Genomic DNA, 56921 nt, shown 5'->3' on the forward strand with positions numbered 1-56921 from the left:
AAATTGATCATATTGTCAGCTATTCCTACGATGTTTCAGAGCTTCTTGTTATAAAAGAATATCTGAACAGTGTTGAGGAGGAAATGGCCAGGGTGAAAAGCGAGCTGGATCTCCTGCGCAATAAGAGCATCAAAATGGATGGCATGATAGCTGACAGCCTGGCGATGAGAAATATAGCTGAAACCATCAGAAGAATCCGGGATGTAGATGTCACAGTCCTGCTCCTGGGTGAATCAGGTGTCGGCAAATCAGCTCTCGCCAAATGGATTCATCAAAACAGTACGCGAAAAGACGGGCCGTTCATTGAAGTGAACTGCAGTGCTATTCCGGAATCCATCTTTGAAGCTGAGTTTTTCGGGTATGAAGGCGGTGCTTTTACAGGTGCAAAGAATAAAGGCAAAATGGGGTTTGCTGAAATGGCAAAAGGAGGCACACTATTTCTTGATGAAATTGGCGAACTCTCAGCCCATCTGCAGGCAAAGCTGCTGAAATTCATACAAGACAAGCAGTTTTATAGAGTGGGAGGAACAAAGCCTGTTCATGCAGACTTTCGGCTTCTGGCAGCTACGAATAAGGATCTCGAAAAAGCAGTGGAATCCAGGGACTTCAGACAGGACTTATTTTTCCGGCTGAATGTGGTGCCCTTAAAGATTCCGCCGCTCAGGGAGAGGAAAGAGGATTTATTTGCTCTCATTCATTATTTCCTCCACTCTATCTCCAAGCGGCATAATCGGGAAAGGCGCCCGGACAAATCCCTGGTCGATCACCTGCTGCAGCTTGAGTGGAAGGGAAACGTAAGAGAGCTTGAAAACCTGATGGAGCGGCTTATCGTGACAAGCACCAGCCTGATGATCACGAAAGACGACCTGCCTTATGAATACCATATGCAAGGAAAAAAAGAGGGTTTTATAGATTATGAGGGACAAACTCTTCCCGCTATATTGGAAGATGTAGAGAAAAAAGTATTAATCAATGCAAGGAAACGTTACCGGACCACTACTGAAATAGCGGGTGCCCTGGGGATCAGTCAGCCTTCAGTAGTAAGAAAATTAAAAAAATATGATTGTTAATACATACTTTGGCATGAATATTGCATTAAAGAATAGCAGAGAAAACATAACCATTACATCTATGCAGGATTCAGGAGGGAAAAGTATGAACGGAGAAAATTGGAGTCATCTTGTCGGAAACATTTCAAACTTATTGGCGCCAAGCATGGCAAAGGATCATCCGAATTTGCCGGTAGTCAAGGCGGAAGGCTGTTATTACTACGGTGTCGACGGAAAAGAGTATTTGGATTTTACATCAGGCATCGCAGTGGAAAATGTCGGACATCGCCACCCGAAGGTTGTACAGGCCATTAAAGACAGTGCAGACCATCTGGTGCACGGCCCGTCAGGCGTAATCATCTATGAATCGATTTTGCGGCTCGCAGATGAGCTTGGGAAAATTACGCCGGGAAATCTGGATTGCTTTTTCTTTGCGAACAGCGGGACTGAGGCAATCGAAGGAGCTATTAAGCTTGCAAAGTATGTCACGCGGAGGCCCTATGTTATTTCCTTCACAGGCTGTTTCCATGGAAGGTCGATGGGGGCGCTGAGTGTATCCACATCCAAGAGCAAATACCGCAAGTTTCAGCAGCCGTCCTGGCTGACGTATCAGCTTCCATATGCGGATGAGCGGGACTGTCCATTTGGTGAAGATCCTGAGGAGTACTTCCCAGGAAAACTGGAAAAGGATGCTGAAACACTCTTCAAGCATCAGGTAGACCCTGAAGAGGTTGCCTGCATGATCATTGAACCGGTTCTTGGGGAAGGCGGCTATATCATTCCTCCGAAGACATGGCTGCAGAAGATCAGGGAAATCTGTGACCGGCATGGAATTCTGCTGATATTTGATGAAGTGCAAACCGGCTTTGGGCGTACTGGGGAATGGTTTGCCGCTCAGGCTTTTGATGTGGTGCCGGATATCATGGCAATTGCAAAAGGAATCGCGGCAGGACTGCCGTTAAGCGCAACGGCGGCTTCAAAGGAACTGATGGAAAAATGGCCGCTGGGTGCCCACGGAACAACCTTCGGCGGAAATCCGATTGCCTGTTCAGCTGCCCTGGCTTCTCTTGAAGTATTAAGAACGGAGAATCTTCTGGAAAACGCAAAGCAAATGGGAGAATATGCATTACAGAAATTACAGGCTTTGAAAGCCAAACATCCTGCAATTGGCAGTGTCCGAGGTCTGGGGCTGATGATCGGCATTGAAATAATCGATCCGCAAACCGGAAAGCCGGATGGAAACGCGGTAATGGATATCCTGAACTCTTCACTTAATAAAGGCGTCCTTTTCTATCTCTGCGGAAATTCAGGGGAAGTGATTCGGATGATTCCGCCGCTTGTCGTGACACAGGAGCAAATTGACCAGGGTCTGAAAGTATTGGAAGAAGCACTTATGGAACATGTTGCAGTTGTTTCCAAATCATAAGGAGGTTAGAGCATGAAAGCTGAGACAAGGGTTAAGCCGCAAGCAGTCACAGGAGAGTATTGGAAATTTATTATTCCATCTTTAATTGGGTCGCTCCTATTCCTGGTTCCAGTTAAATTTCAGGGTGACGTCACGATTGGTGTCGGTATTTTAGCATCGCTTTTAGGCAAAGTGTTCAGTGAGCAGATGCCTGCCATTATCATTTTTATTTTAGGAATATCGGTTTTTCTTTCCATCCTGGCTAAAGCAGCTAAGCCGGCATTTATACTGGATAATAAGTTTTTAAAAGGATTATTTGATACCGGCAATTTTGGATTAACCATGAGAATCCTTGGATTCGCAGTTGGGATCATGACTTTGTTTGAGGTCGGGCCTGAATTTATCTGGTCACGGAATACAGGCGGAGTGGTTCTCTACGACCTGGCTCCCGTTCTGCTTACTTGGTTCCTGTTTGCCGGCATTCTTCTGCCGCTTTTAGTGGAGTTTGGTTTAATGGAGTTCATAGGGGCGCTTGTCCAGAAATTTATGAGGCCATTTTTCACACTTCCCGGACGGTCCTCCATCGATTGCCTTGCGTCCTGGATGGGCGCCGGAACAGTCGGTGTATTGGTAACAACGAAGCAATATGATGAAGGATTTTACACAAAAAGAGAAGCAGCGGTCATTGCGACAACCTTTTCGATTGCATCTGTTGCTTTCAGTCTTGTCGTTGCGAATGTGGTTGGTCTTGGCCATTTATTCATCCCTTTTTACTTAACCGTTTCTGCTGCATGTGTCGTGGCAGCATTGATTATGCCAAGAATTCCGCCGTTATCCCGGAAGCCTGACACTTATTATGAACCAGTAGGACAGCAGATTGATGAAACCATTCCGGAAGGGGTTTCAAAATTGAAATGGGGATGGGAGCAGGCAATTGATAAAGCAAGGAATGCTCCGGGTCCCAAAAAGCTGTTAACCAATGGCATTGAAACTGTTCTGGATATTTGGATGGGCCTGATTCCGCTTGTGATGAGCCTGGGTGCAGCAGCACTGATCATTGCGGAATACACGCCTGCATTTAAGTTTATTTCATATCCGCTTATTCCGGTTTTGGAGTTTATGCAATTGCCGGAAGCAGGAGCAGCAGCACAGACCATGCTTGTCGGCTTTGCTGATATGTTCCTGCCTGCTGTTATCGGAAGCGGAATTGAGAGCGAGCTGACAAGGTTCGTTGTGGCAGGCCTGTCATTAACACAATTAGTATACATGTCTGAAATCGGGATTCTGATCCTGCGTTCAAACATTCCGCTAAGCTTTATGGATTTATTCGTTATTTTTATCGAAAGAACGATTATTACTTTACCTGTTATTGTATTCATTGCACATGTTTTTGTATTTTAACTGAGAGGGGGGCTGCATATTGCCAGCTCTCCTTTTCGTTATATTCTGTTTTCGTAAAGTTTGTTGGTTTTTCATATCTTTATTTGCTGAGTTGATTGGAGCGGAGGCACTTGACTCCTGCGGGAGGAGAGGGAAGTGTGAGACCCCGCAGGCGAAGCCGAGGAGGCTCGCATTCCTCCCCGCGGGTTCGCTGCTTGCCTGGAGCGGAAATCAACGGGAAGATCTCATAAACAAAAAACAACAATCTTTGAAATAAGAGCCTATTAATTTTCTTAAAAGTTCCAAAAGGGCAATATATTATCGGAGCATGTCTCATATCTTATATAGAATCTGCATTATATAAGGAGAGGCGCAATGAGTAAATTCTTTAAAGGAGTTATACTGCTTGCACTGGCTGCTTTTGCAAGTGAATGTATAGAGTTTGTGGTGAATATGGTGCTCGCCCGGGAACTGGGGGAGAGGGGACTCGGCATGTACATGTCGATTTTGCCAACCATATTTCTAATCGTGCTGCTGGCCAGTTTTGAGCTTCCGATCTCTATTTCTAAATTCATTGCGGAAAAAGATAAGAGGTACCATCTTAGCATGCTTCATCATGTCATCAAGCTGACCATTATCTTTACGGCCGTGTTAGTGCCGGCTGCAGCGTTTATTATTCCGTTTATCAGTGTCTTTAATGAGTACCACCCTCTCTTGAGATGGGTTGTGATCGGCTTCATTCCGATCGTATCATTTTCCTCGATTGCCAGAGGCTTTTTCATGGGCAAGCATCAAATGGGAAAAATCGCTGCCTCCAATTTTCTGCGCAAATCCGTTCAGCTCCTGCTGCTCGTGGTGCTTTATCAGGCCTTTCAATTTGATGTCAATACAGCGGTCTTTATTGCCTTTTGTACGTTTGTAGGGAGTGAGATTGTTGTTTTTCTCTATTTGCTGAATATGTTTATTATCCAGTACCAGCGCATTAAAAAAGAGCCATCTGATTTCATCAGCGGAAAAAGTGTGAGGCAGAACCTAATCTCTGTGTCTGTTCCGACAACGGCTTTAAGGGTCTTTCATGCCCTGACACATGCTGTTCAGCCGTTTTTGATAAAGGCGGCTCTCTTAAAAGCAGGAGTGCCGGGCGAAATTGCAACAGAACATTTTGGGATGCTCGCCGGTGTCGCCATGACAATTGGTTTTTTTCCATCCTTTATAGCCCATTCTTTTTTAATTATGCTGATCCCGACAGTCTCCAAAGAGTATGCTGATCATAATCTGGGGGAGCTTCGGAGACTTCTTCAGCAGGTGTTCTTTGTCACCTTTTTATATGGGATCCCCTCGGTTATATTTTTCTATTTTTTTGCAAGGCCGCTGACCGAGATGTTTTTTCACTCGACAGATGCAGCCGTGTATTTACAGCTGCTTTGGCCATTCTTTCTGCTCCACTTTTTCATTATCCCGATGCAGGCATATTTAATCGGACTGGGCCTGATGAAGGATGCGTTCTATCATTCCGTCTGGTCAACCGTTGTTTCTTTCTCGGCCATGTTTGTGCTTGGCTCGATGCACAGCCTGCAGATGGACGGAATTATAATGGGCATGAATATGGGAGCTGTTCTCCTGGGGATGATGCATTATGTAACAGTATGCAAGAAAATTGGCCTGACACTCTATCTATCACCGGCTAAGCAGTTTAACTGAAAAAGAATAAAGCATCTGCCCATGACGGGAGATGCTTTATTCTTTTTCCTCATTTTTTTCCCCGAATTTGCTCTCAATTGTTTGTTCATCTCCGTACAGGATAATATGATCGCCTTCTTGTAGTTCCGTAACAAGCCGGTCTTTTCTAATTTTTATTTCACCTCTTTGAATGTATAGCACATTGATATCTTCGTCTTCTTCAATCAATTCCCTTAATTCTTTATCAATAAAATCACATGTTTCACTGATTGTATAGTCCAATACATGATCAGTATCATCTGTCAGCAGTACTTCCCTAATCGGGAGGTCGCGAAAATCGTAATGTTCTTCGAGCTCATGCTTAAGCTTTTCCGACAGATAATCCCGCATTTTAGGCATCTTTAAAATAATTATAACCAGGATTAGGGCTGCTGCCACGATTGAGATCTTGGCAGTGAAAAATTCATCCGACAGAATGCTGCTGATTGCCGAAATGATTACTGCCAGTGAAAAAGCGCCAAATAAAATTAAAAAGGCTCCGAACCGTCGGCGGATCGGATGGTCGATGATCAGTTCCGATTCCCCGGTTGTAAAGCCGGTGCCTGTAAGCATGCTGATCACCTGAAATCTCGCAATATGCTTATCAAGCCCTGTATATGTGAAGATAAGGGTATGAATTTCGATAACAGCCAAAACGATTCCCAAATAAATCAGGATGAAAAGAACACCCATCTTGCTTCCTCCAAAAATTTAGAATTATGTAAAAAACCTAAGGAAGCCATTCCTTAGGTCATTGCTGTACGGTTTCGTTATAGTAATTTACTGAGTACATAGCACCTTCATCTACCATTTTATTATCTTCAATATTATGCGGGTCCGGGTGGCCAAGCTTTTCTGTTGGCACTGTATCGTTTAAAAAGCGGTCAGGCAGCATGCCTTTCATTTTAACTGCAAACGACTGAACTTTATTTCGATTGTTTTTGCTTGCTAATAATAAAATACTTGTTATACCAACACCGGCTAACAGATAGGGGTTTAACGGACGAGAATTCATGATTATGCTCCTCCTTCAATAATTGGATTTGTATTTCTTGGTGTATATTTACCCGGCATAAAGAAGTGCAAACATTTAGTCTTAATAACATTGTTTCCAGCACTAGAAATAATTACTCATTATGAATGGTTTTATTCAGGTCCTGACAGGGGAATTATGTACTTATGGATAGAATGGATAGAATTATAGGAGGAAGATGGGGATGGAAAGGGAATATAACGAAGACAATTGGACTTGGCACCGTTACGATCATTTAGATGAAATTGACTTTAATGATGCTGGCGAATATAAAGAAGCTCTGCAGGCATGGGCCAAAAACACTTCCGAGAACAAAACAAATGTAATGGAGATAGATACATCCCTCCGCAATAAGGAATTTCTCAGCGGCTCTCTCATATATCAGCAGACAACGAAAGAGCAGCATGAAAATAGTTTGTTCCACTATTTTCTGACAAGGGATTTTCTCCTCACCGTTGACTTTGATTCGACTGTCATTCAGTCTGATCAATCACTGCTTTTGAAAAAAATGGATTATACCGATAATGCCATTGATGGATTTTTTGTGATTTTAGGCGAGATCCTAAGTGATAATATTAAGAAGATTGATAAGTTTGAAGTACGGTTAAATGACCTGTTATGGAAAATAAAAGATAAAAATAATATTAATCGCCTGGAAGAAATCTATGATCTCCGTCACCAGATTCTCGTATGGAAGAATATTATGATTCCTGTTAAGGAAATCAGGCTGGGTGTAGAAGAAACCTTTGGTGAAGGCGTTACAGAAGGAACTGAATTTAAACGAACCTGCAAACGAATTGAAAGAGGCTATACGCTGGTGCGTGAGTTTCAGCAGGAAATTGATGACCTTGTGAATTTTGAAGAAATGGTATCCATGCACCGGGGAAATGAGATCGTGAAGACGCTCACGGTCATAACCACCCTCATGACTCCAATCGCAACCTGGGGAGCGCTCTGGGGAATGAACTTCAAAGTCATGCCCGAACTGGAATGGAAGTACGGCTATTTGTTCTCAATAATTATTATCATTGCTACTACCGCGGCCCTCTATATCATGCTGGTGAAAAAAGGCTGGATGGGTGATATCTTGAGGGGAAAAAAGAAAAACTCATTCTTTAAATAAAGGAATGCCGTTAAAATGCGGCATTCCTTTTGTTTAGTAAATGATCCAGTGTCACTTTAATCCCGGTCTCGTATGGTGTTTTAGGGAGAATGCCGATTCTCGCTTCATATTTACTGCCGTCCAAAATCACTGGAGTCTGATTCAGATACATCAATTCTGTATATTCCCTCATCATGGGATCAAAAACACCGATGGCACGAATCATCCATTTATGGACAGGTCTGAAGGTTACGCCTTTGCTAAGATGCTGGGAAGCAATACTGGCTATTTCTTCCCCGGTAATGGTTCCTGCTCCAGGAATATTCCAGACTTCCCCATATGAGTTTTCATTCAATGCAAGTTCTGCTAACGCTTCTGCTCCATCTTTAATATAAATGAATTCTCTCGGAATATCGGTTTTGCCGACAAACATGCCCTTATTTTTTTCAATAATCTGGCTCAGTGAATAGTGTAAGAGTGTGTTTCCTGTATGGGGGCCGTAAAAGTCAGGGAAGTGGGCAATGATATATGGCACACCTGAGTTTTTTATCATTTCAATCAAGGTTTGGCGCAGCTTGCCTTTTTTTGTGTGCGGATTCTTGGGAGAAACTTCGTTAGCTGGGCTGAATTGTAGGCCATAGGAATATATATTATCCGCATATATTAAAGGCTTATAATGTTTGCGGCATGCCTGCAGGATATTATTTAAGATAATTGAGAGTGCGGGATCCCAGTCCGGGTAAGGGATATTGATGGCATGAAAAACTGCATCAGCTTCTGTCACTGCCTTTTCAACATCATCTGGATTCAGAGCATCGCCTGAATGGATAACCGCATTTGGTCCCCAGTCTTTTTTTAAGTTAATCAGGTTTTCTTCAGACCTTGCAAAAGCAATAGTTTTAATATTTCTGCGGCATAATGCCTCTGTCAAAGCATAGCCCATTCCGCCTGTTGCTCCTAAAACTGCAGCTGTTTTCATCATTCATCATCCTTTTTTATTTAATTGACCACTGTTCAATTAAAGGTAAAAATTAAAGAAATGCGATGTCATTTCTTTAAATAATGGCTTTTATTAAAAATTGGGCATGTGAAGAGGCGAGTTCCTTCACTTCTTCAAATGTTGTTTCCGATCTGCAATAATGTGTGACAAAGCCGTGCAGACTTAGAAATACAGACCAAATATCCTTTATGGAAAGAGATCTTGGTGCAAGTGAATTAATCGCTTGCGCAAAATGCATGTAGCTTTTATTTGGTCCTTCATTCAAATAGCTTTTCACATCATCATCACGAATTAAAAACATCAGCTCATAATGTTTTTGATGGGTCAGGCCAAATTGAATATAACGGTAAAAAATGCTGAAAAGCTTCTGTTCATTGGTATCTGCAGATTCTTCCAGCACACTGTCGAGGACTTGATCGAGCTTTTGGAAATCGGCTTCAACCATTTCGTAAAATAATTGTGCCTTATTTTTGAAATGATAATAGATGGCACCATGGCTGCATTGAAGGGTGTCCGCAATTTTTCTCATGGATGCTGCTGAATATCCTTCCTTTACAAACAGGTCACGTGCAACAGAGATGATTGCTTCTTTTGTTAGTTCGTCATGGGCTGATTTTCTTGGACTCATGGAATCACCTTTCATTATTGAACACTGGTCAATAAAATTATATGACGAAGAGGATATTTTTGGCAATGCTTTTTTGCAATCTGTCTAAATTATTTTTATTAGCCATCAGCTTTTGATATGATTTACTAAAACAGGAGGGAACAACATGAATGAAACAAAAACATGCAGAGAATCTTTTACGGTAAAAACCAGCATCGTGCTTCCGCCCGACACGAATACATATGGCACACTATTCGGCGGCAAGCTGATGGCTTATATTGATGATGTGGCAGCCATCGCGGCGATGAGGCATGGAAGAAGAAATGTTGTAACCGCATCTACAGACTCTGTTGATTTTCTTCATCCGGTTTATGAAGGTAATTCAGTGTGTCTGGAGGCGTTTGTGACCTATACAGGCCGGACATCTATGGAGATATTTGTAAAAGTAATTGCAGAAGACCTGCTGACAGGCGATCGAAATGTGTGTGCCATGTCCTTTTTGACAATGGTTGCGGTTGACGAGAATGGAAAGCCGACTCCGGTGCCGGCTGTTGTGCCTGAGACAGATGAAGAAAAGAGCTTATATGAAACAGCTAAAGAACGTGCGGAAATTCGCAAAAGACGGAGAAAGGACAGTGAAGCCAGGGCAAAGACATACGGTGCAGGTCTGCCCTGGTAAATAATAGACCAATAACAGAACATCCGGAATGAGGAGCCGTTTTTTGATGAGGGGAGAGCGCCTGACACAGTTTCTTCCCTGTTAAAAACTGCCTCCTCATTTTTTCCCATCTGCAAGAATAATTGAACCTTTTTACACATCACTGTCTAGTAAAATAGATTTAAATTTCAGAATATTAGCTCTTATTTCTTGATTATCCTTTTCCTTCCTCTTAAGTTAGACGTGTAGAACCTAACTGAAGGAGGAAAATCATGAGAAGAGTTTTGAAAGCTAGTATTCTTATGCTTTTAAGTATTTTACTGGTAGCCGGAACCATGCCGTTGACCGGGCAGGCGAAAAAGCAAAAGCCTGATGATGGCTATGAAGGATATAGCCAGGTTGATGCAGGCAGGGACGGAATGGTGGCTTCAGCCCATCCGCTTGCGTCAAAAATTGGGGCAGATGTTTTGAAAAAGGGCGGTAATGCAATCGATGCGGCTGTCGCTGTTCAACTTGCCCTCAATGTTGTGGAACCGATGATGTCCGGAATTGGCGGCGGGGGTTTTATGATGGTCTATGATGGCAAAACGAAAGAAACCACCATCATTAACAGCCGTGAACGTGCCCCAGCCGGTGCCTCATCAGATATGTTTCTGGATGAAAACGGAAAGCCCATTCCATTTGCGGAGCGTTCAACTGGCGGTACAGCTGTCGGTGTGCCGGGCACATTGAAAGGGCTGGAAACAGCTCTTGAAAAATGGGGAACACGCCCTATGCAGCAGCTGATCGGTCCTGCAATTAAGCTGGCAGATAAAGGTTTTCCGATTGATTCTGTATTAGCCGATGCGATCGCCGATAATCAGGACAAGCTTGACAGAACGGCTGCCGGCAAAGTGTTTTTGCCTAAGGGTGAACCTCTTGAAGAAGGGGATCGTTTAGTACAGAAGGATCTTGCCAAAACGCTTAAAATGATTCGTTCTGGCGGAACAGACGCGTTTTATAACGGGAAAATAGCAGACGCTCTTGCAGGTGTGGTGCAGGATTTTGGAGGATCAATGACACCGGAAGATCTGGCAAAGTATGATGTAACCATCGATGAGCCTATTTGGGGAGATTACCAGGGATATGAAATTGCGAGCATGCCGCCTCCAAGCTCTGGAGGAGTGTTCTTGCTGCAGATGCTGAAGATTTTAGATGATTTTAATCTATCACAATATGATTTAAAATCCTGGGAAAAATATCACCTGCTTGCTGAGACAATGCATCTTGCCTATGCAGACCGCGCCGTCTATGCAGGGGATCCGGAGTTTGTAAATGTCCCGGTCGATGGGCTCCTTCACCAGGATTACATTAAGGAGCGCCAGGAACTCATCAGCCTGGATAAAGTCAACAAAAACCCTGGAGCAGGCGATCCATGGAAATATGAAGAGGGTGAAGCCAATTATGAAAGGGCTGAACAACCGAATGACCGCCAATACGGCGAGACTACTCATTTTTCCGTAACGGACAGATGGGGAAATGTTGTATCTTATACGACAACGATTGAACAGGTATTCGGAACAGGAATCATGGTTCCAGGCTACGGTCTTATGCTGAATAATGAGCTGACAGATTTTGATGCTGTGCCAGGCGGGGCAAATGAAGTCCAGCCGAACAAGCGGCCTTTAAGTTCTATGACACCGACGATTGTCTTTGAAGATGGAGAGCCTGTTCTGACAGTCGGTTCTCCAGGCGGCCCAACGATTATTACATCAGTACTGCAGACGATCCTTTATGCCATTGAATATGATATGGAGCTAAAAGCAGCAGTTGAGGAACCGCGGATCTATACAAATAACCTGAACTCCTACCGTTATGAAGAGGGCATTCCATCGGATGTTATTAACAGGCTGAATGGTATGGGCCATACCTTTGGGCCAAGTCCGACCACGATTGGAAACGTTCAAAGTATTTTGATCGACCGTGATAAAGGAATTTTCAAAGGTGTAGCAGATTCAAGCCGCAATGGAGCTGCCATTGGCGTTGATTTGAAAGGGAAGAGAAAATAAAGTTTATGAGAATAGCACCTTGCCAATAAGGTGCTATTCTTTTATCCTGCCTGGAAGCTGCCTTATTATATTATAAATACAATGCCATCAGGTCCTCATCATAGTACTTGCCATCAATCTTCAGAGCATGCCTTTCCTTGCCGTAAACCTCAAAGCCGAAAGAAGCATAAAGCTTTTTAGCAGGAGTATTTTCAGACATAACAGCCAGGTGGATCTGTTCAACACCTTCCCATGAGCGGGCCGTTTCCACAGCCTTGCTGACAAGGCTCTTGCCGACACCATTCATTCGGGCGGATTCTGTCACGTACATCGCATAAATATTGGATCGGTGCTTCATTTTTAACCCGGTATCTCTTACTAAACTGACAACACCTATAAGCTCCCCGTTTTCAAATGCGCCATAGTGAAAGGAGTTATCCCCCCTAAATCTTTCCCCATACACTTCAGGGGGCCTCCCCGCTTCCTCCTCATAGCTTGAACCAAATGCTTCCGGGTTCTTTTTCAATCCTTCTATTCTTAACTCTTTGTATATTTCAGCATCATCCGGGCGCAGAAGCCTAATTTCCATCAGGGTCACTCCTTTATTTTTTTCCTAACCCTTAGATTCTCTTCACTCGGACAAAATCCTTTAACAAAAATTGTTTTTATATGCTTTGATAAGGGAACAGGATAGAAAAGTACAGGAGGGATGATCATTATGACTCAGGATAACAGCAAGGACTTAAAAGAGATTATAAAAGGGCAGGATTCCCGGCAGCAGCAAGAACAGTCATTAAAAGATCAGGAGCATAAGCCGGATCAGCAAAACCGCTTGAAGGACCAGGAGAATATGAGGAAGTAATTTCGAGAGGGAGCTATGAAGAATAGCTCTCTTTTTTAAAGGCTAATTGTAAGCAATGGTTCACACCTATTGAATATACATATAAAAAGGGGGAAGCTGAATGGGAGTGCTGTTTGGTTTAATTATTGCGACACTGGTTTTCGCATATTGTATTGACCGCAGAAGGAAGAAGATAAACAATACAATGCAAAAAGGTATCAGTCCAAATGAAAAACCGGGGGAGAGCTCGAATTATACGATGGGTGATAATCATTATACCGGAGGGGGACAATAGCCATGGAGTTTTGCGATATCAGCAAAGCTCTTCTTTTTTTCCGGATCGTGCTTTCTTATCCTGAAAGTGGGAAAAACTAATGTTGCCTGGTTTCTATAGGGCATCAAAAAGGGTATAAGGAAACCACACATATTGTAACCTTTTTAGGAGAAGTGGCCACTATGAAAAAAAGAAGAGTGGAATCTTTATTTGTATTTATCCTGATTGCATCTGTGTATACCATATTTTTCACTGATGCCGCCCCACCCATTAAAATCGGTGCAGCCCTGCTTTATGCAGCTGTTATTTTTATTAGCGCTATTTCCTTAATGCTCGAGAATCGCAGCCCTAATCAGACATTGCTGTGGATGTATGTGCTGGTATTTTTTCCTGTAGCGGGCTATCTGTTTTATTTGTTTTCCGGACAGCTGTATTTGAAAGGCTATTTATTTAAAAGTAAAAGAAGCCGGGACAGGGATGAATGGAAAAAGCTGATGAAAAGGGAAGACACGCCTGATATATCATTTCTGCAGGACAGCCAGCACTGCTTTGCAAAATTCGCCAATAATGTGGCATTGACCCCGCTGAGCACGAATTCACGGGCCAAGATCCTCAAAAATGGCGAGGAGACATTCAATGAAATAAAGAAAAAGCTGCGTGAAGCAGAAGAGTTTATCCATATGGAATATTATATTTTCCGGTCTGACAGGCTTGGCAAAGAAATCATCAATATCCTGATCGACAAAGCCAGACAGGGTGTGGAAGTTTTGTTTATTTTTGATGCGGCAGGCAGCATGGGGATTACACTGGAGGATCTGCAGTCCATGGAGAATGCTGGCATTAAGGTAAAGCCATTTTCTCCGCTGAAGTACGGTTTTTTCAATCAGAAATTCAACTTTAGAAATCATCGCAAAATTGTTGTTATCGATGGGAAAGTCGGCTTTGTGGGCGGATTGAATGTGGGAGTTGAATACCTTGGCGAAAATGAAAAAATCGGCTTCTGGCGTGATACTCATATGCTCCTCAAGGGGGAGGCTGTGTATACATTGCATACGGTTTTTCTCTTGGACTGGGAATATGTCAGCAAGGAAGATGTGCTGGAGGAATACCGGGATGTAAAGTATCCAATTGATGATGATGTGCTTGATGGTGCGGTGCAGGTGGTGGCCAGCGGTCCGGACACACAGCAGGGAATTATGAGTGATCTTTATTATTCAATGATATCCTGCGCGACCAGATCCATTTGGATTGCCACACCTTATTTTGTTCCCGATGAATCGATTCGTACGGCATTGAGGGTGGCGGCGGCTAAAGGAGTGGAAGTGCGCATATTAGTTCCTGAGATCAATGACAGTTTCCTGACGCAATACGCAAGCCGGTCCTACTTTGCGGAGCTTCTGCGATATGGCGTCGAAATTTATTCTTATAAAAAAGGCTTTCTGCATCAGAAGATTATTATCGTGGACGGAATCCTCGCTTCCATTGGAACGGCGAACATGGATATGCGCAGCTTTCACTTGAACTTTGAAGTAAATGTCTTTTTGTACGGCACAAGCTCCATTCGCGACCTTGTCGCCCATTATGAAGAGGATCTGGAGGAAAGTGTGAAATTAAGTCCCGTCCAATATTATAAACGCGGATTGGCTGAAAGATCGAAGGAATCCTTTGCCCGGCTGTTTTCCGGGGTGTTGTAAAAAGTGCCATTGGTGTGGCGCTTTTTTTGTGTGGAGGAGTGCTGCTTTTTTAATCTGCAGATAGATGAGGGGACTTGCAAATAGACCAATCTAACTTGCAAATAGACCAGCCGAAAGTACAAATAGATGAGCGAACTTGCAAATAGATGATCAAGCCTGCAAATAGACCAGTCAAACTTGCAAATAGATAGGTAAAAAGCAAATAGAGCCCTGGAACTTGCAAATAGATGAGCGAACTTGCAAATAGATGATCAAGCCTGCAAATAGACCAGTCAAACTTGCAAATAGATAGGTAAAAAGCAAATAGAGCCCTGGAACTTGCAAATAGATGAGCAATCCTGCAAATAGACCAGCCAAACCTGCAAATAGATAGGCAAATGTAAAATAGGTGTTCCGAACCTGCAAACAGATGGGAGAACTTGCAAATAGATGAGCGAACTTGCAAATAGATGATCAAGCCTGCAAATAGACCAGTCAAACTTGCAAATAGATAGGTAAAAAGCAAATAGAGCCCTGGAACCTGCAAATAGACCAACCGAACTTGCAAATAGATGAGCAAGCCTGCAAATAGATCAACCAAACCTGCAAATAGATGGGCAAATGTAAAATAGATGCTCCGAACCTGCAAACAGATGGGAGAACCTGCAAATAGACCCACCGAAATTACAAATAGATAAGCAAGCCTGCAAATAGAACAGCCCAACTTGCAAATAGATAGGTAAATGTAAAATAGATGTTCCGAACCTGCAAACAGATGGGAGAACCTGCAAATAGACCAACCGAAATTACAAATAGATAAGCAAGCCTGCAAATAGAACAGCCCAACTTGCAAATAGATAGGTAAAAAGCAAATAGAGCCCTGGAACTTGCAGATAGATGAGCAAATTTGCAAATAGACCAGCCGAAATTACAAATAGATGACCAAACCTGCAAATAGATCAACCAAACCTGCAAATAGATGGGCAAATGTAAAATAGATGCACCGAACCTGCAAACAGATGGGAGAACATACAAATAGACCAGCCGAAATTACAAATAGATGAGCAAGCCTGCAACTAGACCAGTCAAACTTGCAAATAGATAGGTAAATGTAAAATAGATGCCCCGAACCTGCAAATAGATGAGAGAACCTGCAAATAGACCAACCGAACTTGCAAATAGATGATCAAGCCTGCAAATAGACCAGCCGAAATTACAAATAGATGACCAAACCTGAAAATAGACCAACCAAACCTGCAAATAGGCCCACCCCCACAAAAAGCACCCCACCCATTTACGTCTCCAGACCGAGGCATAATCATCCTCTTTATTGGTCAAAAAAGGAAAAAACCATACTAAAATAAAGATCAGTACGGTATGATTAGAATAGTTTGAAAAGTTAGATAGAAGGAGGGTCACTATGCTTTCACAATCAGTCATTCATGATGTTATTACGGCAGCCCTGGCCACTGGCGGGGATTTTGCCGAAGTATTTGTTGAGGATCGTTTCACCAATAGCCTTGCTCTTCAGGGCGGGAAAATCGAGAGCAGCTTATCTGGCCGGGATTACGGGATCGGCATTCGCGTGTTTAAGGGGCTGCAGAGTGTGTATGCTTACACAACGGATGGATCAAAGGAAGGTTTGCTGAAAGCTGCGGGCAATGCTGCCCAGGCAATCAGAGGAGAGAAAATCATTCAGCCTGCACAGCTGCAAAAGGAAATTATTCCGGTGGCACATCCTATATCTCTGAATCCGCGCGAAGTAGAGAAGCTCCGCAAAGCAGATGTAATGAAAAAGGCATACGAAATTGCGAAAAACTATCACAGCAGCATCCAGCAGGTTACGGTCAGGTATTTGGATGAAGAACAGAATGTGCTGATTGCCAATTCGGAGGGCAAGTTCGTTGAAGACCGACGGGTACGAAGCCGCCTTGCCATTCAGTCGATTGCGGCAGAAGGAAACCAAATGCAGCCTGGATTCTATGGACCTGGTGCCCATAAAGGCTTTGAGTTCATGGAAAATCTGAATCTTGAGCATTATGCCAATGAAGCATCCCGCATCGCCGTTACGATGCTTGGGGCAGACCCTTGTCCAAGCGGAAAGTTCCCTGTCATCATCGATAATGAATTTGGCGGTGTTATTTTCCACGAAGCATGCGGACATGGCCTTGAAGCTACATCTGTAGCGAAGGAAAACTCTGTTTTTGCAAACCGGATCGGCGAAAAAGTGGCCTCGGATGTTGTTACATACATTGATGACGGCACGCTTGCCAATGAGTGGGGATCAATTACGATCGATGATGAAGGCGAAAAAGCCCGTAAAAATGTGCTGATTGAAAATGGGATTTTAAAAGGTTACTTGATTGATAAATTCGGCGGACGCAGGATGGGCATGGAATCGACGGGATCGGGAAGACGGCAGTCCTACCGCTTTGCACCGACTTCGAGGATGACCAATACGTATATTGCAAACGGCAAATCCACTCCGGAAGAAATCGTTTCAAATACTGAGTACGGAATATATACCAAATACATGGGCGGCGGCCAGGTCAATACTACAACGGGCGATTACAACTTTGCTGTCATGGAGGCGTATCTCGTAAAAGACGGAAAAATCGGCAAACCGTTAAAAGGTGCTACTTTAATAGGGAATGGTCCGAAAACGCTCCAGCTGGTAGATATGGTGGGAAATAACCTGGACCATGGTGCTGGCATGTGCGGGTCACAGAGCGGAAGCATCCCTGTCAATGTTGGCCAGCCGATGATCCGCGTAAGCGAAATGACTGTTGGCGGAACAAAGGGGGGCGAATAATATGAACCTGCAGGAATTTAAGGAAAAGCTATTTCAGCTTGGCGGGCAGCATGGTTTTACAGATATGGAGCTTTATTATGAGAGAGAGGAAAAGTTCGCCTGCGAGCTTTTCAAAGGTGAAATTGATTCCTACGACACTTCCGAAGTGTTCGGAACCTCCTTCCGAGGCCTTTACGAAGGCAGGATGGGCTATGCTTTTACGGAGAAGCTGGATGAGGAATCCCTGTCTTTTCTGATCGAGAATGCGAAGGAAAACTCTCAATTTGTTGAGGATGAAGTACAGGAAGAAATCTTTGCCGGCAGCGAAAAGTATGAGTCTGGAAGCTACTATTCAAGCAGTCTTGCGGATGTTACGATTGCTGAAAAAATAAATTTGCTTAAGGAAATAGAAAAGCACATCTATGCCTATGATGAGCGGGTAACCGGGACAGATTATTTCATGGTGCGCAGCGGTGAAATGGAGAGAGTTCTTCTCAACAGCAAAGGGTTGAGCCTCAGCGAAAAGTGCAATCATGCCGGCATTTATGTATCAGTCATCGTAAAGCAGGGAGATCAGGTGAAAAATGGCGAATATTCCAAGTTTACGAGAGACTTTTCCATTTTGAATCCGGAGGAAATTGCCAAACATGCAGTAGAAGAAGCGTTATCACAGCTTAATGCCAGGAGTGCTGAAAGCAAAAACTACCCTGTGCTCTTAAGAAATGACGCTGCCAGCGTTCTGCTGCAGACATACATCCCGATTTTCTCAGCGGAAAATACCCAAAAAGGGCAATCGGCTTTAAAGGGTAAAACAGGTGAAATCATTGCTGTGGCGTCATTGAATATCATAGATGATCCATTTTTAGAAGAAGGTATGCTCAGTTCTAATTTTGACAGTGAAGGGGTTGCCACTGCCAGAAAAGATATTGTGAAAGACGGCAGGCTTGTTACCTTAATGCATAACCGCAAAACAGCTCAAAAAGATGGTGTGGAATCGACAGGCAATGCCTATAAAGCTTCTTATAAGGGCGCTTTAACGGTAGCTCCAACAAATCTATACGTCAATCCATCCAATCAAAGCTATGAAGAGCTGGTATCCTCACTCTCAGAGGGCATCATCATAACTGAACTATCCGGCCTCCATTCCGGTGCCAATACCGTTTCAGGGGACTTCTCCATTGCGGCTAACGGCTATTATGTCAAAGACGGAAAAGTGCAAAACGCTGTAAACCAAATGACAATTGCCGGAAACTTCTATAAGCTGTTAAAAAATATTGAAGCCATCGGTTCAGACCTGGAATTCTCAATGGGCTTCATGGCCACAGGCTACATCGGCTCACCATCTCTATTAATCAGGGAACTGGCTGTGACGGTTGAATAAATAAAGGGATGGCACACCACTTCGCAGGTGGTGTGCTTTCTTCATTATGTGAGAAGCAGGATAAAAATCTGCAGGAAAAATAAAGGATTTTCTTTTCGGAAAATAGAAATTTTGCTGATAAACAAAAATAGGAGGCAAAAAGATGAAAACCCTCGAAACCAGCCGCCTGATTCTTCGCACCCTTACTCTGGATGATGCACCCAGGGTAGAAGAATACGCAAGTGATTATGATGTGGCAAAAACGACCTTAAATATTCCCCACCCCTATCCGGAAGGGGGAGCAAGCGAGTTTATTACAAGCATCCTGGAAGCAGAGAGAAACGGTAAGATTGCGATTTTCGCTATTACGAGAAAAGAGGATACTGGCTTAATAGGCCTCATTAATATTACAGGCACTAATGCAAATAGAAGGGCGGAAATCGGCTATTGGATCGGCAAGCCTTACTGGGGCAAAGGGTATGGTACAGAGGCTGCCAGGGCAGTTATTAAGTACGGATTTGAAGAACTGAGCCATAACCGGATTTATGCTCTTGCCTTTACAGACAATCCCGGATCCTGGAGAATTATGGAGAAATCAGGGATGAAGCATGAAGGGATTTTGCGGCAGCATGCAATAAGAGATGGGAGGCCGGTGGATTTGACCTATTATGCCATTCTGCGTGAGGAATACACCGGGTAAGGGAGCCGCTGTTTGAATCGCACTCCACAATATGTTTCAATAGAAGCAAATCCTTTTTAATCATGGAGGTTCATGTGCGGATCATTGCTTCCCATCCTTTTATTACAGTCAGCAGGAAGATCGACTGGAATCAGCAGCAATACATTGAACAGGAACTTTTTCTTCACTTATTTGAGGATCATATCCTGTCGCCATCAGAAAAGTTTCTCATCGATGAAGTTTGGGATATGTCATACAGAAATTCAAATTGCGAAATCGGTTTCCTTTATCTTCATACCAATCGGGGTTTATTTTCTTTTCAAGTAAAGTCAGAGCCGAGTCATTTTATAAACTTGTATAGAGATCTTAAAAAGTAAAAGCCGGAATTGTCGCGAACAACAATTCCGGCTCCATTATTATGCCTGCTCTGTCAGGCGTACAAGCATATGTGCGAGCTTATGCCTTTCTTCATCATCCCCGACCTTCCATAACTCCTTCAGCAGCTGTTCTTCACGGTTTTTTGGCTCCACATTTTCAGCGAGGTAGCCAGCCACTTTTTCCGCTGTTACGGCAAGCTGTTCCTCATTTAATCCCAGCTTCTTGCCAAGCTCAATTCGTTCCGCCAGATAGCTCTTAAATTCATCGAAGCTGCTTAAAATATCTTCAGCACGTTCATTGGACATCTTGTCCATTGCGCTCTTAATATTTTTTGTATCCAGTTCACCATCTTGTTTGATTACATGTTCTTGTTCATTCATTTTTATAGACCTCCCAAAGGATTGTTTTCTTATTAAATATCCTTTTAGAAGGAGAATTAAACTCTTTTAGATTTCACTGGATGGTGTTTCCTGAACAGCTTTCAGTTTCCTGAACTTTACTTTGGATAAAATAACGCCAAGTTCATATAGCCCGATAAGAGGCACGAGGACTAGAATCTGTGAAAATAAATCAGGCGGGGTAATGAGAGCTGATACAACAGCCATGATCAAATAAGCATATTTTCTCATTGAGCTGAGCATAACCGGGGTGACAATGCCGATTGTTGTCAGAAACAATAACAGTAAAGGCACTTCAAACAGGAAACCAAACGGAATGGTCGACATCAAAAGAAACGAAAAATACTCCCTGGCTGTGATCATCATCGCAAAATGTGATTCACCCAACAGCATTAAAAACTGATAAATGGCAGGGAATATAATAAAAAATCCGAAGCCGAGCCCGCCGATAAAGCTGAAAAGAATGGCCGGGAAAAACATTAGAGATACTCTGCTTTCTTTTTCCGTTAAAGCAGGTTTTACAAACAGCCAGATCTGATAGGAAATGAAAGGAAGCGAAAGCCCAAGGCTGATGCTTCCTGCAATTCCTGTGTACAGCTTAATGACATCCAGCGGTCCAAGCATAACCAGCTCATGATCGTTTGCCAGCATAGGAATCAGCCGGTTGATGAAAAACAGACATAGGGCAAAGCTGACAATAAAGAAAATCAGAGATCGAATCAGCACTTTTCGCAGGTCTGTTAAATGCTCTATAAGGGTTTGTTCGTCCGTTTTCATGCTACTAAACCCTCCTGTTAAAGCGGCTTATCCTTCCGGTCAGCCGTTTCAATTGAACGTGTTTTTTGATCAGGTTCATCGTCATCGCTCATAATTTCTCTGGCTGATCTTTTGAATTCTGATAAGGTTCTTCCAAAGGCAGAACCGATCTCAGGAAGCTTTTTTGGCCCAAAGATAATTAAGGTTATAACCAGGATGATGATCAATCCGGGTATTCCGATATTTGAAAGCCCCATGATGTTCACTCCTTCTTGAAAAATTTCTTAAAAGGTAAGTTAGTATTAGCTTGAACTTCGAGAACTGTCCAGCTCCAGCGCCTACCCCCTCGAGATCACAAGCCAATCCTCCCAAAAAGGCAAAGAATGCCTTTCAGGGAGGCTCGTCTTGTGCTTGAGGCCCACAGGACAAGGAAGGCTTCGTCAGCATAAACATCGCACGACCAAAAGCGACAGCTTTTGGGAGGATGTGGGTCATGCAGACGTTGCCACAGGACAAGGAAAGCTACGGCAGCGATACATCGCACGACCGAAAGCGGCAGCTTTTGGGAGGACGTGGCGTTCTTAGTCTGCGTTCCTTCGTGAGCAAGGCGGTTACGCTTTTCTTATGCAAGCAGGCCGCCTTCTTTGCTGTATTTGATGATTCCTTCAGCAGCACGGTAGGCGAGCGCCCCAACGGTTCCTGTCGGATTATATCCTCCGTTGTGAGGGAAAGCGGAGGCACCAACGACAAAGACATTCTCTGCATCCCACATTTGAAGATAGTTATTTACGGCTGATGTTTCAGGCTCTGCCCCCATGATGACACCGCCTGTATTGTGTGTCGTCTGGTAAGGGACGATATCGTAATGCTCCAGCTGCTGCCGGTCGTTAATTTTTGACGGTCCCATTTCCTTCATGATGTTGTCTGTAATTTTTCCAATATAGTTATAAAGGTTCTTATCCTGTTCAGTGAAATCGTAAGTCATACGAAGCAGCGGAAGCCCGTAAGCATCTTTATAAGAAGGATCCAGATCCATATAATTGAGCTGAACAGGCATGGATGCCCCCTGGGTGCCAATGCTTAAAGCCCGTGTGAAATACTTGATGGAATTCTCCTTAAACTTGCTGCCCCATTTCGGTGTATCAGTCGGAACCATATTATATTGAATCGGACGGTATCCTGATTGGTTGATAGATATGGAGCCGCCATGGATAAAGTCAAGATCCGAGTGGTCAAAATTGTCTCCATTGTAATCATCCACAGTTGCACCGAGGGCACCGGCACCCATGAAAGTGTTAAATTGTTCTTCATCGAAAAAGCCCGCTGACCCGGGAAGGATCTGATAGCAATAGTTCTTCCCGATCACCCCTGTGCCTGTATCAGGATTGTATGGGCTTCCCAGTTTGGATGTCAGCAGCAGGCGGGTGTTATTCATGACATAGCTGGTCACAATAACCATTTCAGCCGGCTGAATGAATTCTTCTTTTGTCTGGACATCCACATAGCGCACACCGGTTGCTTTTTTCCCGTCATGAATAATTTCCGTTACATTCGCAAAATTGCGGATATCCACATTTCCCGTTTCTTTGGCAAACGGAATGACGGCTACAGTCGGATCTGCCTTGGCGCCATATTCACAGCCGAAGCGTTCGCAAAACGCACAATACTGGCATGGCGCCATCTTTGCGCCATATTGGTTCTCATAAGCCTCGCTCATATTGCCCGATGGCATTTGGTAAGGTTTCATCCCCAATGATTTCGCGGCCTTTTTAAATCTTGCTGTAATAGGTGTTTCCTTCATTGGAGGATTTGGGAACGGATCTGCTCTTTTTGGCCCCAGTTCACCTTCTTCTCCGCCAATTCCTGCAGCCTTTTCAAATTCGTAGAAATAAGGCTCTAATTCATCGTATGTAATGCCCCAATCCTGAATTTGAAGACCTTTGATCTTGGATTCGCCATATTTTTTTACTGTCTGTGACTTGATTTCAAAATCATAAGGCAGAAAGCGGAAAGTATGACCATTCCAGTGAACACCGGACCCTCCTAAACCTTCGCCCAGCAAAAAGGACCCAAGCTGGCGCATCGGAAGGGCACGTTCCTTCCCGTGATTGCGGAATGTGATCGTTTCTTTAGAAAGATCCTGCATTAATTCATAGCGGATTCCATAGCGCAGTTCATCATGGACTACATAGTAGTCCTTGACGCCGCGCTCTTTTCCACGCTCCAGGCCAACAACTTTTAATCCCTGTTTCCCAAGTTCAGCTGCAATGATTCCGCCGGCCCATCCGACTCCTACAATGACTGCATCAGTTTTTGGCAATGTTTTCGCCATGTTTACCACTTCCTTAAAAGATAGTACTATTTCGTATATGAATGGAGACTGTTCGGTTTAATTTTCACGAATTTTTCAGACTCAATTTGATTGATATAGCTCATTTGATGGCCAGGAAAGTCTTTCATTTTCCAGCCTTCCATATTTTTGTTTCCGGCATAGGCAGGATCTGCATATACACCTTCAATGGTGGCTGCCCGGAGAATATTAAAGAAAGTCCTGGAAGTAACACCACGGAGCTTCACTTGATCCTCTTCAAAGGCTGTAAGAATTTCATCCTGCTGTTCGCCCTCCAGTTCAGCAAATGGCTTCTTGAACTTTTCATTGCTGTAGGTCTGCAGGGCAGCAAGTCCGACATCAAATACTTCATGCCGTTTTAAAGGGGACTGGTAGCCCTGAAAGTTCGACCCCGGAAAAAACGGACCCTGCATATATTCCCTTGTATTGTTGCCCCATGAGCCCGCAAGCTGGTGGTCAATAAAAAATGGAACATCCAAATCATTGGCGCCAGGGCCATTTTCATCCTTTGGATAAATTCTCTCAACGGCAGCCTGCAGAATTCCGAATGTCTCGGGGTTTGTAAAATATAAAGGTGACTGCTGATAGGCAACCTGATCATGTCCGTTAGTATGGGTATTCTCTTCCGTTGCTGTACCGTCTTTGTTCATGTTTGCACCAATTAAGCCGCCAAGAATACCGCCTCCCACTAAACCGCCGGCAACTAATCCGGAATTGCGGATGAACCTCCTCCTGGACATGGTTGATTCTTGTTTTTGTTCATGTTCAGACATTTATATGGAAACCTCCTTTTATTTGCCATTATGGAGAAAAATATACTTGTCTAAACAGTTCGATGGGATTATTTTTTGGATTGTGAAAAGAAGAGAGGAGATATGGGGGTTTTTATGACATTAAAAAAGATGCAAACCGATTGGTCTGCACCTTTTTTAAGTCCGAATGACGGACACCCTGGAGATTACGATTTGCATAGGGCCGTACCGATTTTAAATATATCGGTTATAGACGAGAGTGCCTTTCGAACGCTCTGCAAACCCTCCCTGGTTTCTTGCAATGCCAATGACGAACCTTGAAGTCGCTGTTACGCTTTTCATCGTCAACCAGTCCCTTCCGTTTTGTTATTGGCCTTGCATTATTTGTTTACCCCGTGAACTTGTCTTAAAACCTGTTTATCTAAAAAATTGGAGTTTTTTTCTTTAATAGATAAAATGAAAGAAAGGAAGTGAAACACGATGAAAACGAAGAAAGAAATCCGTGAGTACATATGGAATTTTCTTGAGGAGAACAAGCTTGGCCGCTTTCCGTTTCCTTTATCGAATAGAATTCCCAATTTCAAAGGAGCTGAAAAAGCGGCTGCATTTGTTTTTACTATGCCTGAGTATAAAGAGGCTAAGGTAATTAAGGTAAATCCTGATTCTCCGCAGCTGCCGGTCCGCACCCAAATTCTGAAGGATGGAAAGACATTGCTGGTTCCGACTCCGCGGCTGAAAGCAGGATTTATTATGGTAAAGCCGGAATGGGTACCTGCCGGGGAAGAGCGGAAAGCAGCGAGCCTTAAGCATATCCACTCATATGGAAAAGAAGTCCCCCTCACACAATTGCCGAAAATTGATTTGTTTTTTGCCGGATCAGTGGGCCTTCACCGGGATGGCCGGCGGGTTGGAAAAGGGGAGGGCTATGCTGACAGGGAGTATGCGATAATCAGAGAACTGGGGAATCCTGAAATCCCCGTGATTGGAACGGTTAACAGCGCCCAGTTGACAGAGGCAGATATTCCGAGGGATGCGTATGATCTGACTGTCGACTGGATTGCCACTGAAAAGGAACTGATCAAAACCAATACACCATATCCAAAACCTAACGGGATTCAATGGGATCTTGTAACGGAGAAGGAAATGGAAGAGATGCCGGTTTTGCGTGAAATATGGGAGATCACAAAAGGAAAGGCAGCCAAGTAATTGACTGCCTTTCAAGCTTTCACTTCGTCCATTTTCTTTAAAACATCATCAATCTTTGCGTGATTTTCAGGGGATTCATCAATATGCTTCCATAAGATTTTTCCCTGAGGCGAGAAAAGCCATGTCCCGCCCTGAATGTAGACATCCTGAGTTTTCATGGACTTCATGACAAATTCCTTTTGTTTTTCATCCTTAGGGATAAAGCCGCTGACTTTTCCTGTAATAAATCCAAATGCTGCTTTTGAAAGAAGCTTCCACTTTGGCATGGTTTTATGTCCCATTCCTCTATAAGCTTCCCGGGAAGGGTCGCCGAGGATCGGAAAAGGGAACGGACCGAATTGCTCAAGGAATTGATTGATAAATGTTCCTTTCGAAGGAGCAATGACAATGACTTGAAAACCTCTTGCTTCTACTTCATTTATGCGCTCGCGCAACTGCGCAAGATATTGCCGGCAGACCGGTCAGCCGAGATGGCGGACGAAAACAGCCATTGTGTATTGGCTGCTGATGGCCTGTTCAAGCGTAATAGCAGTATCAGGATTCTGCGTTTCTAAACGATAATTCATGAATATCCCGCCTTTCGGAATTACTTCTGATCATACCTAATCTTTTTAATAGAATAAAGCGATGCGGCTTACGCAAAAAAACAGGAGTTCGCACTCCTGTTTAGTCCCGGCTCCCCAATATTCCAAAAATGCGCAGGATATTAATGAACAGGTTGATAAAATCAAGATATAGGTTAAGAGCCATCAAAGGAACTTCTTCCGGTGACACTCCATACTGCTTCATGCGGTTGAAGTCGAATAGCACATATCCGCTGAACACAAGCACTCCGATGAAGGAGAACGCGAGCATCGCGTTAGAGCTTAATGGCCAGATGAGGCTGAAAATTCCGATCGCAATAAGAGCGAGCAATGCCGCCATCAGCATGCCGCCAAGGAAAGATAAGTCCCGCTTCGTTGTCGAAGCATATACGGCTAAACCTGTGAACACAACCGTTGTCGTCGCAAGTGCTGTTAAAACAGGGTTAGGTCCAATAGCAGCCAGGTAGTGGGCAACAATCGGGTAGGTCGTCATCCCTGAAATAAATGTAAAGACATACAGGAATGTATACCCAATAGCTTTTTTGCGGCGGAGCAGGAAAGCGAAAAGCAGCATTCCGAGCTCAAGAAGCATCAGCGGCAAAAACAGGGCTGGAGGGATGAAAACACCCGCCATCGTTCCGGTAAATGCAATCCCCAATGATAAGGCAAACGCCCGTAAAACAGAAGGCAAATAACTGTTATTTGCGGTATGCTGTACATACATTTCTTCATTTCTCCTCTTTAATCATTTGTATATGTATATACGACTGAGCTATTATTTAAGTTTCATAAATTATTTATTTTTTAAAAGGTCTCTTATTTCAGTTAAAAGTTCAACATTTTTATCCACAGCTGGTGCCGGTGCTGCTTCTTCTTTCTTTTTGAAACGATTGTTGATAATCCTGATAAAGACGAAAATGGAGAAAGCCACGATGAAGAAGTCCACCACATTCTGTATGAATAAACCATATTTCACCTCTGCTCCGCCGACTTTCACCATCAGATCGGTAAAGTCAACTCCGCCCATCAGCAATCCGACAAGCGGCATAATAATATCATCTACAAGGGAGGATACAATCTTTCCGAAGGCAGCTCCGATTACAACCCCAACCGCCAAATCCAGAACATTTCCCTTTAGGGCGAATTTTTTAAACTCATTCCACATAACAAGTCACCTTTCTTTGAAAATTACCGTTATTATACTATGAAGAATGTATGAAAACCAGATAAGCAAGCCCCTATTGACAGGAACAGGCTTTTTCTCTATAGTAACTATGACAATTCTATTTCTATCATTCCCGTGTTATCGGGAGAGGTTCATAGCTTCACCCTCTATAAAAAACTATGGCTTTGATTATAATAATCAACCATATCCAAGAGAGGATATGGTTTTATTTTTTCAAGCTGTACTTTTTGGACCTCTCTTTAGGATCAGCGGGATCATATAAAGGGAGGCTATTTTTATGTCAGGAAGAAAAGATGAGGAATTAACGGATATTACATTATTGGGAAATCAGGGGACTAAATATCTTTTTGAATATGCTCCTGAGATTCTGGAAGCTTTTGATAATAAGCATCCAAACCGCGATTATTTTGTAAAGTTTAATTGTCCTGAGTTTACCAGCCTTTGCCCGAAAACAGGCCAGCCGGATTTTGCGACCATCTATATCAGCTATATTCCGGATCAAAAGATGGTAGAGAGCAAATCATTAAAGCTATATCTTTTCAGCTTCAGAAATCATGGCGATTTCCATGAGGACTGCATGAACATCATTATGAATGATCTTATTGAATTAATGGATCCCCGCTATATTGAGGTTTGGGGCAAATTTACACCACGTGGCGGAATCTCCATCGATCCATATTGCAACTACGGAAAGCCCGGGACGAAATATGAAAAAATGGCAGATTACCGCTTGATGAACCATGACCTTTACCCGGAGACAATTGACAATCGCTAAGACCATAGCTTGCTTAAAGGGCGATTTTAAAATAATATCAAAAAAGGCAGAGCAATCTGCTTTTTTTGTTGCAGAAAATATACATAAATGGGATTATATTTAGGGAATATTCTGTACTTTTTTAAACATTACAATAAAAAAGCTCTGAAGGGGGACATAATGAAGAAAAGCATAAAAAAAGATCCTCGCTTTAAAGTAGCAGAGAAAGAAGCGTGGATTGGCATTGGTCTCGTACTCTTTAATTTTATTTGGTGGTATGGATTTGCCTATGGACTGGGGTCAGCACCTGCCGATGAGTATACATTCATAATGGGACTGCCTGCCTGGTTTTTCTGGAGCTGTGCAGCCGGATTTGTCGTCATGGTGATACTGGTATCTGCAGCTGTTAAATTTCTGTTTAAGGAAGTTCCGTTCGAAGAAAACGGGGAAGGGGGAGAATCCGAATGAACTGGCAGGTTATTGCTCCTCTTATCTTCTTTTTAATCATTATTTTTCTGGTGGGCTTATGGTCCAGCAGAAAGATTGATACCGGCAGTTCGTTTCTGCAGGATTATTTTCTTGGAGGAAGGCAGCTGGGCGGTTTTATTCTGGCCATGACGATGATTGCCACCTACGGAAGTGCCAGCAGTTTCATTGGGGGTCCTGGTGTTGCATACACACAGGGGCTTGGATGGGTACTGCTTGCCATGTCACAGGTTGTTACTGGTTATTTCGTCCTCATGGTACTTGGGAAAAAGTTTGCGATTACAGCCAGAAAGTATAATGCTGTAACACTCATCGATTTTCTGAAAGAAAGATACGACAGCAAATGGGTTGTCTGGCTATCCTCCCTCAGCATCATTATTTTCCTGTTTTCCGCCATGGCTGCTCAATGGGTTGGCGGAGCAAGATTAATTGAGTCACTGACAGGATTAAGCTATTTATCTGCTTTATTCATTTTTGCTGCTTCTGTCATGGTTTACGTAGTGATCGGAGGCTTCCGTGCCGTTGCCGTAACGGATGCTGTCCAGGGAGGGATTATGTTCATGGGCACCATGATTCTTCTGGTTGCTGTCATTGTGGCAGGTGGAGGGATACCGAATATTATCAGTGATCTGTCTTCAGAAAACCCGAATCTGATTACACCGTTTGGCTTTGATGGCGGATTGACCCCTCTATATGTATCCTCATTCTGGATTTTGGTGGGAGTTGGGGTTGTAGGTCTTCCTCAGGTTGCGGTAAGGGCCATGTCTTATAAAAATGCCAGAGCCATGCATAGGGCCATTATCATCGGAACAATAGTGGTCGGCTTTATCATGCTAGGCATGCATTTAATCGGTGTGTTTGCCCGGCCGATTCTTCCCGGAATTGAGGTGGGGGATAAAGTTATGCCGATGATTGCCATGGAAGTCCTTCCACCATGGCTTGCAGGAATTGTGCTGGCTGCACCGATGGCTGCCATTATGTCAACCGTGGATTCCCTGCTCCTTCTGGTCAGCTCGGCGATTGTTAAAGATGTGTATATTAATTACATTAAACCTGATGCTGAAGAAAGCACGATTAAGAAAATGAGTTTTGCAGTCACAGCCCTGCTGGGGACTCTCGTATGCATCATGGCGCTCAGTCCGCCCGATTTGCTGATCTGGCTGAATCTCTTTTCTTTCGGAGGACTGGAAGCAGCATTCATATGGCCTGTTGTGCTGGGCCTTTATTGGGCGAAGGGAAATAAATATGGTGCAGTGGCCTCCATGATAACCGGAACGGCTTCCTATATTTTATTCCATACTTTTTATCCCAATGCTTTTGGCATGAATACAGTCGTATTGCCTATTGCTTTATCACTGGCATCTTATGTAACTGTAAGTCTATTTACCGAAAAATCAGCATCTGCAGCAGCAGAAATTTAAGCAAGAGGCTCCGGAGAGTTTTTCCGGGGCCTCTCGTATTAACCTGAAAAATGCATATAGATAGGGCCCTCGGCACTTTATTCAAACGTTTGATTGAAGCAGGAGAAGAGTCATATATAAAGGATGAGGGAGGAAATCCATGTTTTTGTAAAAAAATGAGCATATTGATAGGTTTGTAGAAACGATCCCTATTTGTTACACTTAATTAGTTGAAACGTAATTGTAACATTTGACTTTAAATGGAAATGTTTTTTAACATTAGGGAGAATATAATGAAAAATTTTATAAATATGATTATGATTGCCATGCTATCATCGGTTATAGCAGGCTGCTCAAGTGAAATAAATGCATCTTTAAATACAGAAGAAATAAAGCTTGAAAAAGAAGATAAAGTGGAAGCAGAAAATAATATATCTGTACAAGAGGATGGAAAAGAGAAAAAAGATACAGTTTGGCTTGAACGCAAGTCACTATTCCAGTTTGACGCAACGGACGGGAAAATGAAATATACTGTTTATCTTTTTTCGGAAGACGAAAGAAGAACCATTCTGGAAGAGGACAGTGCAAAAGGAAAGAAAGGCGATTCTTATTTTACAGGACATTATTCAGTTTTCCTGGCTGAGAAAGGCGCAAAAGAGGCTTATAAACAAGCAGCTCTAAATGACAGTTCTGAAATGTCCTTTAATCCTTCAAAGGAACAGGTGTACACACAGAAAATGAGGAACAAAACCATCATCTCGATCTTTCAGTCCAAGGGGGAAAATTTAGTTAAGGGCCGGCTGCTGGGGATTAAAGATGGAGAAGTGAAAAGAATCAGCTCGGAAAAAGACATGACCACTACCCCCAAAGCGAAAATAAAAAATATTAATCAAAAGTATCTTCAAACTGCCCAAAATAAGAATGATGGATGGGTTGTTTCAACATGGCTCTTTAATGAGGAAACCCATTCAGTGAGCCTGCACGACAGAATCGAGCTTTCCAAAGAAGATCAATCTGATATCGAATGGATGAATCTGTGGCTGAAAAAGGAAGCCCTTTACTATCCTTTTAAAAACCTGGCACTCAGTGGGGATGCCATTGAAAAAGCAAAACAGGGAATCCCGCTCGGAAGTCCATTTCCGATTGGCACAAACATATCTGAAATTAAAAAGTCAGATCCCAACTTTGTTGAAGAGGGGTTTGAAGATGGCAGTCCTTTTGTGATGTATCCGGAAATCACCTATTATTTTGAACGGGAAACCGGGAACGTAACAGCTATTTCCATTCCTGGACAGCGGGTGAGAACGTCAATGGACGAGATTACTGCAATGTTTGGCACTCCAGCGGAGGTTAGGGAAGAGAAGCTGTCAGGTGAAACCATCTCCACCTACCCGGCAGATAAATATTCCGTTGATATGATTTCTGATTTAGAAGGAAACGTTAGTGAAATCGTATTAAGGAAAACAAAAAATCATGCGGGTCAATGACCGCATGATTTTTTTGTAGAATAAGAAAACATTAGACTTTGAACTTCGAGAACTGTCTAGCTCCGGCGCCTACCCCCTCGAGGTCACAAGCTTGTCTTGTTTCGGCTCCTAGGGACTCGGGATCATAAGCCGTTTCCTTTCAGAAGGAAAAACGCCTTCTTACAGGAACCGTCTTATGCCTGTCGTCCCTGGGCAGTCGCCTTCACATTTCGAGCAATCCTCCCCAAAAGGCAAAGAACGCCTTTCCGGGAGGACCGTCTTGTGCTTGAGGCCCACAGGACAGGGAAGGCTTCGTCAGCAAAACATCGCACGACCGAAAGCGACAGCTTTTGGGAGGATGTGGGTCATGCAGACGTTGCCATAGGACGTGGCGTTCTTAGTCTGCGTTCCTTCGTGGGCAAGGCGCCTCCGCTTTTAAAATGCCCAATCACCTTTTCTGAATACAGGTTCAGCTTTGTCGTCTTCAGTGATTCCGTCGATATCCATTTCAGCGGAACCGATCATGAAATCAACATGTGTTAAGCTTTCGTTCAAGCCGTTTTCAGCCAGTTCTTCACTGGACATTTTCTTGCCGCCTTCAATACAGAATGCATACGCACTGCCGATGGCAAGGTGGTTTGAAGCATTTTCGTCAAATAAAGTATTATAGAAAAGCAGATTGGACTGTGAAATTGGCGAGTTGAAAGGAACCAGGGCCACTTCACCAAGATAGTGGGAGCCTTCATCTGTCTCAACAAGCTGCTTAAGGATTTCTTCTCCTTCTTCGGCCTTCACATCGACAATGCGGCCGTTTTCAAATGTCAGGCTGAAATTGTCGATGATATTTCCGCCATAACTTAAAGGCTTTGTGCTGGAAACAGTGCCGTTAACACCTGTCTTGTAAGGTACCGTAAACACTTCTTCAGTCGGCATGTTCGCCATGAATTCGTGTCCCTGTTCATTCACACTGCCTGCCCCGACCCATAAATGGCCTTTGGGAAGCTCGATTGTCAGGTCTGTGCCTGGAGCTTTATAATGAAGCTTCTGATATCGCTTGCTGTTTAAATAATCCACTTTTTCATGAAGTGTTTTGTCATGCTTTTTCCAGGCTTCAACCGGGTTATCCAGATCAGCGCGAGTGGCTTTGAAAATAGCGTCCCAAAGCATTTCAACTCTGGATTCCTCAGGAGCTTCAGGGAATACCATGTTTGCCCATGCTTGAGAAGGCGCTGCTATAACTGTCCAGCTCACTTTATCAGATTGAATGAATTTACGGTATTTTGCAAGCGCCTGTCCGGATGCTTTCTGGAAGCTTGCGATTCGTTCTGATTTCACACCTTTCAGCAAATCAGGGCTTGCTGAAACGATTGACATGAATGCCGCACCCTTCTCAGCTAAATCTTCGACTTCCTTCGCACGCCATTCCGGGTATTCCGAGAAAGACTCATCCGGTGCCAAATCGTACTTCGTGCGTGTGACCGCATCATCGCTCCAGTTCACAACTACGTTATGAGCTCCTGCTTCATATGCCTTTTTAACAATTGTTCGAACCAGTTCAGCTGCATCAAGCGTTGTGTTAATAACAAGTGTCTGACCCTTTTGTACATTTACGCCGACCTTCACCGCAAGCTCTGCGTATTTCTCTAAATTCGTTTGAAATTGACTCATTATGTATTCTCCTTTTGTCAGAATCTTCATTTTCATTGTAGCTGTTCTGTCCGGAAAAAGAAACTTATTGAACTGAAAATCGTGCCAGGAAACCCTGGCTCTCCATCTATTGACGGATACATAATTAAAAAGGAACCTTATACAGATTCCTTTTTAGTGTGGAATGCATTATTTCTTTCAGGCAAAGCAAACATCAGCCAATACAAAAACGCACTTACAACAGCCAGCAGCGCCAGTATAAAGAATGTCCAGTCATATCCGATCCAGACTGTAAGCGGTATGGAGATAGGCGCAATGGTTTTCCCGACTGTAAATCGAAGGGAGGCAGCTGCAAAGTACTGACCCCGCATATGATCGGGAGCAATCTTTGATACAAAACTCTGCTGGAGGCCAGCTGTCATTAATTCGCCCATTGTGAAAACGGCCATTGCCAGAATTAATCCCCATATCCATTGGGTTTGTCCAAACATGATGATGGCTGCCGCATACGTAAGAGATGATAAGATAAAGACATTCCTTTCCTTGTACTTTATCATCATTTTGGTGACAGCCACGGTAAATAAGGCGACAAGGAAGCCGTTCTCGGACAGCAGAATGCCAAAAGCCTGTTCCCCCTGAACGGTGAAGGACCAGTCCATCCATTTAAAAAGCTGCTGGTTATGAATCACTTCGTTTGTATAGACAGGTATTAACAGATCAAGCTGCATAAAGGTCTGTGCAGCCAAAACACCTGCTATGATAAAAAGGAGAAAGGTCCTGTCACTGAAGATAATGCCATAATCTTTGGTTTGCTTTAATAAAGCGTGATGCCATTTACTGTTTTCACTTGATCCATGTATCTGCGGAGGTAAAGTTTCCCTTGTCCATCGGAAAAGGATGAAAGCTAACAGAACACAGATAATGCCTGCGGCCATAAGAAGCTGAAAACGGTAATGGACATAGAAAATGGCTCCTAAAATGGGACCGACTACAACAGCAATATTAATAGAAGTGTAAAAAATAGCAAATACCTGGCTCCTGTCTTTTTCCTCCACCACATCGGCAACCATTGCCTGGCTTGCCGGCCAATAAAATGAGCCAAATATCCCCACAAAAGCAAAGCAGATAAAACCAAGCACGGGAGAATCCATCCAGGGTGAACTGGCAAATCCAAAAATCATAAATGAAAGTCCCTGACCGAAAGCAGATAGAACCATCATTTTTTTGCGGCCAAAGCGGTCAGCTGTATAACCGCCCATTAAGTTGGCAAGCACGGAGAATACCTGAGAAAAAATGAGCAATAAACCAGCCTTGTCTTTTCCGAATTCATCCGCGAAATAAATCGTTAAAAACGGGAAGAACATCCAGAATGTAATATTCATAAGCGCTTCCCCAAATAACCTTACTTTTAGATTCTTATCCCAATCTTTTAATTTCATGCTGCGTCCCCATCTTCAATCTCAGAATAACGCTATCATACTACCAAATTCAGAAGAAACACAAGAAGACTTTTTGTTCAAAAAAGCCAAACCTTGATCAAGGGTTTGGCTTTTCATTTTAAGCTGTGTTGCCAGTTCATATGGAAATAGCCCTGGCAGCAGCCAGGGCTATACATTAATCTTTATCTTCCATTGCGGCCTTCAGCAAATCACCTAGGCTTGTTCCAAAGGACTCTTCCTTCTGGGTATATTTCTGAACAAGTTTTCGTTCTTCGCGTTTGTTGACTGCTTTCTTTTTGTCCTGGGCTTTCTCCACCACATTGCATGGGCGGCACTGGAAGTAGGCGCCTGCCTTGCCCTGGTGGATCTCCATTTTTTTGCGGCACTGAGGGCAGCGGCGGTTTGAAAGCTTTGGATCCTTGCGCTTTCGGAAATTACAATCCAGGTTAGAGCAGACAAGTATTTTTCCGTCCTTTGTATTCCTTTCTTTCAGGAAGGAATCACATTCCGGACATTTTGAGCCAGTGAGATTATGGGCACGGTACGATTTGTCGCTCTTTTTAATTTCAGAAACCAATGTCCGTGTCTGCTTGCGGATGTTCTGGAGAAACTCTTTTGGATCTGCTTTTCCGCGTGCGATTTTCTCAAGCTCCTGCTCCCATTTGGCTGTCAGTTCCGGTGATTTCAGATCTTCATTCACCAGGTCCATCAGCTGTTTGCCCTTTTTAGTCGGAAACAGGCGTCCATTTTGCCTTTCAAGCGCTTCAGTCTCAAGAAGCCGTTCAATGATTTCCGCTCTAGTTGCAGGTGTTCCGAGGCTATATTTTTCCATCTGGGTCAAAATGTCAGCTTCGGAATAGCGAAGAGGCGGTTCAGTGAGCTTCGCAGCGGATTCGGCATTTTGCAGCGTAAAGCTCTGTCCTTTCGAAATGTTCTTCAGACTCTGTTTTCCTGTTTCTTCTTCAGTATTCCGTTCAACCTTGCGATAACCGAGGTCGATAACGGCTGTTTCCCTGGCTGTGAAGGTCTCACCATTAACATCAATAGCAGCATGGATGGTTTCATACTTATACGGGTTATGGAAAATCGCCAGAAATCTGCGCAGAATTAATTCATACAGCTTGCGCTCATCAGGAGACAAATCACCGAGATGCACACGTTCTTCTGTCGGGATAATCGCATGGTGATCGGTTACTTTTTCATTATTAAACACTCTCTTTGCCAGCACCCTGCCCTGATTCGCTAAGATAGGCTTCACTTCATCTTTATAGGAAGCAGCGATGCCATGGAGGCGATCCATCATGGTTGCTTCCATATCTTTTGTCAAATAGCGTGAGTCTGTCCGCGGATAGGTGACAAGCTTATGCTGCTCATAAAGTTTCTGCAGTACATTCGACGTTTTCTTGGCAGAGAAGCCAAAACGTTTATTCGCATCACGCTGCAGCTCCGTCAAATCATAGGGAAGCGGCTGCGGCTCTGTTTTTTCCTTCCGGTTAATGGACTGGATAACCGCTTTTTGCCCCTTAACTTTGGAGAGGACTCCATCAGCTGCATCTCTGGAAAAGATGCGCTTTTCACCATTTTTCTCCCAGTCAGCCTGCAGGGGGCCAATGTGGGCGCGAATCGTCCAGTACTCTTTTGGAACAAATTGCTGAATCAATTTTTCCCTTTCCATAACGAGCGCCAGTGTCGGCGTCTGCACCCGGCCCGCGGATAGGGGATCCTTGTATTTAGTCGTCAGGGCCCTTGTGACATTCAGCCCGATGAGCCAATCCGCCTCTGCCCGGCACACAGCGGATTCATACAGGTCTTCAAATTGTTTTCCGGGTTTAAGGTTTTGAAAACCGTCACGGATAGCACGGTCTGTTACAGAGGATATCCATAAGCGCTTGATTGTCTTGCGCCAGCGGATTTTCTCCAATATCCAGCGAGCGACAAGCTCCCCTTCACGGCCTGCATCTGTCGCAATGATTATTTCCTTAACATCCTTCCGCTTTGCAAGGTTTTCAATGGCTTTATACTGGTGGCTGGTCTGCTTCATCACCTTCAGGCCCATTTGGTCCGGAATAATCGGCAGATCCTCCAGGTTCCAGTTTTTATATTTGCTGTCATAATGCTCAGGCATCTTTAACTCGATTAAATGGCCAAGAGCCCAGGTGACGATATATTTATCGCCTTCCATATAGCTTTTATGAGATTGCCGGCATCCCAGCACCCGGGCAATTTCACGGGCAACACTGGGCTTTTCGGCAAGAACAAGTGATTTCATATTAACTCCTTTCAAATCCATTCAGTTCCTTTTCTATCCTAATTAAGTATAGCGGAAAATCAGTAATATTTGTAATGGGATACGTTATTATGGACAAAATGAGGAAGATGCTGAATAAGGTGTATTACTTTTCATTAACTCCGATTCATTTTACAATGAATGTATCAGTTTGTTGACAAATAGAAAGACAAGGTGAAATGAATGGATGCAAAAAACCAGCTTCTTTATGATTACATTCAGGAGAATTCAATAAATATCACAGATATGTGGCTGTCTTTAAGGGAAAAGCAGAAAGGCTCCATTTATTCTGCAGATGCGGACCCTGCTTATGAAACACTCCTGAGAGAACAAAATGCTTTTACCAACCGCACCGTTTCTGCCGCTCTGCTTGATGAGGACACTTTTAACGAAAATATGGAAGAATGGGCCATTACTGTAGCGGAAAGCAGAGTGGATTCTAATACGCCCATTTTTCAAGTGCTTGAAGCTTTAAGCAATGTGCGGGAAACTTATTGGCACTTTGTTGAAAAGTTCATAAAATCAAACCAGTCTGAAGTCACAGCAGATGATGTATTGAAATGGAGCACGAAGATTAATAAGGCTTTTGATAACCTCATCAATAAATTTTCAGAGAAGTACTATGAACTGACCACCAGACGGCTTGTTGCCCAGCAAAGTCTGATCAATGAGCTTGGAACTCCGGTCATTCCTATAAAAGACCATACAGCTGTACTGCCGCTTATCGGTAATATTGACACGGAGCGTGCGCAAATCCTCCTGGAGGAAATTCCGAAAAAATGTGCAAAAGAAAATATTGAGCACTTATTTATTGATTTATCAGGTGTAGCCATTATCGATACAATGGTTGCCCATCAAATATTCTCTTTAACGAAAGCTCTAAAGCTATTAGGGGTCAAATCCACCATCTCCGGCATCAGCCCTGAGGTTGCCCAGACTTCCATTCAGCTCGGCCTTGATTTCACGGGTATTGAGACATATGGAAAACTAAAACACGCTTTAAAAAGACAGGGTGAAAACTTAAAATAGAAAGAAGAACGAGCCGGCTGAACTGCCGGCTATTTATCGCAGTCTAACGGGCAGTAAGACCCCCACTTCAAGACTCAGAGGAATCAAAGGAGGATAAGCGGGGGTCAAACTGCCCGTAAAGGCCCGATTGGTTCAACTAACAATCAGTGGGGATAAGGAACATCCCCACTGATTGAAGTTTCACTTTATATGGAAATAAAATACGCTTTACTGTGTTACCATTCTAACAATCTAATTTGTTAAAAAATGGTAATTAATCATTGACATACCATTGATAGGGAACATAAAATTAATTATATTCAGAAAATATAACACAAGTAGGCTGTGATAAAGATGAGACAACTGACAATAGATACTGCAAATAATCTTCTAAAAAAGGCTGTATTTCAAACCTGTGTTTGAGATACAGCCTTTTCTTTATCTCGCTAACGTACCGGGGAGGATATAAAATGGAAAAATTGACAGAATCGATGATGACTTTAACTCACAGGGAGGAGAACATGGTGGTTACTTTAAATGGGAATACCCTTACTTTGTCTGAAGTCAAACGAGTTCTTTTTGAAGGGGTGAAGGCGGCAGCATCAGTGGAAAGCATGCTCCGTGTAAAAAACAGTCATGAAGCAGTAAAGAGAATTGTAAGTGAAGAAAAAGTCATATACGGAATAAACACTGGCTTTGGGAAATTCAGCGATGTAAGAATTGATCAGGGAGATGTCGAGGATCTTCAGTTGAATTTAATCCGTTCGCATGCCTGCGGAGTTGGGGAACCGTTCCCTGAGTCTGTCTCAAGAGCTATGCTTCTCTTAAGAGCAAATGCCTTGTTAAAAGGATTCTCTGGCGTTCGTCCGGTTGTGATCGAAACTCTTTTAGCGCTTGTGAATAAAAGAATCCATCCTGTTATCCCGCAGCAGGGCTCTCTTGGAGCAAGCGGGGACTTGGCGCCTCTATCCCACCTGGCATTAGTATTAATGGGAGAAGGCGAAGTGTTTTTTAAGGGGGAAAGAAAGCCTGCCCTTGAAGTGCTTGTTCAGGAAGGAATAGAACCTGTAACATTACAGGCGAAGGAAGGGCTTGCCCTCATTAACGGCACACAGGCGATGACGGCAATGGGAGTCATTGGATATCTTGAAGCGGAAAAAATCGCTTATCAGAGTGAGCTGATCGCAGCACTTACAATGGAAGGTTTAAACGGCATAATAGATGCGTTTGATGAGAACATCCATCAGGCAAGAGGATATAAGCAGCAGGTGGATACAGCCAGAAGAATAAGGGAGTACCTGTCAGGCAGCAGCCTGATCACAAAACAGGGGGAAATCCGGGTACAGGACGCCTATTCCATCCGCTGTATTCCGCAGGTGCATGGAGCATCCTGGCAGGCTCTTGACTATGTAAAGGAAAAGCTTGAAATCGAAATGAATGCAGCCACAGATAACCCGCTTATTTTTGAAAATGGGGAAAGTGTCATTTCCGGCGGAAACTTTCATGGACAGCCGATCGCACTTGCAATGGATTTTATGAAAATCGCGGCTGCAGAGTTGGCCAATATTTCAGAGCGCCGTATTGAAAGGCTTGTTAACCCGCAGCTGAGTGACTTGCCGCCATTTTTAAGCCCGGAGCCTGGACTTCAGTCTGGTGCGATGATTCTCCAATATGTCGCAGCATCCCTTGTTTCTGAAAATAAGACACTCGCCCATCCTGCAAGTGTGGATTCGATCCCTTCATCAGGGAACCAGGAAGACCATGTGAGCATGGGAACAATCGGATCAAGACATGCTTACCAGATCATCCAGAATGTTAATAAAGTGCTTGCAATTGAACTGATTTGCGCGCTTCAGGCAGCAGAATTCCGCGGTTCTGATAAAATGGCTGACAAAACAAAACGCTTTTACGAAGAAGCTAGAAAAGTGGTGCCTTCCATCACGAAAGACCGCGTATTTTCAAAGGATATTGAAGCATGCGCAGCCTGGCTGAAAGAGATTGAAATTGACGTAATATAAAACAGAGGGGTCTGAATGTTATTCAGGCCCCTGACTTTTTAATCTTTGGCTCTTTCCTCAAGTTCCTTAGCTTCATCTTCTTCAAAGCGGTTTTTAAACGCTTCCTGCGTCACAATAAACTCTTCATCTTCCTGTGCCTCTGTTGTATGGCGCTCAACCATTGTGTGTTCAGGAAATTCCCCTGGGTGATGCTTTTTTTTATGGTTAAAATGGACTCCGCGTGACATAATCAGGCTCCTTTCATTATTGAATTTGCATTCTTCCACTATTTTTCCCTCTGGCACAAGGACTATGTACGGCTGCTTCAATCAATATTTTCCGTTCAATTTTGCTCTTGTTCGCATAAGTATATAGAGCAAAGACGAAAGAGAAGAGGAGGGGGACAGCCGTGAATGATCCGAATGCTTCCGTGTTCTGTGCGGGACGGGGAGACCGTGCGCCTGTTTTTATTGCAGATGCTGTCATTGATCATCAAATAAAAAAAGTCAATCTGGAGAACTATATTGGAAAATGGGTGCTGCTGTTTTTTTATCCGAGTGATTTTACATTTGTCTGACCGACAGAATTAGCGGCGGTCGCCGCTGTAAACCCTTATTTACAAGCCTTAAACTGCGAAGTCATGTCCATCAGTACGGACAGTGTATATGCACATAAAGTATTCAAGGAAACATCTCCGTCATTAAAAAACGTGAATTATCCAATGGTCAGCGACAGAACACATCAAATAAGCAGAGCTTATAGGGTATTGGATGAAAAGTCAGGAGCGGCCATCAGGGCATCCGTTTTTATCGACCCCAATGGCATTATCGCAGCGAAGCTCATTTACCCTGGAGAAGTCGGGAGAAATCTGCATGAACATGTCAGAATTATGCAGGGAATTCAATATGCACAGCAGACAGGGAAGGGTGTGCCGGCAAACTGGCAGCCCGGCCAGCAAGGGATTAACAAGGATCCGAACTTTATAGGGAAAATCTAAAGGGAGGAGGCGCAAGCTTTCTCTTCTATATACATAATTACTTTAATAAGCACCGCTGAAAATATATAATAATAAGTACAAATGAAGTGGAGGGGGAGCTTGAGTGGACTTTTTTTCTATACTTTCTGAAGATCGGATAAAAAAAGCTTATAGGGACGGCGAGTTTGATAATCTGCCGGGATATGGGAAACCGCTGCCGCCTGATGACCTGTCTTCCGTACCTGAGAACTTGCGCATGGCCTATCGCATCATGAAGAATGCCGGATTCACTGATGAAGAAAACCAGGTGAAAAAGGAAATGGTGACGATTGAAGACCTGATGAAGAAATGTGAGGACCAGGAAGAAAAGAAGGCATTGCAGAAGAAATTAAACGAAAAGCTGCTCCGCTATAACAGCATGATGTCCAAAAGAAGACAGAACACCAACTCATCCCTTTTCAAAAACTACGAAGAGAAAATTAACAATAAATTATTCTAATGAATTAATGATTGGAATTGAGGAGAACTCATGAATAAAGATGAATATATAAAGATCCTTGAAAAAAGAGTGGAGGAATATGAGGCAGCCATAGCGGATATGACGGCACCGATTATTCCATCGATCATTCCCCAGACGATTCTGGTGCCCATTACCGGCCTGCTCATGGCGGATAGACTCGAAAAAATCACAGCCAAAATTTTGAATCATATTAAAGAACATGACATTGAATTTGCCATCATGGATTTTACCGATATAACGGTCGACCGGATAGAGCAGATGTGCCTTAAAGAGCTGGGGCAGCAAATCCGCAACCTGACTGATTCCATTAACCTCATGGGAGTTAAGCCTTATTTCGTGGGAATGACCCCGCAGCTTATAAAAGAAATCATTTTATCCGGCATTGAATTAAATGCTGAAACACATGCTAACTTCCAGGCGGCTTTAAAGCACTTAATGAAAATAAACAGTCTCGTCTTTCAAAAAGTCTGATTTCGTTGAGTTTGCTGCTTTTGGGCAGGTAACCTCAGCTACCCTCTGAGTTGATTGGAGTGGAAGGCGCTTGACTCCTGCGGGAGGCTCGCATTCCTCCCCGCGGAAAGCAGGTGCCTGGAGCGGAAATCAACGGCCTGAATTCATAGATATTAAAACACAATAAATTTTAGAAAAAGGTACCTTCAAAAAATCTAAATTCTAAAAGACTCCTCTCCTGAATAGGATAGGGGTTTTTTATTTAAAAGGTAAGAAAGTATAAAATTTTGAACGTCGATAACTGTCTAGCTCCAGCGCCTACCCCCTCGAGGTCACAAGCCAATCCTCCCAAAAAGGCAAAGAACGCCTTTCCGGGAGGCTCGTCTTGTGCTTGTCGGGGGTGACCAAGGCGCTTGCGCTTTTCTTATACAGGCACATTTTCTTTTCGATTGGGGATTTGTCCATGCGAAAACCTCCACTGGCACATATTCTATATTATCCATGAGAAAGGAGGTAGACATATGTCGAGAGATTGGAGAAGAAGATTCGAGATTAATGCAGATGAAGTTGAAATCAGAGCCGAAAGAGTTATTGTAAAAGAAGATGACAATCGCCGCCGTGATGATGTTGCCGGAGCAGAAGACCGCAACAGAAAGCATCGCCGTGATGACGATGTTGCCGGAGTTGAAGACAGACGCAGAAGAGGATGCGGATGTGGCTGGGGATGCGGCTGGGGTTGCCGGAATAATGTTGGCGGAGCAGAAGACGACCGCCGAAAACATCGCCGTGACAATGTACGCGGTGCAGGTGACTTATGGTACAACAGAGACTTAGCCGGATCTGGCAGAGGCTGCAGATGCCGACGGGATGACGATGACCGCAGAAGAAGAGGTTTCTGCGGATGCCGCTGGATCTAAAAAAATAATGAAAACGAAGGCAGGGGAAGCACCTCTGCCTTTTATATATGAAAATTTTCCTAAAGAACTGTTAAAATCATCCGAAAATATTAATAGAAGGTTTTAGAGATTTTCAGACTACATAGAAGGTGTGGCATGCATGGATAAAACAACGATTATAGGAGTTATATTAGGGATCATAGCTGTTGGGGTTGGAATGTTTTTTAAAGGGGTTTCCCCTTCTGTTCTGATTAACCCTGCCGCTATTCTGATCATTATTGTGGGTACGGCAGCAGCAGTGTCAATTGCATTTCCAACAAATGAAATCAAGCGGGTGCCCAAGCTTTTTGGCATTTTATTTAAAGAAGAGAAGCTGATGAACCCTTCTGAAATGATTAAGATGTTTTCGGATTGGGCTCAGCTGGCAAGAAAAGAAGGATTGCTTGCCCTGGAAGTCAAGACGAACGAAGTAGAAGATGCTTTTTTAAGAAACGGCTTATCTCTGGCTGTTGATGGGCAAAGCGCCGATTATATACGGGATGTATTAAGTGAAGAAATCGAAGCGATGGAAGAAAGGCACCAGGCAGGAGCGCAAATTTTCAGCCAGGCAGGCACGTATGCCCCATCCCTTGGAGTATTGGGAGCCGTTATTGGATTGATTGCAGCACTTGGAAATATGGCGGACACTGAAAGCCTCGGACATGCCATAAGTGCGGCATTCGTAGCGACTTTATTGGGGATATTCACCGGTTATGTATTCTGGCATCCATTTGCCAATAAGCTAAAGAGAAAATCCAAGCAGGAAGCGAAAATTAAAAGCATGATGATCGAAGGGATTCTTTCTATTTTAGAAGGAGAGGCACCACGGGTGATCGAGCAAAAGCTTGCTTCCTATCTCCCTGCAGGAGAACGCCGTAAATTCCTTGAAGAAAGCAGCGTGGCAAAGGATGAGTAGGCGGAAAAAGAAGCAGCATCATGAAGAGCATGTAGACGAATCCTGGCTTTTGCCGTATGCTGATTTATTAACTCTGCTTCTTGCCCTGTTCATTGTCCTCTTCGCCATGAGTTCAGTAGATGCCCAAAAATTTCAGAAGCTGTCAAAGGCATTCAATGATGTCTTTTCAGGGGGAACGGGCGTCTTTGAATTTCCAAGTCCACTGCCGGAAGGACAAATGCAATCTACTGATGCAGTGTCGGAAAAGCCAAGCAAGGATCTCGAGGAAATGGCAGCGCTGGATAAGTTGGAAAAAGAAAAATTGAAGCAGGCTGCCGATCAGGAAGAACTGGCACAGCTGCAGCAAAGAGTCAATGCCTTTATAGAAAAGCAAAACCTGGCGGATAAACTGGAAACCTCATTAACCACGGAGGGACTGCTTGTGTCCATCAGAGACAATGTTCTGTTCAGCTCAGGAAGTGCAGAGGTCCGTGAGCAGGATTTAAAAGTGGCTGGTGAAATCGCCGGGCTTCTTATCATGGACCCGCCAAGAAATATCATTATCAGCGGGCATACAGACAATGTCCCAATCCGAAATTCGAACTTCGAGTCCAACTGGGAGCTCAGTGTAATGCGGGCGGTCAACTTTATGAAAATCATCCTGAAGAATGACCAGCTGGACCCGAAATGGTTCAGTGCCAAAGGCTTTGGGGAATTCCAGCCGGTTGCCGGAAATGATACGAAAGAAGGCAGAGCGAAGAACAGGCGGGTAGAAATTTTAATATTGCCAAGAACGGGGAATCAGCCTTAGGAGGCTGGTTTCTTTTTTATATAAAAATAAAAAAAGGCTGTTAGCCAGCCGCTTTACCAGAATTATTCATTTGCTTCCTGTTCAGTGCCGTCCGGTTTGCATAAACGATCGACCATTACACCAAATAGGAAAACACAAGCAATTGGAATGGAAAAATTCAAAATATGAACAATGGTCATCTGCGAACCTCCCAAAATAGATTAATTACATTATATGCCAGCGTTCATAAAAAAGACAAATAATCAGAAAATACACAAATTAAGGTTGACAAAGAAAAAGAGCCGCAAAGGGCTCTTATAATGGAAGATCTGCTTCTGAATGAATGGTTCTTGGCTCTGTCTTTTTGCCATGAAGCAGGTAGTATATGAGCAGGCCAAACAGTGCGACTCCGGCAAGCATAAAATACAGCGAAGCGAAGCCTGTTTTTACCGCAAGGATTCCTAGAACATAGGATCCTAATCCGATCCCAGTATCAAAGAGGGTGAAAAAGGTTGAGGTAGCAAGCCCGCGTTTGGCTGGATCTGCCTGCTTGATGGCAACGGTTTGAAGACTCGGAACAATCGTGCCATACCCCAATCCGATAATTGCACCTGACAGCAGAAATACAAAGGTGCTGTTAGCCTGGCTGAGCAAAAACAATCCTGCGGCAAACAGAATAATGGCTGGATAAATCACCTTATTTTCACCGTACGTGTCAAACCAGCGGCCTGTAAATGGGCGGGACATAATGATGAACGCCGCATATACAACGAAGAAGAAGCTTGCAGCTTCAAGCAAATCCAGCTCTTTCGCATAAACCGAAATAAAGGAAAGAATTCCTGAGTACGCAAAAGCAAGGATGCCCGCCGAAACCGCAACAGGAACGGCATTCTTTTCGAATAAGCTTGAAAGTGTGAATTTCGGATGCTTGACAGAGGTTTCTGCGTTTTGAGGTATTTTGACAAAAGCACCCAGCGCTATCGCAATAAATGATAAAACTGTACATAATGCAAAAATCCATGTGAAGCTTGCGTATTGAACAATCGTCAATCCGGCAAACGGTCCAATGACCATAGCCAGATTCATGAACATGGCGTAATAGCCAAGCCCTTCGCCTCTGCGCTCATTCGGCACAATATCAGCCACAATCGCTCCAGTTGCCGTAGTAGCCATGCCAAATCCTGCACCATGAAGGAACCTTAGTGCTAAAAGAGCAGGCATAGAGTCCGCCCAAAAATAAAGAAGAGATGAGACAGCAAACACAATCAGGGAAGCTAGCAGAATCTTTCGCCGTCCAACCTCGTCAATCCATTTCCCTGTAAAAGGCCTGCTGATCACGGCAGCGATCAGAAAGACCGAAATAATCAGGCCCACCTGTGTTTCGTCCCCTTTTAAATCATCCAAAATATAAAGGGGAAGCGTTGTGAGCAAAACATAAAACCCCATAAACAAGAAAAAACTCGTAACAGAAATACTCAAAAAATCCTTCGTCCATAATGGCTGCTTCTTCATGTTGTCCTCCTAACAATGAAGTACCAGGTACCTATACCAATTTCGTGAACTGGTCTAGGTGCCTGGTACCATATTTTCTCTCATTTTTGCCATAAGTCTCATCATCGTGCTGATTTCTTCTTCTGTTATATTCTGCAGGACATTGCTTTCGCTTGATCTTACTGCGGCAAGCCAATTGTCGTATTCCAGTATGGCTGCATCAGTCAGTGAAATCAATTTTTCACGTTTGTCCTTTCCTGCCGTTCTGGCGATCCAGCCCGATTTCTCAAGACGGGCCAATGTCCTGGTCATGGTCGGAGCCTCAACTCCCAGATAAGAAGAAATGTCTTTTTGGGTGCTCGGGCCTCCGGTTTTCAGACGGTAAATAATTGTCCATTGAGCCGCATATAAACCAAGGGGCACCAGACTTTCATTAAGTACTTTGGAAAAATGGCGTGTAAATTGGTTAATGGAATGAAAAAATTCACTTTGATTAGGGTGCATTGTTTTCACCTGCTTAATATAGTTACCTAGCTAACTATATATGAAATTAAAGAATTTGTCTACCACACATACTTCTTTTGCTAACTAAATGTTTAACTGGCAAATAAAAGGGAATGGAATAACAAGGGCAACTGTGCATAACTATAAGGGGGAAATTTTTTTGGATACGTTATTAAAAGTCGTAGGAGATATTTCAGGATGGCTGTGGGGATATCCCATCATCCTATTATTAGCCGGAACAGGGCTGTATTTAACCTTTTTGCTTGGTTTCTTCCAGTTCCGCTATCCGGTATATATTTTTAAGCAGACATTCGGAAGTGTTTTTAAAAAGCCGAAGGGAAAAGGAACCGTTACACCGCTGCAGGCACTCACATCTGCACTGGCTTCCACCATTGGAGCCGCAAACATTGTAGGTGTGCCGGCAGCCATCATGTTTGGCGGACCGGGTGCAGTCTTCTGGATGTGGGTCATTGCGCTAATAGGAATGTCCATTAAGTTCTCGGAAAGTGTCCTGGCCATCAAGTACAGAGAAAAAAATGAAGATGGAGAATATGTAGGCGGTCCTATGTATTATATGACGAAGGGGCTGAACATGAAGTGGCTTGGTGTGATCTTTGCGTTCGCGCTGATGATTGAACTGATTCCAAGCATCATGGTGCAGGGAAATGCAGTAGCAGCTGCGGTTGGCGAGACTTTTAAGATTGATGGCCTTTATACCGGCATCGCAGTAGCCTTACTGGTTTCATTGGTTGTTTTTGGCGGGATTCAGAGAATCGGCAAAGTTACTGAAATCTTCGTTCCGTTTATGGCGCTCATTTATGTAGGAGCAGCTTTAGTGGTTTTATTTATGAATCTGGGCAAGCTTCCTGAAGTGTTGGAATTAATCTTCACTTATGCGTTTCAGCCGATGTCTGCAATAGGCGGCTTTGCCGGTGCGGCAATTGGGGAAATCATTCGCTGGGGATTTGCACGAGGATTATATTCCAATGAGGCAGGACTCGGAACCGCTCCGATTGCCCATGCGGCTGCCACTACTGACCACCCGGTGCGCCAGGGCTTCTGGGCGATTGTCGGTATTGTTGTGGATACGCTCATTGTGTGTACCGCCACAGCATTTGTGGTACTTTCATCAGGGGTGTGGACAAGGGAAGGGGCCATGAAAGATCCTTCAGCCCTGACAGCAGCGGCATTTACGGAATATTTTGGATCATTCGGAGGTATTCTTGTAGCTGTATCACTCGTATTCTTTGTCATTTCGACGATCATTGTCGTAGTCTTTTATGGATCCAAAATGGCAGAGTTCCTATTTGGCTCATTTGCCGGAAAAGCCATTAAAGTCGTTTACATTGCTGCCATTGTTCTTGGCTCAGTGGGAGCGGCGAAAACAATCTGGCAGTTCCTTGATCTGGCTCTTGCCATGATTTTGATACCAAACATCGTTGCTGTTCTCCTTCTAAGCAAAGAGGTTAAACAGCTGAAGAACGAGTTCTTTACTTCGGAAAAATATTATTTGAAGGATATTAGAAAAGACGATAAGGCTGCGTAAAAATGGTTCTCCCGCTAATGGCGGGGGATTTTTTTTTGAGATAAGAAAGTATATAATTTTTGAACGTCGATAACTGTCTAGCTCCAGCGCCTACCCCCTCGAGGTCACAAGCCAATCCTCCCAAAAAGGCAAAGAACGCCTTTCCGGGAGGCTCGTCTTGTGCTTGTCGGGGGTGGGCAAGGCGCTTGCGCTTTTCTTAATAGATAAAACAATTTTCGGAAAAATAACACTTGTGAGATAATTAAACAAAAGTTTATAATTTAAACAAAAGTTAAAAAAGACAGGGCTGATCCATTATGAACGATAAAGAATTATTGATTTTGCAGCTGATTAAAGAGGATCCATTTATTGCCCAAAACGAGCTGGCAGAAAAAACGGGACTCTCCAGGTCAGCTGTAGCCGGCTATATCTCTTCACTGACCAAGCAGGGGAAAATTCTCGGCAGAGCCTATGTACTGCCGCAAAAGAAAGAAGTGCTTTGTGTGGGAGGAGCCAATGTCGACAGGAAAATTCAGACAACCGGGCAGCTCCAATTCGGAACATCGAACCCTGCAGAAAGCTCCCAATCCTGCGGAGGAGTGGCGCGGAACATTGCCGAAAACCTTGGCAGGCTGGGCTGTGATGTCGGTTTGATGACCGTAGTGGGAGGCGATCCGGAAGGCGAATGGCTTCTGGAATATACGAAAGCCTTTGCTGACGTGACACCTTCACAATCCCTGGCAGGGTCCATCACCGGAACCTATACAGCAGTGCTTGACCTGGAAGGGGAAATGGCTGTGGCCTTAGCCGACATGTCCATTTATGAAAGCGTTACCAGAGAGTTTATCGAGAAAAAGTGGGGGTACCTGGCATCATCTGAGATGGTGATATTGGATACCAACTTTCCGCCAGGAGTTTTAAAACAAATCATCACAAGGTGTTACGAAGAGAGTATCCCGCTATGCATCACACCTGTTTCAGCACCAAAAATAAAGAATCTGCCGAAAAACCTGCAGGGTGTTACCTGGCTGATTGCCAACAAAAATGAAGCAGAAGCCCTGACTGGGATGGAAATCAGGAAGGAGGGAGACTTCTTTAAGGCAGCACAGGAAATGATCAATAAAGGAGTGGAAAAAGTGGTGATCAGCCGGGGAGATAAAGGGCTGATCTACTTTACAAGCACAGGTGAAGCAGGTGTGCAGCTGCCTCCCAAGGTGAAAATAGCAGATGTGACAGGTGCAGGGGACTCGCTTGTATCGGGCATTATTTTTGCCCATTTAAAAGGCTTAAGCACAGAGGATGCCTGCAAGATTGGCATGTCCTGCTCGATGCTTGCCCTGCAGTCCATAGAAACCGTTAATCCGAACCTGAACAACAAACGCCTGCAGGAAACATTCAAACAATATTTCGACTAAGGAGAAGTGACATCATGTTAGAAAAATGGCTTGAGTACTCAGAAGAAGTGTTAGAAGCAAAGAAAGCAAATAAACCGGTTGTTGCCCTTGAATCCACCATCATTTCACACGGAATGCCATACCCTCAAAATGTCCAGACAGCAAAAGAGGTGGAGGACATCATCCGCAAAAACGGTGCAGTTCCAGCAACCATTGCCATTTTAAACGGAAAAATTAAAATCGGTCTGTCAGATGAGGAGCTTGAATTCCTCGCCCAAAGCAGGGACGTTGAAAAAGCGAGCAGGCGGGACCTGCCGTATTTAGTGGCTAAAAAGAAAAATGGCGCCACAACGGTAGCGGCCACCATGATCTGTGCTGAGCTTGCCGGCATTGAAGTGTTTGTCACAGGCGGAATTGGCGGCGTTCACCGTGAAGCGGAAACGACCATGGACATCTCAGCAGACCTTCAGGAACTGGCGATGACCAATGTTGCCGTTATCTGTGCAGGGGCGAAATCCATCCTGGATATCGGTTTGACGCTTGAATACTTAGAAACGCACGGCGTTCCGGTCGTTGGCTTTGAAACAGATGTATTGCCTGCCTTTTACACACGCACAAGCCCGTTCAACGTAAACTACCGTGTGGACAATGCAGAAGAAGCAGCCGAAATGATCCGCACAAAATGGGAACTGGGCCTAAAAGGCGGCGTGGTTATTGCCAACCCGATCCCTGAAAAAGATGCCCTGGAAGAAGCGTTTATAACTGGGGTTATTGAAACAGCCTTAAAAGAAGCGAATGAAAACAATATCTCAGGGAAAAACGTGACTCCATTCCTTTTGGGAAAAGTGAAGGAATTGACAGAAGGCAGAAGCTTGACCGCGAATATAGCATTGGTGAAGCATAATGCCGAAGTGGGCTCGAAGATTGCTGTTAGTTTAAATAAGTAAAGGGATAAGCCAGGCTTAGAGAGTCTGGCTTTTTATATTGATAGAATGATAGCTGTGAGGATGATGGCTAAATATAATAGTAATCTTAAGAAATTGATCATCAGGATCCGTCCCTTCTGGAAACCCATATATTAGATGATATGTACAGGTTCTTATATGGGGGAAGGGTGTTTGTCTAGATGCAGTAAAAAGGGCACTTTCCTTGGGAAAGAGCCTCTTAATTTTGTATTCTTTTGGCATTCAGGATATACCGGGATGGTGCATTGCCCACATATGAGAAGGGGTAGCAGGTGGAAACAGTGAGAATTTCGATAGGAGCGGTGGATCGGATCACAGTGGTATCGTCTGCATCCACAATCTTGGAATCGGTAATTTCGTATGTGAACTCACCATATGGCATGCTGACTTCAAAAGTATCTCCTATTTGGAGTTCGCCAAGGCTGCGAAAGACTGTATCCCGATGCCCTGATAATAAAATCTGATCAGGCTGTCCTGGAAGTACAGTTGTGGAGTAATGGCCAACCCCTTTTTCCAGCTCATCCTCATCTGTTCCTTCTATAATGGGAAGTTCAGCTTCCAAGCGAGGGATCTTTAGAATGCCAATGGCTTCACCCTGCCCAAAGGAAACATCAACTGGCTGTTCTGTTTGGAGAACACTTTTGCTTTCTTTGTTCACTTCGCTTTGGATTCTTTCTTGTGCCTGGTCTAAAGAATCCTTGGTTTTCTTCTCCTGAGCGTACATTTCCTGCAGGGAAAACAGGACCAGACCACCTCCGATTAGAATAAGGAATGAGGCAGCTATTATCAGCAAACGTCCTCTAACCTTCAACTAAACGTTCCCTCCATTCATCTTCTTAAATTTAATAAACTCCAGATAATAAGCAAAATCTTCTTTTGTGATTCCCTCCCTGATAGCTTCTTTGACAAGTGAAACCCACTCTTCATCAAGCTTAGACAAGTCTGTAATTTCCTCTTTGTTCTCTTCCAGCAGATCCTCAAGATTAGCATCCAGTGTCCTGGCGATTCTCGATAAAACCTGCAATGAAGGGTTCTCCTGTATGCCTCTCTCAATGTAGCTCAAATACGATTTGGATACCTCTGCTTTTTCAGAAAGCTCATTAATCGAGTATCCCTTTTTGATCCTTAAACTTTTAATCCGGCCACCTATCATAGGCATAATACTCCCTTGTCATAAATTAAAAAGATGTTTTCATTATAACGAACAAACCGTTCAATAAAAAATACAAAATAGTGAGAATTCTTGAGATATCCTTAGAAAAAGAACGAAAAACGTTCTTTAAAACGAAAAAACGGCTGAATTTGGAATTTTTCAAAATAAGACGGATGGACTATACTCGATTTATTGGTTCGATAAAAAGAACGAAATTATAGTTATAAAAGAACAATTCTCTACGAGGAGGGTTTAATATACGATACACTCGTTTAAAGAAATTTGGTAAGAAGAATCGTGTCTTATGGATCTCACTAAAGTTATTTGGGGTTTGGTACCTGCTAATTGGGGGCTATGCAGCAATCGCTGGCCAGACGAATGCATATTTTACAGATTCAGAAGCTATAACCGGCGAAATGAAAGCGGGAATTTGGCAAAGTGCATTAAAGATTGATAAGACCAGTATTCAAGATGGCAATATATCTGCCTCAATTACTAATGTAGGAGCTGACATGGAGTCACTGGGACAGTATGAAGTGTATTACATAGAAACAGGAGACCCCCAAAGCGGACTTGAAGTTTCGAACGGTACTTTTCAGAAATTAAAAACTAACGATTTTGCCGAATTAAATTTTTCACCACAAGCGAACGGATTTTATAAGTTTAAAGTTTATCTGGAAAATGAAGAAGGTAATGCGGTTTGGAGTGACTCAATCGAGGTGGTAACTATTGAAACGGAAGAGCCGCCAGAAGAAAATCCGGAGAATGCTAAAGAAAATGAGCAGCCGGCTGTTACTGACCCTACTGATGAGAGTCAGGAGAGTGAAAATAATAATAGTGAAGAAAATAAGGTTACTACACCAAATGAACAAACAAATGGTGAAGAACCTGTAGAACCTGTAGAAACAGAGGTGAAGGAGTCAGATACAACTGAAGAAAGTGAAGAAGCTGCCAAAAGTGAAAATGAGCAGACTAAACAGAATACCGAAACTGCTGCAGAACAACAGGAACAGTCTTCAGAGCAAACCTCTACTCCTGGCGAATCTGAAAATCTGACAGAACAGGAAGGTAAATAAATGTGAAAAAAACATTAAAAATCATTAGCAGCCTCTTAACTGTAGTTCTCTTTATCAACTTAATTATCATGGCTTTACTGGTGATCTCCTCCAAAGCATCTGGAGGGGAACCTCAAGCCTTTGGATACCAGATAAAATCGGTTTTATCCGGTTCAATGGAACCAACTTTCCAAACGGGATCGGTTATAGCTGTAAAGCCTGTTGAAGATCCCAGTTTAATAAAAGAAAAGGATATTATCACCTTTGTATTGGAAGATGGAAGTCTTGCCACACACAGAGTTATGGAAGTAATTCATAACGGTGAAAACCTTTTATTCCAAACAAAAGGTGACAATAACGAAGACATGGATAGTCAGCCGGTTTTAGCTGAAAACGTAAAAGCAGTTTACACTGGATTCACAATTCCATATTTAGGATATTTCATAGACTTCGCTAAATCAAGCAAAGGGACAGCAACACTGCTAATTATACCTGGTTTAATTTTGCTGGCTTACTCAGCCGTTACCATCTATCAAGCAATTAGAGAAATAGATGGTCCTAAAAAAACAACAGAAGAAACAGAAAAAACAGCATAATCACGGTTGCATTCCTTGTGGAAACATGAGGATCAATATAAAAAATTACATACCTCGAAAATCGAGGGAAATTGAGGAGGATTCAGGAATGGGGATTAAAAAGAAAATTGGTTTAGGGGTCGCATCTGCGGCACTCGGTATTTCACTTGTTGGAGGAGGGACTTGGGCAGCGTTTAATGATGTGGAAACGTTAAGTGCTAGTTATGCGGCAGGTAAATTGGATTTAACAGCTGCAGATACTACTTCCACGGGAATTAATTTATCCAACTTAAAACCAGGAGATGTCTTCCAAAAAGAATTTGAATTAGATAATGTCGGTACATTAGCAATTAAAGATGTTCTGTTGAAGTTAACTCATAGTAATTTTGTAGATTATGTGGGTGGAGACGATACCGATATCTGGGGTAAAAACTCAGCAGCAGATTTCCTTAGACAGTTTACCATTACTGTTATATCCAGTGGTACTGAAGGAGGTAACGGTTACAGTAAAGATATAGTGAAGGATGTAAATTTATTTGACTTTATAGAAATGACTGCTGGAAAAGGTGTGCCGCCAAATGCTGGATCAGTAGATTCAAACTACTATGATGCTGAATCGGGGAGAATAAATGTAATCACAAAGACAGGTGCAGACCAAAGTTATCATGGTCTTCCAGTAAATCCTGATGATAAAGATAAGGTATTATTCACTATTAAATTTGAAGATATCGATGATAAAGATAATAAAGGCAGACAAATTCAAAATAAATATCAGGGTGATAGCATTACACTTGACTTTAACTTTGAAGCTCGTCAGTGGGGTGGCTTGACGATTGAAGAATCTCATGTTGACGAAGATGGTTATATCTCAGAGAATGAGAAGTCTCACAGTGAAGATGGAGCTGCTGTAAATCCTGGAGATGATGAGGAGCCTGGAGATGGTGGTGGGGACCCGACACCTGAAGTAACACTTACAGGTGTAGAGGTAGATGACGATTGGTCCACATATACAGAATGGTTCCAGAAAAAATACAAAGTAACTGCTACAGCAACATTCACATTCAGCGATGGAACTGTACTATCTGACACGAAATCTAAGAATAGCAATGCAAATAAACACGGTGAAACATTTACATTTAGTGTAAATCACCCAGTGACTGGAGAAGTAATTACTGAAACGAGAACTGTAAAATGGCCTGATGGTGGAGAGTAAAAACATAATAAGAAAGGCGGTAGGAGGATTCTCCTCCGCTTTTTCTAGCTGATTTCCCAAAAAAGCTGAGATGTATAAAATGATTTTATGAGAGGAAATTAGATGAAATCAAAAAAATTATTTCTCACAGCCATTTTTGCTTTAATTATTATTTTTTCAAATTCAAATATTGTTCTTGGTAACACCCAAAATCAGCTAGATATTGAAGCTATCCCAGAGGGGTTTTTATTTAACCTTTCAAACTTAAAACCAGGTGATCGCGCCATTAAAAGACTTACGGTTCTAAATTTAGGCAGCAGAAGACTTTGCTTATAATACAACAGCTAAATTTTTGGGAGGATCAGAGACGCTCTATAATCAATTTCTGCTTGTAATCAGAGATTCTGATGAAATTTTACATTCTGGAAAGTTAAAGGATTTCCATGGATTGTCTCCAAGGTTTTTAAAATCAAAGAACCAAGAGGATTTAGAGTTTCAAGTTGAATTCCCTTATGAGCTTGGAAATGAGTATCAGGGATTAGGATTCGAAGTAGAGTTTAAGTTTATAGTAGAAGATAATACGCCAACTCCAGACCCAGATCCAGACCCAGATCCAGACCCAGACCCAGACCCAGACCCAGACCCAGACCCAGATCCAGACCCAGACCCAGATCCAGATCCAGACCCAGATCCAGATCCAGACCCAGATCCAGATCCAGACCCAGATCCAGATCCAGATCCAGATCCAGACCCAGACCCAGACCCAGACCCAGACCCAGACCCTGATGAAAATGATAGCGGCAATCCGCTGCTTCCACAGCGCCCAATCACGGATGAGGATTTAAAAAAGCCTGTAAAAGGTCAAATTTTACCTGCAACAGCTACAAACCTGTATAACAGTCTACTGATTGGAGGCATATTGCTGATAGGTGGAATAGTATTATTTTTTATACAGAAAAGAAAAAGAGAAGATGAGTCTTGACCTTGATGGATTCGAATTATCAAGGTCTAGATTTCTTATATGCTTCCTCTAGAGATTATAAAGTGGTGAACTTATTGAAAGGATTATTTTTATACCTGTCTTTTTTAAATTTTATAGATGGGACATTTACTTTTTTAGGTCTTCAATTTTCCATTATTGAAGAAAGAAACCCCTTAATGGCCTATCTTTTCATTTTGGATCCAATAGTATTCCTTGCTTTAAAAATTAGCCTCTCAATTCTACTATGTATATTTCCATTGATTAATTTTATCCCTTCATATTCAATTGTAAAAGTTCTAATTCTAGGTGCCTCTGCATTATACACATTTGTTTGTTTCATACATTTTATCTGGATTATTGAGCTGATTACATAATAGCCAAAATGAAGCATCAAGTAAGGATTTCATAAATAATATATGAAAAATAAAATACCAAGGGGTGTCCCATGTACCAAAAAAACTGTACGAAATGCCATAACCCATCTTTCAGCAGCACTGAAATCGGAGAGTGGCTGTGCCCGGTTTGCGGAAATGATTTGACGAATGAAACTTTTCTTGATGCAATGACACGGGAACCGGTCCATATTATCTATAAGAAAAAGAAAATTTCGCACACATATTCTCTGCAGGAAATTAATAAGAATTATAGGAAAAGAATCGGCCATTCTTACTATTCTAAACAGAGAACAATTAACTGATAAGTGAGGTTTTTGAGAGATTCTTGTCGAAAAATAAATAAATTTAATATTAAAATAATTAATTATATTTACAAAAAAAGACACCATTAGCAATACGCCCATAGTAGAATACATCTATGGAAAATATTTCTTTGAGCCGATAGGCGCAGAAAAAGGCAAACTCATTGAAAAATGAGGACGCAAAGTCACAGGTCTAAGGTATTGGGAATAATACTACGATGGCTGGATTGCCTGGAATACGATACGTATCCTGGGGGGAAGAATTTTGACAGAGCAAAATATTAAGGTCGAAGAAATTGATTTGGAGTGGCTGCAGTTAATTATGGAAGCAAGAAACTTAGGCCTGCAAAAGGAAGAAATTAGAGAGTTTTTACATAATAACAGAGCCAAAGAGGTTCTGATCGAAACTTAAATATCCGGTATTGCTAAGTATTTCTGTTAGAGGCATCTCTAAATGGAAATGCTTTTTATTTTGCCAAAAAAATAAGCCCGTGCATCCAGGCTCATTGCAATTATGATTTTTGTCCGCTTTTCCACTTATTAAAATCCAAAAACTCCCGAAATTGCTCCTTGGAAACCCCAGACTCCATCGCTTCCTTCACAATTTTCATCCATTCTGAATCCAGATCTTCCTTGTTGATCTGCTCATGGATCAAATGGTCCACAGGAACATTCAGGACACCTGCGATTTTTTCAAGAAATTGAATCGATGGGTTGGTTTGCAGGTTGCGCTCAAGTGAGCTTAAGTATGATTTTGCTACACCGGCCTGGTCTGCAAGCTCGGATAAGGACATTTTCTTTTCCTGGCGAAGTTTTTTTACACGATCACCGATCATCGTATACCACACACCTTATTTTGTATGTAATAGGATTATATCATAATCAGTTCCATATTAAGAACGTTTTGTTCAATATTATTATCATCATACCACAGTGTCAACCGATTTAAATAGATAGTTATCACAGTTTTATAAAAATATATCTTTTGTCGCTCTCAAAAAGTAATGCTCCGCGTCATAAGACGGGAGCATTTTGCTTCTCGATTATTTGAATTACCTGCTGTGCAGCTGCTTCCACATCATCGGCATTCACATGGTGGAATTCGCCCTCATAGTCATGCTGTTTAAAAG

General features: G+C 43.1%; 60 protein-coding genes, 2 pseudogenes and 2 riboswitches (2 of these 64 only partly in view). Of the genes and pseudogenes, 38 read left to right on the top strand and 24 right to left on the bottom strand.

The features are described 5' to 3' along the window. From PBF_RS01705 to PBF_RS01725, 4 genes are all read left to right on the top strand, one after another. Positions 1 to 1070: the 3' portion of a sigma-54 interaction domain-containing protein gene (locus PBF_RS01705; RefSeq protein WP_035326273.1), read on the top strand. Its footprint begins 307 nt before the window's first position; only the last 1070 of its 1377 coding nucleotides appear in the window; its start codon lies off the left edge, out of view; the stop codon is at positions 1068 to 1070. An 85-nt stretch (positions 1071 to 1155) separates the two neighbouring features. Continuing rightward, positions 1156 to 2475 (top strand): aspartate aminotransferase family protein, encoded by a 1320-nt coding sequence (locus PBF_RS01710; RefSeq protein WP_035326276.1) that lies wholly within the window; start codon positions 1156 to 1158, stop codon positions 2473 to 2475. A gap of 12 nt (positions 2476 to 2487) precedes the next feature. Then, a complete protein-coding gene (locus tag PBF_RS01715) occupies positions 2488 to 3855 on the top strand; it encodes a YjiH family protein (RefSeq protein ID WP_035326279.1) in 1368 nt (455 codons plus the stop codon). Between the two features lie 354 nt (positions 3856 to 4209). Then, positions 4210 to 5535, top strand: a complete 1326-nt coding sequence (locus PBF_RS01725; protein ID WP_035326284.1) for a polysaccharide biosynthesis protein — start codon at positions 4210 to 4212, stop codon at positions 5533 to 5535. Positions 5536 to 5571: 36 nt separating this feature from the next. Here PBF_RS01725 and PBF_RS01730 read toward each other — a convergent pair whose 3' ends face one another. Further along, the gene (locus tag PBF_RS01730) at positions 5572 to 6246 is read right to left on the bottom strand and encodes a TrkA C-terminal domain-containing protein (protein WP_035326287.1); all 675 of its coding nucleotides are present in this window, start codon (positions 6244 to 6246) and stop codon (positions 5572 to 5574) included. 58 nt (positions 6247 to 6304) lie between these two features. Further along, positions 6305 to 6568, bottom strand: a complete 264-nt coding sequence (locus PBF_RS01735) for a hypothetical protein (protein WP_035326290.1) — start codon at positions 6566 to 6568, stop codon at positions 6305 to 6307. Between the two features lie 202 nt (positions 6569 to 6770). Here PBF_RS01735 and PBF_RS01740 point away from each other — a divergent pair, with 202 nt between their 5' ends. Further along, positions 6771 to 7709 (top strand): magnesium transporter CorA family protein, encoded by a 939-nt coding sequence (locus PBF_RS01740; RefSeq protein ID WP_035326293.1) that lies wholly within the window; start codon positions 6771 to 6773, stop codon positions 7707 to 7709. A gap of 10 nt (positions 7710 to 7719) precedes the next feature. On the opposite strand, the gene PBF_RS01745 is transcribed toward PBF_RS01740, so the two are convergent. Beyond that, complete coding sequence (locus tag PBF_RS01745) at positions 7720 to 8670, bottom strand: SDR family NAD(P)-dependent oxidoreductase (protein WP_035326296.1); 951 nt, start codon at positions 8668 to 8670, stop codon at positions 7720 to 7722. A 73-nt stretch (positions 8671 to 8743) separates the two neighbouring features. Then, positions 8744 to 9316, bottom strand: coding sequence for a TetR/AcrR family transcriptional regulator (locus PBF_RS01750; protein WP_035326299.1), 573 nt, complete (start codon positions 9314 to 9316; stop codon positions 8744 to 8746). Positions 9317 to 9461: 145 nt separating this feature from the next. On the opposite strand from PBF_RS01750, the gene PBF_RS01755 reads away from it, so the two are divergent. Together PBF_RS01755 and ggt are read left to right on the top strand one after the other, a co-directional pair. After that, the gene (locus tag PBF_RS01755) at positions 9462 to 9974 is read left to right on the top strand and encodes an acyl-CoA thioesterase (RefSeq protein ID WP_035326308.1); all 513 of its coding nucleotides are present in this window, start codon (positions 9462 to 9464) and stop codon (positions 9972 to 9974) included. Positions 9975 to 10225: 251 nt separating this feature from the next. Beyond that, the gene (ggt, locus tag PBF_RS01760; RefSeq protein ID WP_035326311.1) at positions 10226 to 12001 is read left to right on the top strand and encodes a gamma-glutamyltransferase; all 1776 of its coding nucleotides are present in this window, start codon (positions 10226 to 10228) and stop codon (positions 11999 to 12001) included. Between the two features lie 70 nt (positions 12002 to 12071). Here ggt and PBF_RS01765 read toward each other — a convergent pair whose 3' ends face one another. Beyond that, positions 12072 to 12569 (bottom strand): GNAT family N-acetyltransferase, encoded by a 498-nt coding sequence (locus tag PBF_RS01765; RefSeq protein WP_035326313.1) that lies wholly within the window; start codon positions 12567 to 12569, stop codon positions 12072 to 12074. Between the two features lie 120 nt (positions 12570 to 12689). Here PBF_RS01765 and PBF_RS26035 point away from each other — a divergent pair, with 120 nt between their 5' ends. The 3 genes from PBF_RS26035 to cls all read left to right on the top strand — a co-directional run bounded on the left by PBF_RS26035 (position 12690) and on the right by cls (position 14789). Beyond that, complete coding sequence (locus PBF_RS26035) at positions 12690 to 12842, top strand: hypothetical protein (protein ID WP_160169235.1); 153 nt, start codon at positions 12690 to 12692, stop codon at positions 12840 to 12842. Between the two features lie 100 nt (positions 12843 to 12942). After that, the gene (locus PBF_RS26365) at positions 12943 to 13116 is read left to right on the top strand and encodes a hypothetical protein (RefSeq protein WP_200869991.1); all 174 of its coding nucleotides are present in this window, start codon (positions 12943 to 12945) and stop codon (positions 13114 to 13116) included. A gap of 161 nt (positions 13117 to 13277) precedes the next feature. Then, positions 13278 to 14789: a cardiolipin synthase gene (cls, locus tag PBF_RS01770; RefSeq protein ID WP_035326315.1), complete on the top strand. Its 1512-nt coding sequence runs from the start codon at positions 13278 to 13280 to the stop codon at positions 14787 to 14789. A gap of 1029 nt (positions 14790 to 15818) precedes the next feature. Here the strand turns inward: cls and PBF_RS25735 are convergent. After that, on the bottom strand, positions 15819 to 16028 hold the full coding sequence (locus PBF_RS25735; protein WP_152539656.1) for a hypothetical protein: 210 nt from the start codon (positions 16026 to 16028) through the stop codon (positions 15819 to 15821). A gap of 160 nt (positions 16029 to 16188) precedes the next feature. Here PBF_RS25735 and PBF_RS01775 point away from each other — a divergent pair, with 160 nt between their 5' ends. The 4 genes from PBF_RS01775 (at position 16189) to PBF_RS01790 (ending at position 19975) form a co-directional block, all read left to right on the top strand. Beyond that, complete coding sequence (locus PBF_RS01775; RefSeq protein ID WP_035326317.1) at positions 16189 to 17580, top strand: TldD/PmbA family protein; 1392 nt, start codon at positions 16189 to 16191, stop codon at positions 17578 to 17580. Position 17581: 1 nt separating this feature from the next. Further along, positions 17582 to 18940, top strand: coding sequence for a TldD/PmbA family protein (locus tag PBF_RS01780; protein WP_035326319.1), 1359 nt, complete (start codon positions 17582 to 17584; stop codon positions 18938 to 18940). 142 nt (positions 18941 to 19082) lie between these two features. Continuing rightward, complete coding sequence (locus PBF_RS01785; RefSeq protein ID WP_035326321.1) at positions 19083 to 19619, top strand: GNAT family N-acetyltransferase; 537 nt, start codon at positions 19083 to 19085, stop codon at positions 19617 to 19619. 74 nt (positions 19620 to 19693) lie between these two features. Continuing rightward, positions 19694 to 19975 carry a hypothetical protein gene (locus PBF_RS01790; protein ID WP_051488781.1) on the top strand — a complete coding sequence of 94 codons (282 nt, stop codon included), beginning with the start codon at positions 19694 to 19696 and terminating at the stop codon, positions 19973 to 19975. A 39-nt stretch (positions 19976 to 20014) separates the two neighbouring features. Here the strand turns inward: PBF_RS01790 and PBF_RS01795 are convergent, their stop codons facing one another. The 5 genes from PBF_RS01795 to PBF_RS01820 all read right to left on the bottom strand — a co-directional run bounded on the left by PBF_RS01795 (position 20015) and on the right by PBF_RS01820 (position 24253). Then, positions 20015 to 20356 carry a DUF3243 domain-containing protein gene (locus tag PBF_RS01795; protein WP_035326325.1) on the bottom strand — a complete coding sequence of 114 codons (342 nt, stop codon included), beginning with the start codon at positions 20354 to 20356 and terminating at the stop codon, positions 20015 to 20017. A 66-nt stretch (positions 20357 to 20422) separates the two neighbouring features. After that, positions 20423 to 21151, bottom strand: coding sequence for a twin-arginine translocase subunit TatC (tatC, locus tag PBF_RS01800; RefSeq protein ID WP_035326327.1), 729 nt, complete (start codon positions 21149 to 21151; stop codon positions 20423 to 20425). Between the two features lie 17 nt (positions 21152 to 21168). Next, a complete protein-coding gene (tatA, locus tag PBF_RS01805; RefSeq protein ID WP_035326329.1) occupies positions 21169 to 21387 on the bottom strand; it encodes a twin-arginine translocase TatA/TatE family subunit in 219 nt (72 codons plus the stop codon). Between the two features lie 365 nt (positions 21388 to 21752). Further along, entirely contained in the window at positions 21753 to 23462 is a 1710-nt protein-coding gene (locus tag PBF_RS01815; protein WP_035326333.1) for a GMC family oxidoreductase, read from the bottom strand. Between the two features lie 26 nt (positions 23463 to 23488). Continuing rightward, positions 23489 to 24253, bottom strand: a complete 765-nt coding sequence (locus PBF_RS01820; RefSeq protein ID WP_035326335.1) for a gluconate 2-dehydrogenase subunit 3 family protein — start codon at positions 24251 to 24253, stop codon at positions 23489 to 23491. Positions 24254 to 24712: 459 nt separating this feature from the next. Between PBF_RS01820 and PBF_RS01830 the strand changes: the two genes are divergently transcribed. After that, a complete protein-coding gene (locus PBF_RS01830) occupies positions 24713 to 25438 on the top strand; it encodes a 5-formyltetrahydrofolate cyclo-ligase (RefSeq protein ID WP_035326341.1) in 726 nt (241 codons plus the stop codon). Between the two features lie 11 nt (positions 25439 to 25449). Here the strand turns inward: PBF_RS01830 and PBF_RS01835 are convergent. The 3 genes and pseudogenes from PBF_RS01835 to mscL all read right to left on the bottom strand — a co-directional run. Further along, positions 25450 to 25887: pseudogene (locus tag PBF_RS01835) on the bottom strand (AhpC/TSA family protein); the annotation flags it as partial. A gap of 217 nt (positions 25888 to 26104) precedes the next feature. Then, a complete protein-coding gene (locus PBF_RS01840) occupies positions 26105 to 26746 on the bottom strand; it encodes a Bax inhibitor-1/YccA family protein (RefSeq protein WP_035326345.1) in 642 nt (213 codons plus the stop codon). A gap of 69 nt (positions 26747 to 26815) precedes the next feature. Next, complete coding sequence (gene mscL, locus PBF_RS01845; protein ID WP_035326347.1) at positions 26816 to 27187, bottom strand: large conductance mechanosensitive channel protein MscL; 372 nt, start codon at positions 27185 to 27187, stop codon at positions 26816 to 26818. Positions 27188 to 27328: 141 nt separating this feature from the next. Then, a riboswitch (PreQ1 riboswitch) is annotated at positions 27329 to 27374 on the top strand. Between the two features lie 111 nt (positions 27375 to 27485). Here mscL and queF point away from each other — a divergent pair. The 4 genes from queF to PBF_RS01865 all read left to right on the top strand — a co-directional run bounded on the left by queF (position 27486) and on the right by PBF_RS01865 (position 31335). Then, positions 27486 to 27983 carry a preQ(1) synthase gene (gene queF / locus PBF_RS01850; protein WP_035326349.1) on the top strand — a complete coding sequence of 166 codons (498 nt, stop codon included), beginning with the start codon at positions 27486 to 27488 and terminating at the stop codon, positions 27981 to 27983. A 159-nt stretch (positions 27984 to 28142) separates the two neighbouring features. Beyond that, positions 28143 to 28430 carry a YhdT family protein gene (locus PBF_RS01855; protein WP_035326352.1) on the top strand — a complete coding sequence of 96 codons (288 nt, stop codon included), beginning with the start codon at positions 28143 to 28145 and terminating at the stop codon, positions 28428 to 28430. Then, positions 28427 to 29869 (top strand): sodium/pantothenate symporter, encoded by a 1443-nt coding sequence (gene panF, locus PBF_RS01860; RefSeq protein ID WP_035326355.1) that lies wholly within the window; start codon positions 28427 to 28429, stop codon positions 29867 to 29869. The genes PBF_RS01855 and panF overlap by 4 nt, the downstream gene beginning before the upstream one ends. Before the next feature lie 272 nt (positions 29870 to 30141). Further along, positions 30142 to 31335, top strand: a complete 1194-nt coding sequence (locus PBF_RS01865) for a hypothetical protein (protein ID WP_035326357.1) — start codon at positions 30142 to 30144, stop codon at positions 31333 to 31335. Between the two features lie 414 nt (positions 31336 to 31749). Here PBF_RS01865 and PBF_RS01870 read toward each other — a convergent pair whose 3' ends face one another. The 3 genes from PBF_RS01870 to PBF_RS01880 form a co-directional block, all read right to left on the bottom strand. Next, on the bottom strand, positions 31750 to 32982 hold the full coding sequence (locus PBF_RS01870) for an aminopeptidase (RefSeq protein ID WP_035326360.1): 1233 nt from the start codon (positions 32980 to 32982) through the stop codon (positions 31750 to 31752). 137 nt (positions 32983 to 33119) lie between these two features. Continuing rightward, the gene (locus tag PBF_RS01875) at positions 33120 to 34400 is read right to left on the bottom strand and encodes an MDR family MFS transporter (protein ID WP_035326366.1); all 1281 of its coding nucleotides are present in this window, start codon (positions 34398 to 34400) and stop codon (positions 33120 to 33122) included. 175 nt (positions 34401 to 34575) lie between these two features. Next, a complete protein-coding gene (locus PBF_RS01880) occupies positions 34576 to 36669 on the bottom strand; it encodes a DNA topoisomerase III (RefSeq protein ID WP_035326368.1) in 2094 nt (697 codons plus the stop codon). Between the two features lie 201 nt (positions 36670 to 36870). Here PBF_RS01880 and PBF_RS01885 point away from each other — a divergent pair, with 201 nt between their 5' ends. Beyond that, entirely contained in the window at positions 36871 to 37716 is an 846-nt protein-coding gene (locus PBF_RS01885) for an STAS domain-containing protein (RefSeq protein WP_035326370.1), read from the top strand. A 503-nt stretch (positions 37717 to 38219) separates the two neighbouring features. Further along, positions 38220 to 39713 (top strand): histidine ammonia-lyase, encoded by a 1494-nt coding sequence (hutH, locus tag PBF_RS01890; RefSeq protein WP_200869998.1) that lies wholly within the window; start codon positions 38220 to 38222, stop codon positions 39711 to 39713. A 38-nt stretch (positions 39714 to 39751) separates the two neighbouring features. On the opposite strand, the gene PBF_RS01895 is transcribed toward hutH, so the two are convergent. After that, positions 39752 to 39979 carry a hypothetical protein gene (locus PBF_RS01895; RefSeq protein WP_227888954.1) on the bottom strand — a complete coding sequence of 76 codons (228 nt, stop codon included), beginning with the start codon at positions 39977 to 39979 and terminating at the stop codon, positions 39752 to 39754. A gap of 122 nt (positions 39980 to 40101) precedes the next feature. Here PBF_RS01895 and PBF_RS01905 point away from each other — a divergent pair, with 122 nt between their 5' ends. The 6 genes from PBF_RS01905 (at position 40102) to motB (ending at position 44279) form a co-directional block, all read left to right on the top strand. Continuing rightward, positions 40102 to 40689: a peroxiredoxin gene (locus PBF_RS01905; protein WP_430515273.1), complete on the top strand. Its 588-nt coding sequence runs from the start codon at positions 40102 to 40104 to the stop codon at positions 40687 to 40689. A gap of 103 nt (positions 40690 to 40792) precedes the next feature. Continuing rightward, positions 40793 to 41167: a DUF1992 domain-containing protein gene (locus PBF_RS01910; protein WP_035326378.1), complete on the top strand. Its 375-nt coding sequence runs from the start codon at positions 40793 to 40795 to the stop codon at positions 41165 to 41167. 30 nt (positions 41168 to 41197) lie between these two features. Next, entirely contained in the window at positions 41198 to 41659 is a 462-nt protein-coding gene (locus tag PBF_RS01915) for an STAS domain-containing protein (protein WP_035326381.1), read from the top strand. A gap of 500 nt (positions 41660 to 42159) precedes the next feature. Continuing rightward, entirely contained in the window at positions 42160 to 42555 is a 396-nt protein-coding gene (locus PBF_RS01920; RefSeq protein WP_035326383.1) for a hypothetical protein, read from the top strand. A gap of 139 nt (positions 42556 to 42694) precedes the next feature. Continuing rightward, on the top strand, positions 42695 to 43489 hold the full coding sequence (gene motA, locus PBF_RS01925) for a flagellar motor stator protein MotA (protein ID WP_035326384.1): 795 nt from the start codon (positions 42695 to 42697) through the stop codon (positions 43487 to 43489). After that, complete coding sequence (gene motB / locus PBF_RS01930; protein ID WP_035326387.1) at positions 43482 to 44279, top strand: flagellar motor protein MotB; 798 nt, start codon at positions 43482 to 43484, stop codon at positions 44277 to 44279. The genes motA and motB overlap by 8 nt, the downstream gene beginning before the upstream one ends. A 294-nt stretch (positions 44280 to 44573) precedes the next feature. On the opposite strand, the gene PBF_RS01935 is transcribed toward motB, so the two are convergent. After that, a complete protein-coding gene (locus tag PBF_RS01935) occupies positions 44574 to 45770 on the bottom strand; it encodes an MFS transporter (RefSeq protein ID WP_035326389.1) in 1197 nt (398 codons plus the stop codon). Between the two features lie 54 nt (positions 45771 to 45824). Beyond that, positions 45825 to 46253: a MarR family winged helix-turn-helix transcriptional regulator gene (locus PBF_RS01940; RefSeq protein WP_035326392.1), complete on the bottom strand. Its 429-nt coding sequence runs from the start codon at positions 46251 to 46253 to the stop codon at positions 45825 to 45827. A 160-nt stretch (positions 46254 to 46413) separates the two neighbouring features. Between PBF_RS01940 and PBF_RS01945 the strand changes: the two genes are divergently transcribed. The 3 genes from PBF_RS01945 to PBF_RS01955 all read left to right on the top strand — a co-directional run bounded on the left by PBF_RS01945 (position 46414) and on the right by PBF_RS01955 (position 50119). Beyond that, positions 46414 to 47799, top strand: a complete 1386-nt coding sequence (locus tag PBF_RS01945) for an alanine/glycine:cation symporter family protein (RefSeq protein WP_035326396.1) — start codon at positions 46414 to 46416, stop codon at positions 47797 to 47799. Between the two features lie 296 nt (positions 47800 to 48095). Next, entirely contained in the window at positions 48096 to 49193 is a 1098-nt protein-coding gene (locus PBF_RS01950; protein WP_035326399.1) for a carbohydrate kinase, read from the top strand. Between the two features lie 14 nt (positions 49194 to 49207). Then, on the top strand, positions 49208 to 50119 hold the full coding sequence (locus PBF_RS01955; protein WP_035326402.1) for a pseudouridine-5'-phosphate glycosidase: 912 nt from the start codon (positions 49208 to 49210) through the stop codon (positions 50117 to 50119). Between the two features lie 217 nt (positions 50120 to 50336). Here the strand turns inward: PBF_RS01955 and PBF_RS01960 are convergent, their stop codons facing one another. Together PBF_RS01960 and PBF_RS01965 are read right to left on the bottom strand one after the other, a co-directional pair. Then, positions 50337 to 50948, bottom strand: a complete 612-nt coding sequence (locus PBF_RS01960; protein WP_035326405.1) for a class D sortase — start codon at positions 50946 to 50948, stop codon at positions 50337 to 50339. After that, positions 50949 to 51290 (bottom strand): helix-turn-helix domain-containing protein, encoded by a 342-nt coding sequence (locus PBF_RS01965; RefSeq protein ID WP_035326408.1) that lies wholly within the window; start codon positions 51288 to 51290, stop codon positions 50949 to 50951. A 257-nt stretch (positions 51291 to 51547) separates the two neighbouring features. Between PBF_RS01965 and tapA the strand changes: the two genes are divergently transcribed. From tapA to PBF_RS25285, 8 genes and pseudogenes are all read left to right on the top strand, one after another. After that, positions 51548 to 52366: an amyloid fiber anchoring/assembly protein TapA gene (gene tapA, locus PBF_RS01970; RefSeq protein WP_081757212.1), complete on the top strand. Its 819-nt coding sequence runs from the start codon at positions 51548 to 51550 to the stop codon at positions 52364 to 52366. Positions 52367 to 52368: 2 nt separating this feature from the next. Further along, positions 52369 to 52941, top strand: coding sequence for a signal peptidase I SipW (gene sipW, locus PBF_RS01975; protein WP_035326416.1), 573 nt, complete (start codon positions 52369 to 52371; stop codon positions 52939 to 52941). Between the two features lie 88 nt (positions 52942 to 53029). Further along, positions 53030 to 53818 (top strand): annotated as a pseudogene (locus PBF_RS01980) (TasA family protein); the annotation flags it as partial. Between the two features lie 417 nt (positions 53819 to 54235). Next, a complete protein-coding gene (locus tag PBF_RS01985) occupies positions 54236 to 54448 on the top strand; it encodes a hypothetical protein (RefSeq protein WP_035326418.1) in 213 nt (70 codons plus the stop codon). A 16-nt stretch (positions 54449 to 54464) separates the two neighbouring features. Further along, positions 54465 to 55094 (top strand): LPXTG cell wall anchor domain-containing protein, encoded by a 630-nt coding sequence (locus PBF_RS24835; RefSeq protein WP_051488783.1) that lies wholly within the window; start codon positions 54465 to 54467, stop codon positions 55092 to 55094. A 5-nt stretch (positions 55095 to 55099) separates the two neighbouring features. Beyond that, positions 55100 to 55468: a DUF5658 family protein gene (locus PBF_RS27170; protein WP_430515276.1), complete on the top strand. Its 369-nt coding sequence runs from the start codon at positions 55100 to 55102 to the stop codon at positions 55466 to 55468. Between the two features lie 71 nt (positions 55469 to 55539). After that, positions 55540 to 55791 carry a hypothetical protein gene (locus tag PBF_RS02000; RefSeq protein ID WP_035326422.1) on the top strand — a complete coding sequence of 84 codons (252 nt, stop codon included), beginning with the start codon at positions 55540 to 55542 and terminating at the stop codon, positions 55789 to 55791. Between the two features lie 144 nt (positions 55792 to 55935). Next, positions 55936 to 56026: riboswitch (cyclic di-GMP riboswitch) on the top strand. A 30-nt stretch (positions 56027 to 56056) separates the two neighbouring features. Next, on the top strand, positions 56057 to 56203 hold the full coding sequence (locus PBF_RS25285) for an anti-repressor SinI family protein (protein WP_081757213.1): 147 nt from the start codon (positions 56057 to 56059) through the stop codon (positions 56201 to 56203). A gap of 100 nt (positions 56204 to 56303) precedes the next feature. Here PBF_RS25285 and PBF_RS02005 read toward each other — a convergent pair whose 3' ends face one another. Together PBF_RS02005 and mnmH are read right to left on the bottom strand one after the other, a co-directional pair. After that, positions 56304 to 56627, bottom strand: coding sequence for a helix-turn-helix domain-containing protein (locus PBF_RS02005; RefSeq protein WP_035326424.1), 324 nt, complete (start codon positions 56625 to 56627; stop codon positions 56304 to 56306). Positions 56628 to 56805: 178 nt separating this feature from the next. Further along, a protein-coding gene (gene mnmH / locus PBF_RS02010) for a tRNA 2-selenouridine(34) synthase MnmH (protein WP_035326426.1) crosses the window boundary here: on the bottom strand, positions 56806 to 56921 show its 3' portion. The gene runs 943 nt beyond the window's last position; 116 of the gene's 1059 nt are visible here — the last part of the coding sequence; its start codon lies off the right edge, out of view; the stop codon is at positions 56806 to 56808.

This window comes from Cytobacillus firmus DS1, from assembly GCF_000565285.1.
GTDB classification, from domain to species: domain Bacteria; phylum Bacillota; class Bacilli; order Bacillales; family Cytobacillaceae; genus Cytobacillus; species Cytobacillus firmus_A.

Bases quoted from the DNA above. Each gene is read 5' to 3' on its own strand.
- PBF_RS01715 (WP_035326279.1), top strand. From the start codon at position 2,488: ATGAAAGCTGAGACAAGGGTTAAGCCGCAAGCAGTCACAGGAGAGTAT.
- ggt (WP_035326311.1), top strand. From the start codon at position 10,226: ATGAGAAGAGTTTTGAAAGCTAGTATTCTTATGCTTTTAAGTATTTTA.
- PBF_RS01965 (WP_035326408.1), bottom strand. From the start codon at position 51,290: ATGATAGGTGGCCGGATTAAAAGTTTAAGGATCAAAAAGGGATACTCG.
- queF (WP_035326349.1), top strand. From the start codon at position 27,486: ATGTCAGGAAGAAAAGATGAGGAATTAACGGATATTACATTATTGGGA.
- tatA (WP_035326329.1), bottom strand. From the start codon at position 21,387: ATGGGGCTTTCAAATATCGGAATACCCGGATTGATCATCATCCTGGTT.
- PBF_RS01815 (WP_035326333.1), bottom strand. From the start codon at position 23,462: ATGGCGAAAACATTGCCAAAAACTGATGCAGTCATTGTAGGAGTCGGA.
- motA (WP_035326384.1), top strand. From the start codon at position 42,695: ATGGATAAAACAACGATTATAGGAGTTATATTAGGGATCATAGCTGTT.
- PBF_RS01745 (WP_035326296.1), bottom strand. From the start codon at position 8,670: ATGATGAAAACAGCTGCAGTTTTAGGAGCAACAGGCGGAATGGGCTAT.
- PBF_RS01920 (WP_035326383.1), top strand. From the start codon at position 42,160: ATGTCGAGAGATTGGAGAAGAAGATTCGAGATTAATGCAGATGAAGTT.
- tatC (WP_035326327.1), bottom strand. From the start codon at position 21,151: ATGAAAACGGACGAACAAACCCTTATAGAGCATTTAACAGACCTGCGA.
- PBF_RS26365 (WP_200869991.1), top strand. From the start codon at position 12,943: ATGGGAGTGCTGTTTGGTTTAATTATTGCGACACTGGTTTTCGCATAT.
- PBF_RS01855 (WP_035326352.1), top strand. From the start codon at position 28,143: ATGAAGAAAAGCATAAAAAAAGATCCTCGCTTTAAAGTAGCAGAGAAA.
- PBF_RS01710 (WP_035326276.1), top strand. From the start codon at position 1,156: ATGAACGGAGAAAATTGGAGTCATCTTGTCGGAAACATTTCAAACTTA.
- panF (WP_035326355.1), top strand. From the start codon at position 28,427: ATGAACTGGCAGGTTATTGCTCCTCTTATCTTCTTTTTAATCATTATT.
- PBF_RS02000 (WP_035326422.1), top strand. From the start codon at position 55,540: ATGTACCAAAAAAACTGTACGAAATGCCATAACCCATCTTTCAGCAGC.
- PBF_RS01740 (WP_035326293.1), top strand. From the start codon at position 6,771: ATGGAAAGGGAATATAACGAAGACAATTGGACTTGGCACCGTTACGAT.
- mscL (WP_035326347.1), bottom strand. From the start codon at position 27,187: ATGTGGAATGAGTTTAAAAAATTCGCCCTAAAGGGAAATGTTCTGGAT.
- PBF_RS01950 (WP_035326399.1), top strand. From the start codon at position 48,096: ATGAACGATAAAGAATTATTGATTTTGCAGCTGATTAAAGAGGATCCA.
- motB (WP_035326387.1), top strand. From the start codon at position 43,482: ATGAGTAGGCGGAAAAAGAAGCAGCATCATGAAGAGCATGTAGACGAA.
- cls (WP_035326315.1), top strand. From the start codon at position 13,278: ATGAAAAAAAGAAGAGTGGAATCTTTATTTGTATTTATCCTGATTGCA.
- PBF_RS01780 (WP_035326319.1), top strand. From the start codon at position 17,582: ATGAACCTGCAGGAATTTAAGGAAAAGCTATTTCAGCTTGGCGGGCAG.
- PBF_RS01985 (WP_035326418.1), top strand. From the start codon at position 54,236: ATGAAATCAAAAAAATTATTTCTCACAGCCATTTTTGCTTTAATTATT.
- PBF_RS01775 (WP_035326317.1), top strand. From the start codon at position 16,189: ATGCTTTCACAATCAGTCATTCATGATGTTATTACGGCAGCCCTGGCC.
- PBF_RS02005 (WP_035326424.1), bottom strand. From the start codon at position 56,627: ATGATCGGTGATCGTGTAAAAAAACTTCGCCAGGAAAAGAAAATGTCC.
- PBF_RS01755 (WP_035326308.1), top strand. From the start codon at position 9,462: ATGAATGAAACAAAAACATGCAGAGAATCTTTTACGGTAAAAACCAGC.
- PBF_RS27170 (WP_430515276.1), top strand. From the start codon at position 55,100: ATGGATTCGAATTATCAAGGTCTAGATTTCTTATATGCTTCCTCTAGA.
- PBF_RS01840 (WP_035326345.1), bottom strand. From the start codon at position 26,746: ATGTATGTACAGCATACCGCAAATAACAGTTATTTGCCTTCTGTTTTA.
- PBF_RS01730 (WP_035326287.1), bottom strand. From the start codon at position 6,246: ATGGGTGTTCTTTTCATCCTGATTTATTTGGGAATCGTTTTGGCTGTT.
- PBF_RS01935 (WP_035326389.1), bottom strand. From the start codon at position 45,770: ATGAAGAAGCAGCCATTATGGACGAAGGATTTTTTGAGTATTTCTGTT.
- PBF_RS01785 (WP_035326321.1), top strand. From the start codon at position 19,083: ATGAAAACCCTCGAAACCAGCCGCCTGATTCTTCGCACCCTTACTCTG.
- PBF_RS01865 (WP_035326357.1), top strand. From the start codon at position 30,142: ATGAAAAATTTTATAAATATGATTATGATTGCCATGCTATCATCGGTT.
- PBF_RS01955 (WP_035326402.1), top strand. From the start codon at position 49,208: ATGTTAGAAAAATGGCTTGAGTACTCAGAAGAAGTGTTAGAAGCAAAG.
- PBF_RS01915 (WP_035326381.1), top strand. From the start codon at position 41,198: ATGAATAAAGATGAATATATAAAGATCCTTGAAAAAAGAGTGGAGGAA.
- PBF_RS01820 (WP_035326335.1), bottom strand. From the start codon at position 24,253: ATGTCTGAACATGAACAAAAACAAGAATCAACCATGTCCAGGAGGAGG.
- PBF_RS01735 (WP_035326290.1), bottom strand. From the start codon at position 6,568: ATGAATTCTCGTCCGTTAAACCCCTATCTGTTAGCCGGTGTTGGTATA.
- PBF_RS01875 (WP_035326366.1), bottom strand. From the start codon at position 34,400: ATGAAATTAAAAGATTGGGATAAGAATCTAAAAGTAAGGTTATTTGGG.
- PBF_RS01940 (WP_035326392.1), bottom strand. From the start codon at position 46,253: ATGCACCCTAATCAAAGTGAATTTTTTCATTCCATTAACCAATTTACA.
- PBF_RS01795 (WP_035326325.1), bottom strand. From the start codon at position 20,356: ATGAATGAACAAGAACATGTAATCAAACAAGATGGTGAACTGGATACA.
- PBF_RS01750 (WP_035326299.1), bottom strand. From the start codon at position 9,316: ATGAGTCCAAGAAAATCAGCCCATGACGAACTAACAAAAGAAGCAATC.
- PBF_RS01830 (WP_035326341.1), top strand. From the start codon at position 24,713: ATGAAAACGAAGAAAGAAATCCGTGAGTACATATGGAATTTTCTTGAG.
- PBF_RS01880 (WP_035326368.1), bottom strand. From the start codon at position 36,669: ATGAAATCACTTGTTCTTGCCGAAAAGCCCAGTGTTGCCCGTGAAATT.
- PBF_RS01765 (WP_035326313.1), bottom strand. From the start codon at position 12,569: ATGGAAATTAGGCTTCTGCGCCCGGATGATGCTGAAATATACAAAGAG.
- PBF_RS01870 (WP_035326360.1), bottom strand. From the start codon at position 32,982: ATGAGTCAATTTCAAACGAATTTAGAGAAATACGCAGAGCTTGCGGTG.
- PBF_RS26035 (WP_160169235.1), top strand. From the start codon at position 12,690: ATGATCATTATGACTCAGGATAACAGCAAGGACTTAAAAGAGATTATA.
- PBF_RS01725 (WP_035326284.1), top strand. From the start codon at position 4,210: ATGAGTAAATTCTTTAAAGGAGTTATACTGCTTGCACTGGCTGCTTTT.
- PBF_RS01885 (WP_035326370.1), top strand. From the start codon at position 36,871: ATGGATGCAAAAAACCAGCTTCTTTATGATTACATTCAGGAGAATTCA.